The sequence below is a fragment of the Metabacillus sp. RB-C-LZQ-3-1 genome, assembly GCF_058315175.1.
The window spans coordinates 115,343-173,013 of sequence record NZ_JBZFLI010000008.1 but is presented as its reverse complement, the minus strand read 5'-3'; the positions used below and the strand labels follow the sequence as shown (position 1 = coordinate 173,013).

The following is a 57,671-nucleotide window of genomic DNA, read 5'->3' as shown; positions in this document are numbered from 1 at the left end:
TTGTCCATTTCCAATTTTTCATGTCTTGAGAACCACGGAAAAGCGTGTAGTGATGTATTCCCATAGTGAACATAATCTTGAGCTAATTTTATTGACTCTAATTTACTATCTGTGAGTTCTGGATCTATTGAAACATCTAATGTATTGATTTGATTAATGATATTTGAGAGTAAGTAAAATAGGTGTTGATCGGAATACTTTACGCGACTTTTAAAAATAAAGGTCATTTGTTCATCTTGATTTGAAGCGACTTTACTAACCATAGTTTTAATGGTGTATTCATTTTCAAGAAGCGGGTTAATCTCTGGATCATATTGATCTTCAGCTTGTTCAGCTTCGTTATCTGTGTCTTCATCGTAAAGAGGAGGAGTTAATTCAACAGTTTCATAAGTACTGTTTTGATAATAGTCATCAAAGAACATATACAAGTCAGCTCCAAAGTCTTTCGAGATTGCATATAAGACTTTGGAAGGAATATCCTTTGTTTTGTCTCTTTCAATAGTTGTTAATGTTGATTGGGAGAATAATTTAATTCGATTTGCTACGCTTTTACCACTGAATACATTCCCACACTTATTTTGAAGGTGTTCACGGATATATCGAACTCTTTTTCCTATAGATAACTTTGCTAAATCAGATAAATTAGTACTATTTAAAGTTATTTTTTTCATCGATACACTTCCCTGCATTAGTTATTTATTAACCTAACTATAACATAAAATTAAAAATATAAATAGGGATATTGTAATTTTAAATTATTTCGTGTTATGATTTGAATCATGAAAGCGAGGTGGTTAAACATGGATGAAAAAACAAACGTAAGTGCATATGGATTTTTAGAACTTGCTCGTGATAAAAGAGAGAGTATTGCAGATTGGGTAAGTGAAAAAGAAGCTAAAGGGAATCAATTTATTCAAAGGATCACTGATATTCTCGATGAGTATTATGCAAAGCACGAAAAAAATAAATGATTTCTCTGTAATACGTGCACAACTAGCTACTTAAGGAGCGTGATAACATGTTTGATACTGTGAAGTTAGGTGTGCCAATAATGCTAAGTAATCAAGAAATTGAAGATATTGAATGGACACAGTCAAATTCTTCACAAAGATCATCAAATGGCACAGGTCGTACGATTTTCAAGAACTTACACGATGGAGACTATAAAGGTTGTCCTTATATTAGATATACATACAAAGAGGATGATCCTACTAAGTGTTGGCTAAAAGTAGAAGTTTCCATACCAACATTTTTAAACGGCTCTAATGTTTATGAACTTCAGGAAGGTGACATAGAAACATTCTTTAAAGCTATTCGAAGTACATTGCGGTTAAACTAAAAATACCTTTGTCTCGAGTTCCTTCAATTGGTCGATGTACTGTTGAAAAGGTGCATGTGTGTAAAAATTTTAATGTTGGTAACCAAAAACAACATTATCTAAGAGCTATGTCTAGTTGTAACATAGCAAAATACCAAAAACGTCACTATTGTGCGGTTGGCTGTGACAAGATTGAATCTGTGGAATGGATTGCATCGAAGAGGAAAGAAAAAATTTATGATAAGGAAGCTGAAATTCAGCAACGGAAACAAACTTCAATCAATGAACGCCATTTAAAGAAGGCTAAGGGATTACTGAGGTATGAAATTGAGCTTTCTGATAATGAAATACGCCAAATTAACATAAATAGAAGAGCATATGATGTATTGAATATTGATGTTGCAGCACAGATTATTCAGAAGGGGTTAGAACGGAATGGTTTGAGTAGCGGTGTAATGTATACTTCCCTACAACAAGTCGTTGATGCTATAAACCAAGAGTCGATAGAATTGAGGACAAAATCTTCCTTAATAGCATTTGCAACAGAATTACTATTTAATGGTGAAGATGAGTGTAGAAACAAATATGCCCCTTCAACATTCAGAAAAAGAAAAATGCAAATGAGGAAAATACTTGGTGTAGATGAACTGTTAATCGGTGATAAACTGTTACCACCATTAAATGTATTACAACAAAAAAAGACTGCCCATGTTCTCGCAAAACAGTAGACAGCCAAAATAAATATCAGTTGAATTGATTATAGCATCAACAATGTTAATCTTCAAAATGTTGCTGAATGCTAAATACAGAGAGGAGAAACCCAATTGAGTGTTGTTGTTGATATAGTTGATACATTCCCGACACATAATACTTTAGCAGTGGGACGTGTAACATTACATTCTCTACTGATTGTATCGAGTGTTGCATTAAAAATAGATGATACATCAGAGCGATACTATATTGATTTCCCATCAAATAAAAATGGACAAGCACTGGTTGTACTATGTGATAAAACATTGAGAGAAAAGGTACATGATGCAATGGTGCATAAATACGAACAATACATTATGTCAATGAATTCAGATAGTAGTTCGAATTCAATGCCATACATCTATAAGTTAGAAAGAGAGCGAATTGAACGAAAGAAAAGAAAATATATTCCTTCAGTAATTTGATGTGCCTTTTTAAGTACATTGCACTACATTATGGTGTGATGTACTATTTTTATATGTGCTAACAATTTAAATTCTGTTTCCAATGTTACAATTAGAAAATTATGACTGTTATATATAAGAGTAAATTGTACGTGGATAGTTTTATTATTTTACTGTTTTAACTAAAATGCATTAATAACAATGGTTAACTTGAATAATAATATTCAAACCGTGGTGTTGAGCAAAAAAATATAGAAAAAATCAAAAATATGCCCATTAACGTAATTAGGTTGTATTTAAGAGGTGATTATCATGCAAATACAAATTGTAAGTGTCGGGAAAGTAAAAGAAAAATACATCAAACTAGGTATTGCTGAGTTTGAAAAACGACTGCGTCCATACTGTAAGCTGACAATGGATGAAGTGAATGATGAACAGGCACCTGAGCAATTGAGTGATAAAGAGTTATTTCAAGTAAAACAAAAAGAAGGTGATAGAATTTTAAGTAAAATTAAACCTTCTCAATATGTAATTGCTCTTGATTTACAGGGAGATAATTGGTCATCGGAGCAGTTATCAAATGAGATGGAGAAGCTTAGCGTCCACGGGAAAAGTCAATTATCCTTTGTAATAGGTGGTTCGAATGGTTTAAGTGACGATGTGTTACAGCGGGCCGATCAAAAGCTATCTTTCTCTAAAATGACATTCCCCCATCAACTGATGAAGCTAATATTGTTAGAACAAATATATCGAGCATTCAAAATACAGAAAAATGAGCCATATCATAAGTGAGTCGAGATGATATCTATCGCCGGAGGCTGAATTTTTTAAATTCCAATGTTACAATTTTGATGTTTAACGGATTAATACAAAGTAGCTAGCATTTTGAGAGCTATTGTTGATGTTACATAAATTAGGATAGATTGATAAAATCCCTTTATATCAAGGTTTATTTATGATTCCCGGATGGAACTGCACCAAAATGTAACGATTTTAGCGAACTTAAGCCCATTTCCTGCTTAAAGGTAAGAAAGCCAGTGATGGTACTGCTTTCAGCACTTTCACTGGCTCTCTAGTAAAAAATTTTATAGATAACCTTTTTCTTTTAAGCTAGTATATTGTTCTTGTCCAACAATTACATGATCAAGGATTTCAATGCCTACGACCTTACCAACTTCATTAAGGCGCTTTGTAACTTCAATATCTTCTCTACTTGGTTGCGGATTCCCCGATGGATGATTATGTGCAACGATGGCACTTGCACAACTACGACGGATTAAATATTTAAATGTCTCACGTGGATGAACAATAGATGCATTCAACGATCCTATAAAAACTGTTTCTCGAAACAGAACTTCATTTTTAGTGTTTAGCCCGAGTACGACAAAATGTTCTTGCGTTAGGTACTGCATATCCTTTAAGAATGTATATGCATCTTCAGGAGATCGGATAGTAAATCGATCTTCTACAGGAGTAGGTTGCATTCTTGCTAGTTTCAGAGCAGCTACTATTTGTTTAGCCTTAATTTTACCAATGCCTTTAATCGTCAATAATTCCTCTTCAGTTACTTCTAACAGCTCTTGTATGGATGGGTAGCGGTTGAAGATTTCGTTGACGACATAGCCATCTTCCTTTTCACGCATTGTTGTTGCTAATAATACCTTAAAAGTCATTTTATCGAATGTATTGTTCATTATATATTCCTCCATTTTTGTTTAATAGAATTAAAAAAGGAGAGACGGTGATCGTCCCTCCAATTGAGTAAATACATTTAATGCGATATATTGTTGTTAAGTGTTTTTGATTGTAGATGAGTTCATTGGCGGATGAGCTCATCTTTTTTTGCATAAAAAAATTCATCGAATATAAAGATATCCCATGAGCAATTCATTCTTTATCATTTTGCATATTCAAATTCTCCCCCTCATTAAACACATCTTTAAAGTGCAAAAGGTCTTGGATGAAATCAGATGCCTGCTTCTTGCTTAGTTTCGTGCTGTGGTCAACGTGGTACTTCATCTGCATCAATTCTTTTGCAACTTCATGGCGCATGTTAACTTCAGCAACAATTTGATAGATTTTGTGCAGCTGACGTTTGGTTACAGGTTCATCACCTCCTTTAAGGCTCGAGTTTGTTGGAAAATCTTCTATATCTTGCGTGAAAATTCCACTAGAACGTGTTGCTGATAATACAGCGTCAATCAACGCACGTTTTTTTGCCATCTTCAATACAGTGTTAACAATTGTATAAGGATCTTGTTGTTGAAATGCTGCTTCCTTACTGTTGCATGAACCAAGTCCTTCAGCTTCAATGACTCCGTTGTCCTTACGTGTTAGTGTCATCTTTACTTCATATGCAAAGATACCAGTCTCCCATTGCTCAATACGATTAACGACTTCTACTGTCTTCGAAAAACCAAATACATCACAAAGCTTTTCTGCCCCTGGTTTTAACAAGGTTGGTTTAGAGAAACCATCTACCATACCGTAGTCAACGCCTTTTACCATCACCTCGTCGACGAATGTTTGAAGCTCCTCAATACGACGTTTTGATTCAGAAGAAGATACAACAACATTAGGTAATGAAGATACAATAGATTTATCACCATTAGCGAATGGCACGATGTTATTGATTGTTGAATGTTTACCTGTCTTCATATGATTTTCACCTCCTTTCAAAGGATTAAGATCTTTTTTGAATGAACTTTGCCAATTTTGCTAAACCTTCTGATGTTTTATGATTAAATAATTGACTTGCGTGATGAGAAAGTTTATTTCCTCTGCTAATAGTTTTGCTAGAGATTGATGTAGCCTTCGATATCATACTGTGTGCTGATTGATTTAATTTATCGAGATTGTGGATCACATTTAAAAATATGTCTTCACCTTTTGCTTCCATCGTAGCTGCAGCATCCTTTAGTGCTCTACCAAAACGATTATTCAATGAAACGTGAGTATTAAGTTCATCCTCATGCAGAGCTTCGATTTTTTCTATTGCTGTTTGGATTTTGCTTCTACTACCAAGTAAATGGGAGAGCTTTACATAGTCATTACGCTCAATTGCATCTGCTACATCTATTGAAATTGCAGCACGTTGATTTAATAGAATCTCGTGAATTTCCTTAATTTCGAGAAAGGATTCACTTTTCTCCGTAAATAATCCTAATTTGAGTTGCTGCCCTGGCGATACATTTCCCTTCATAACTGATTTCCTCCTAATTAAAGTTTTTGTAAAAGATCTATTATTTGTTGAAGTAGTGATAACCCTTTAAGGTCAACTTTAGTAGTAAAGCCTTCTGATTTGCTTCTCTTGATGGGAATTAAATCAGCATCTTCAAGCTTTAGTAGATTTACTTTTTGAATGTCATACTTTGCTAGAAACTTAGCGGGAACCCATTGGTTTAGTTCCTTTGTCTTTACTAGAATTTTTACTAATGGCTGATTCATCTCACTCTCCTCCTTTCATATGCGCTCCTCTCACCACGCATGTCGTCTCTGTAAAACAAAAAACCGTTATCTATCCAAATTGATAAACAACAGTTTATATAAAAGGGGTGGGGCATAAAACGGGTGGGGTACCCCTTTACATATATAAAACGTGGAGCTGCCAGAAATTTTTGTATATTTTTCCCATCCCTATTGAGTTACTAAAGTACTAGAGATAAAATAAAGATAAAGTATAAAAAAAGTAAGAGTATTGAGGTGGCTTCCGTGGAAGTTAAACTATTTCAGAAAACACAGAGAGATTTAGCGGGATCGATTAATTTTGTAATAGATAAATATTGGGATGACGAGATAGACGAAACGAAAATGATTGAATTGATTCAAAAGCTGTATATTACTAATGCGAGCAAATTTGTTAAAAACGGTAAGTATACAACCATTATTCGTCAACAATGTGGAAAGAGAAGGCTTGAAGTCGTTGATCAAGTTCTTAATCAAACTAACGTCATTTAAGAAGGTAAGGTGAAGGAATATATATGGAATATTCCGCAGGATTTACGAAGGAAAAATGGTCTGAAAATGAGATTGAAGTTGTTTTAAAGCTCATGTCACAAGGAAAAGTGAAAAAAGAAATATTAGATGAAGTAATGGAGCAAAATTCATTTCAGTTAAGGAGCCCAGTAAGTATTAAAAATCGCTTTAATATGGTCTACAATCGAGCAGCTGTCCTTGACGATGAAATGAAGAAACACTTTTTAAACGCAAGCGACTATGATCGGAAGGCATTGACACTATACTCATTTTTAAAAGTATATCGAATACCATTAGAGTTTTACTTAGAAGTTATTGTATTTAAGTATGAACAGCAGGAGTCTCTATATAGTAATGACTTTCACTATTTCTTTGAAGGGAAAGCTGATGTAAGTGAAAAAGTCAGTCGTTGGAGACCCGAAACGATCAAGCGACTTGTTAGTTCATTGGTATTGTTTTTCAGGGATTCAAAGATGATTGATAAGATTGAACCAACAAAGTACCAAGTTAAACCGATATATATGAGTCAGTCATTAAAAACATATGCTGAGCAGAATGCTCCTCTATTATATTCTTTTACAATTCTAGAAAAGGTGAATGAAGAATGAAATCGACGTATGAACGATTAGAACAAATGGAAAAGCGAATTCTACAAGATAGCTTTACAAAACCAAGAGGGATTGGAAGTGACATTCCTCATTTTGTCTTAGACTATCCTCCTGAAGATGAATTACAAGTTCGTGTGTACATAAAGAACATGTTGAAACGAACCAAAATGGATATCAAAGAAGTAAATTTATTTGAATTTCTCCTTTCATTTTTTGATGAAGATGAGTTGGAAGAACTATTTGAAATGGAAGAAGAGGAAGGATTACAAGGTTTGATTGATGTATTCGAACCGATATTAAATGAAAGCAATACAATGATTCAACAATTTAAAGACATAACAGAAAATGGGGATCTTATTTTTATTACTGGGGTTGGTTCTGCGCATCCATTTTTGCGGTCGAGTCAATTACTTAAAGCCGTCTCTAGTAAAGGTTATAAAAAACCAATCGTATTATTCTATCCAGGTGAATTTACAGGATTGCGATTAAAATTATTTGGCATTCTTGACTATGAAGATGACTATCAATTATCACGTATTTCTTAGGGGGTAGGGACATGAAAATTAAAGATTTATTTTTAAAAGATATATTCCGTCCAATTAATAACGTTGTTCAAGCTGAACAAATGGATGAAAAAACAATTGAAAATGAATTGGATGAGTATGTATTAACAGAAGAAAGCGAACATTACTTAGAACGTTTTTACCGTAATTATCTTGCCGTTTATAATCAGCCATCAACTAAAGTTGGGGTTTGGATATCAGGTTTCTTTGGATCCGGTAAGTCTCACTTTTTAAAAATCTTGTCTTATTTGTTACATAACCAAACGATTTCAGGTAGAACACCTGCAGATTACTTCAAAGATAAAACAAAGAATCCAGAGTTGCTTAACATGATGGAAGAAGTATCTGCAAAAAGAACAGATGCCTTGTTATTTAATATTGATTCAAGATCAACATCCTCTTCTAAAGATGCAGAGAAAGAACGTATAATTGAAGTTTTCTTACGAGTGTTTAATAATCATTTAGGTTATTCAGATACATTGTGGGTTGCTGAAATGGAACGTCAATTAGATGATGACGGAAATTATGAATCATTTAAGCAAGCCATTTACGACCAACACGGCAAGCCATGGGAAGAATTTCGATTAAAAATATTATTACGTAAGAGAAAGGTTATACAAGCACTTGAATCCGTCGGCTATGATCAAGATACAGCAGAAACGTTCTTTGACATGAGTAGAGAATGGTTCTCTATTGACGCACAGCGAGTAGCTGAATTAGTAGCAGATTATTGTAAAAAACAAGGCCCGGATTATCGAATTGTATTTCTTGCAGATGAAGTAGGTCAGTATATCGGTAATAATACGAGTTTAATGCTTAACTTGCAAACGATAACGGAAAAACTTGGAGACTTATGTCAAGGTCAAGCATGGGTAATTGTAACATCACAAGAAAAACTAGAAGCAACTGTTTCAGATCTTGATAGTACGAAAGACTTTTCAAAAATCCAAGGACGATTTGAAACAAAAATCAATTTATCTAGTGCGAATACAGATGAAGTTATCAAAAAACGTCTTTTAGAAAAAGAAGACGTTGGTGCAGATACATTAAAAACGATTCATGATCAAGAAGGAAAATTAATCCATAACCGTTTAGCATTTGATAAGCAGAATACACAATTACGTTCAGGGTATCGTTCAATTGAAGAATTTGTATCATTTTATCCTTTTGTTCCTTATCAAGTAGAGTTATTACAAAAGATCTTCACGAAAATTCGTAATTTAGGAGAAGGTGGACAGCACACTTCACGTGGTGAACGTTCATTACTTAAAGCATTTCAGGAAGCAGCACAATTAAATGCTGAGGAACCTATCGATAATATGGTAACCATGGCGGAATTTTATCCTTCGATACGTGATTATTTAGAATCGTCAATCACCAGTACAATAACAAGAGCTCAGGATCGAGCGAGAAATAATGAAGGTTTAGAAGAATATGACGTGAAGGTTTTGCAAGTGCTTTATCTAATCAAAGGGATTGATGATATAAAATCCACACCTAGTAATATCGCAACCCTTATGGTTGAAACCGTGTATGATGAACGCCAACCTTTAGAGTATCGCATAAAAGAATCCTTGAACCGACTTCAAATGGCAATGTTCATTGAACAACATGCAGATGGGTCATACTCATTCTTATCAGATGAAGAGCAAGAAATTAATCGTGAAATACGGGTAGAAGAATATAATACTGCTGCTGTTAAAGAACGGTTAGGTAACCTCTTTTTTAATGTGATGTATCGCCATACCAAGTATGAATATAAGTATAAAGAACAAACTAAACACTTTGATTACAATAAACGATTTGATAATTACGTGAAAGGTCAGATGAATCATGAATTAACGATGCAAGTGTTCTCTGAAGGCATGACTGATTCAGAAGCAGCGTTACAAGCTAACTCTGGCCATTTAATTATTCTTTTAGACAAAGACCTTGTCGCTGAAGCAGAAAGTGCTTTAGCCTATATTCAACAAGTGGATAGCTATGTACGTCGTAAACAGTCAAGCACGACTAGCCAGCAGCAGAAGAGAATCTTTGACGCGAAAATTGCTGAAGTTGATGAATATGCAGATAAGGCAGAAGAATTATTAAATAAAGCGTGTGAGAAGGCAGAATTTTATATCCAAGGTCAACGTCGTGATTTTAATGGGGCTTTTGAAAGTAAAGTTAACCAAGCTATGGATATGCTGATTCGCAACACATTTACAAAATTTCACTATATTGAGGAGCCAATTTCATTTAAAAATAGTAAAAATGAGTGGATGCAAGTTGCAGAGAATCTAGGTCAACAAAGCTTATTTAGTGACTTAAACAAAAATGCTATAGATGAAGTCAAGCACTTTGTAGAGGAACTTGAACGATCCCATGACCAGCGAACATTGAAACAGGTCATTCAAAAATATAAGGCTGTTCCATATGGATGGGAGGAACAGGATACCATTGGTATTCTAATGGGATTAATGAACGCGGGAAAAGTTCGTTTTACTTATGCGGGAGAACCCTTCAACCCTAATTCCCATCAATTCTATGATCGACTAGAAAAGGTTTCAGAACGTGATCGTATTGTTGTTTTACCAATAGTTGAAATGGATTATCAAGTTAAACAAGAGCTTATTGCATTAGTTCGTGATTTCTTTTCGAATACACAAACATATGACACGTATGATGCTTATGAAGAAGTTATACGCGAAAAGATTGACGAAGAATTTGTTCAACCAATTGAAAAGATTCGAGGGAGAAGACGTCAACAAGATCCAACAAGTGAGTATCCATACCCAGGTGAAAGTGATATACGAACAATTGTAAATGGTACTCAAAAATTACTAGCTATCCGTGATCCCGAACAATTCTGTCGTATGTTTATTCAATATGAAGATGATATAGAAAATTGGTATGACATTTTAGAAATACTTCAAGGATTCTATGAAGGAAATCCTATTGTTAAATTTGACGAAGCGGTTCAAGCTCTAAAAGACCATAAGCAAGACTTAGAAATCATCCATAATGAAGAATTAGAAGAAACAGCTCAACGAATGAAACACATTTTACTACAGGAAGAACCTACAAAGGAAATTAGTCAATTACCTAAGTTGACAGATGTTCTGAAGAATCTGATTCAGGAAGAAACTAATAAACAAAAACAGGCGGTAATGGTTCAATCAGAAAAATCATTGAAGCAACTTGAAAACTTAATAGATCAATATCGTCAATCTGAAAGCATTTTAGAATATATTCAATCACGAAAAAATCAAGCCAATTTACTATATGAAAAAATTAAGAAGAGTGAACGTATATCTAGCACACGAATCAATCAACAACAGCTTAGTGAGCTTGTTGAAGCAACAAAAGCAAAAGCACGCCAGATGTTCAATGATTTAATAGATGACCCAGATACAGTTAAGAGAAAACCGAAGAAAATAACAGAGCAAGAATTGTATACCTCTTTCTTTAGTCAGTTAGATACAATTGAGTCCGAAGAAGACTTAGAGCGTGCTATTGAATCCTTGAAGAACAGTCTATTAAAAGAATTACAAACACACTATTTCGTGAAATCATAAATCTTGGGGCGGATAATTATCTGCCCCTCTACATATAGGAGTGAAACAATGAATAAGGCAGAATTAAAGAAATTTGCTGTAGGAGCAAGACGAAATTTAATGGCGAAAGTTTCATTAAAAGCCGAGCAATATGGAATTACCAAAGCTAATCAGGATTTAAATGTTGAAGAAAAATATGGACAATTAATTATAAAGGGTAATCCTTATCCAATTGAAAGAAAACACGCTTTTATTACGTTAAAACAACGATTACAAACTGTTGGTTATGATCAGCTTATTGAAGAAGTGGCATATACATGGTTTAACCGAATCATTGCGATTCGTTATATGGAAGTGAACAATTACTTACCAGATCGCGTAAATGTATTATCGAGTAGTACAGGTAAAAACGAGCCAGATATTTTACTTCAATATGAAACGATGAACCTTGATGTGGATTATCAACAAATAAATGAATGGATACAAAAAGGTGAAAATGAACAAGCTTATCGTACATTATTTGTTGCTCAATGCAATAGTCTGAATAAACTATTACCTTTCTTATTTGAAAAAATTGATGATTTTACAGAACTATTATTACCTGACTATTTATTAGATCAGGAATCTATTATACGTAGTATTGTAAATGATTTATCTGATGAAAACTTTTTCCAAATTAATGAAGATGGCTCTCGCTCAGATAATGTTGAAGTATTGGGTTGGCTTTATCAATACTACATGTCTGAAAAGAAGGAGCAGGTTGGTGGAATAAGAAACAATGCTGTTAAGAAAGAAGATCTTCCTGTTGTCACACAGTTATTTACACCAAAATGGATTGTCCAATATATGGTACAAAACTCTTTAGGAAAACTATATGACGAAAAATATGAAGACAACCAATTGTCTCAAAAGTGGGAGTATTATTTAAAACATGAAGAAAATCACCATTTGTACCCTGAGTTCGAATCATTAGAGGATTTAAAAATCATCGATCCGGCATGTGGATCTGGTCATATCCTTATATACGCTTTTGAAATGTTATATGACATGTATGAAGAAGCGGGATATCCATCAAGAGAAATTCCACAGTTAATCTTAGAAAAAAACTTGTATGGATTAGATATTGATAAACGAGCTCAACAAATTGCGAACTTTGCATTGCTGATGAAGGCTGCCGAAAAACAACCGCGTTTTATCTCAAGATTAAGTCGTAAAGGTCAAAGTCCTAAGTTGAATGTTTATGAAATTGTGGATGCTGATCAATCGATATCAGAAGAAGCTATTGATTACTTTGCAAAAAATGAAACAGAAAAATCACTACTTAATGAACTATTAAGTCAATTTGAAAATGGAAAACAATTTGGGTCATTAATAAATCCAATTGAAACACCTTATGAGGAATGGATTAATCGGATTTACGATTTAGAAAAACAACAAAAGGATTTACTTGAGGAATCTTATATTTATGAATTAAAAGATAAATTAATGCCTATTTTTGAGCAGGCTTTGTTACTATATCAAAAATATGACGTAGTAGTAACAAATCCTCCATACCATAATAAGTACAATTCAATATTAAAAAAGTTTATGAATACAGAATATAATAATTATAAATCGGATTTATATTCTGCCTTTATTTACAAAACAACTCAGATAATTAAAGAAAATGGCTATTCTGCCTTAATGACACCTTATACGTGGATGTTTATTTCATCACATTACGATTTACGCAAGACTCTATTAACAGATGGAAATATTTCTAGTTTAGTTCAATTAGAATACTCAGCATTTGAAGAGGCAACAGTCCCAATTTGCACATTTGTTCTTCATAAACAAAAACATTTTCTATCAGGCGAGTATATTCGTTTAACGGATTTAAAGGGAGATCAAGGTCAATATGTAAAAGAAGCTGTTTTAGTACCAAATAAAGAATATAGGTATACAGCATATAGTGAGAAATTCCAACTAATACCAGGTAGTCCTATTGCATATTGGGTAACACAAACTCATTATCGAATATTTAAAGATGCACTGTTACTTGATGATGTAGCAGATATACGAAAGGGGTTAGCCACAGGTAATACAGATAAGTTTATAAAATATTGGTTTGAAGTACCTTATATTAACATAGAATTTAAAAAAACTTCAGACTTTAACAAGACATGGTATCCTTGTCATAAAGGTGGAGGCTATAGAAAATGGTATGGAAACTTTGAAAAAGTGATAAATTGGGAGCATGACGGTGAGGAGATTAAGAATTACCGAGATGATAAAGGAAAGCTAAAGTCAAGACCGCAAAACTTAGGGTATATGTTTAAAAAGGGTATTGTTTTTTCAAAAATCACATCAGCTGGTTCCAGTTGTCGTATTATGACAGGTAATGAGATGTTTGATGACGCTGTTCAAGGAATTTTTATGGAAAATGAGGAATTTCCAGTAGAATACTTATTAGCACTTTTAAATTCACCAGTAATAGCTGAATATTTAAAAATCATTAATCCAACATTAAATAAACAAATTAATGATTTGGAAAGAATACCAGTTTTAAAAACTGATAAACTTAATGATATTGTAGAAATTACAAAAGAAGTAATTAGTTTATCGAAAGATGATTGGGATGCAAACGAAACTTCTTGGAATTTTAAGAGACATCCTTTAGTTCAAAAAAAATCTCCATTAGTCAGTTATGCTATAGAAGAATTGAATGAAATATATAAAGAAAGAGAACAACTTATTAATAATTTGGAAAGTAAAATTAATCATGAATTACTTAACTTATATGAAATGAATCTAGAACAAGATTATAAAGCTACTGATATCGAGTTTCCAGATTTAGATTTGGAGAAGGAAGATAATGAAAATGAAATAATTAAATCACTTTTATCTTATTTCATTGGCTGTGTTATGGGACGGTATTCCCTAGATATAGAGGGTCTCACGTATGCAGGTGGGAAGTTTGATGATTCTAAGTATAAGATTTTTAAACCAAATCAAGATGGATTAATTCAATTAACCGATGATCATTATTTTGATAGTGATATTATTGTTCGTCTACGCGAATTTTTATCAGTAGTGTTTAGTCCAGAGACTGTAAATGAAAATATGCAATGGCTAGCAGAATCTCTAAATATGAAGAAAAATGAGTCTCCTGATGAAAGGTTAAGACGATACTTCTTAGATGAATTCTTCAACGATCATTGTAAAACTTATCAAAAGCGACCAGTTTATTGGTTAGTGGACTCTGGAAAACAAAAAGGGTTACGGACACTTATTTATATGCATCGTTATCAACCAGATACGATGGCAACGATTCGTTTTGAACATTTACAAGAGATTCAATCTAAATATCAAAATGAAATAGATATGATTGATACACGTTTAGCAAATCCAAGCTTATCGGCAAGTGATAAGAGGAGCCTTGAAAAATCTAAATCAGCATATAAGAAAAAAGTTGAGGAGCTTCAAGAGTTTGACAAGAAATTAGCGACGTACGCAAATGAACAAATTGACATTGATCTAGATGACGGTGTAATAGAGAACTATGCCCAATTTGGAGAAGTGCTTGCAAAGATTAAATAGCTGAAAGAGGGGAGTTTCTCCTCTTTCTTTTACATATTGAGGTGAAATCCGTGGATGTGATTGAAAAGTTACAAGAGAAAATACAACAAGAAAAGGATACGAAAAAACGAGCAATTGTTTTTTGGTACGATCCTCAGGCGCAAGTAAGTGTGGATGAACTAAAAGAACAGTTGGATGAGATTGAGGTAAGAAAATTAACCAATCATAATTTATTTCAGTTAAAAGTTGAGATTGAAATTCAACGAACAACAGAGTCGTTTTTAATATATTCCGATAAAGTGAAACCAGCCGACAAAGAAAACATGTTATTGGATTTGTTGTTGTACAGTATAGAGTTCAAAGCAGACGAAACTGCTATGTTAACTGAAACATTGCAGGTATCGGATAATGTGCTACGTCCTAAAATTGAACAGTATCCATTGTTCTTCGATAGTAAAGAACGTAAAAGAAGATTAAGTAAAATCCTGCCTAAACAAGCTGATGACTATCATTTTGAACTTAGTATGATGGCTACTTTAGTAAAAGCACCGGTACCTGATTTACGTGTAATTGTCCGTCTGCTTCTTTTGGAAGGACTACGTGTGGAAGAAAGTGAACTATTGAAGCAAATAAAACGTAACTTTTCTATAGAACGTACACTTGAGATCATTGGTCGCTACTTTGGCGTATCATTAGAAACAGATAATGAACCATTAATGGAGCTATTAAATGTTCTCATCTATCAACATTTCCGGCAGAATGCAGGCTTTACTGCCGACGATTGGGAGGTTAAATGGGCATCATCATCACCTAACGTCTGTGCATTATTCATTGAAGAGTGGTTACAACATAGTGATAGGGATGTACTAGAAGAATATATCAAAGAATGGGAAAGAGTATATCACGTAAGAGATGTGTTATCTAAACAGGATATAGAAAACTACCAAAGAATAGATACTTTCCCAGTCATTGATGTGCTTATCATTGAGAAATGCATCGATGAATTAATTCATCAAACAATTCATATAGAAGAACGTTTATCCTTAATTGAACAACGTTTACACAAATATTGGGGTTCGAAAGATAAAATAAAAGCCCTTTATAACACGTTATTTGAAGCAATCCGAATCGAAAAGCTAAAACCTGTTATTAATCGTATCCATCTACAAGAAGATTTTTATGAAAGTTATGGGAAATCATTATATGAAATCGACCAGGCCTACCGAAAATTTATGTATCATTTTACGCGCCTTGCAGCGAAAGAAATGCTTGAAGAAATCGCTAGCCGATTGACAAATTGGTATGAAAATGAATACCTACGTCGACTTTCAGAGGAAATGAATTTTAGACTGGAAGAAGGGTATGTATCCAAACTAATGCCTCAACGAGCATTTTTTTCTAAGATGATTCTCCCTATTTTAGAGAAGGAACAAACAAGGATTTTCGTCATTATTTCAGATGCTTTACGATTTGAAGCAGGTTATGAACTGCATGAAATATTAAAGAAACGAGAAAACGGGAAATCAAGCATTGATCCTATGGCAGCAAGCTATCCAACGTACACGCAATTAGGGATGGCATCATTGTTACCACATCGTGAACTTTTAGCAGATGATAAGAGAGGTATCTTGGCCGACGGACTATCAACAAAAGGGTTAGATAATCGACGTCACATTCTACAATCAGTTGAACCGCAAACTGAGGTTTTAAAATTAAAGGAACTTCTGGATATGAAAGCAAGTGAAGCCGATCAATTGTTGAAAGGCAAGAGACTAGTATATTTATATCATGACCACATCGATGCTCTTGGAGATTCAGCAAAGTCAGAAAGTGAAACTTATGGAGCAGTTCATCAGACGATACAAGATTTACAATATGCGGTTGATCGATTATCACGTCTTCAAGCGAAACGTATTTTTATAACAGCGGATCATGGTTTCTTATTTCAATTTAAACAAATTGAAAACTATGGAAAAATTTCTGCTGTTGAAGGACAAGTTATGGATCATAACCGTCGTTTTGCTATTGGGCACAATCTAACCGTTCCTGAAGGTTCGATTAAATTAAATGAACGTCAAACTCCGTTACAAAATGTTGAGGTTGTCATGGCGAAAAGTCTAAACCGATTCAAAACAGGTGGGGGTCTTCGATTTATCCATGGAGGAGCATTACCACAAGAAGCGGTTGTCCCATTAATAGATTATCGAAGAATTGAAAAAGGGCAACCTGTAGATATTGCGGTAGCAATGATTAATAAGGTGATTACAAATTACCGTATTACGGTTTCTTTTTATCAGGAGCAGAGCATAACAGATATCTATACTTCACGAAAAGTTCTTATGGCATTTTATCAAGGTGATGAACGGATTTCTAATGAAGTTGAACTCGTATTTGACCTAAAAGGTGAAAATCGTGATCGTAATAGACAAGTATCGTTTAATTTAGTTGAAAAGCATTACAAGATTGGTGAAACATGTAAATTAAGAATCGAGACTGTAACCAAAAAAGGTAAAGAACCTTATTTAGAAGAAGAATTCACTATGCGCTTGTATGAAGCATTGTATTAATTTGAAATGAAATTGGGGGTGTCATCTTGCTGAAAAAAGGTGAAATTGTAGGTGCATCATTTTGGCCAGAAGCCGTTCAAATCAAACATATTGAGATCATTGATGAAGATATGTATTTAGTCGAAGCTGTCGGGCGAGAGTCAAATCAATTCTTCGAAAACTATCTTGAGAAACATCAATTACAAGAAGTTGAACGTTTTTCCGATGAAGATGCTTCAGATCAATTGAGAGATAGATTTCAACATTATCTGCAATATCATGTTTTGCGAACAGAGAAAGAATACTCACAGTCACGGGCTCGTGGAAATAAGAACTTGATCCCACTCCCGCATCAAATCGAAGCTGTTTATAGCAAAATGCTACAAGCTCCCCAAGTACGTTATTTATTAGCAGATGATCCTGGTGCAGGTAAAACGATTATGTCTGGTATGCTTATCCGTGAACTGAAAGCACGAAACATGATTCGCAAAACATTAATTTTAGTACCGCCTCTCGTATTGAAGCAGTGGCAAACGGAATTAAAGGAAAAGTTCGATGAAGACTTTTTAATCATTACACGTTCTTATTTGGATGCTTCAGGTGAACTGAATCCTTTTGATATGCATCAGCAAGTCATTGCATCGGTGTACTGGGCATCTAGAGAAGATATTAAAAATATGATTATTAACTCACAATTTGACTTGGTCATAGTTGATGAAGCGCATAAAATGGCTGCCTATACTGTTGGGCAAAAGAAACGTAAAGTGAAGCGTACTAAGATGTTTCAACTTGGTGAAAACTTATTGAGGCACACTGAGCATACTCTTTTATTGACAGCAACCCCTCATAAAGGAGATAAGGAAAATTTTCGTCATTTAATGAGTTTAATTGATCATGATATCTTTTCTCAGTTGAATAGTGGAGACTCTATTTTCGAAAAGAGTAACCCATATGTGATCCGGCGTTTAAAAGAAAAAATGCTTAACTTTGATGGTACACCTTTATTCCCAAAACGGACAACAAAAACCTTAGGATTCGACCTAAGTCCAGCAGAAATCGATTTATATGAAGCTGTCACGGAATATGTAAGACATTACTTTAATCGGGCTAAGCAAAACAATAAACCAAATGTAGCTTTTGCAATGATGATCTTGCAACGACGATTAAGTTCATCTGTTGAAGCAATTTATTTGTCGCTTTTACGTCGAAAAGAACGTCTACAGAAAGTGTTAGAAACAGGGAAAAAAGTCCAAAAGATGATGTTGGATTATGAAGATTACGAAGACAGTTCACTTGAGGAACAGGAATTGCTCGAAGCATACGCTGAAGGAGAATACGAAGAACTTGATTTTGATGAATTGCAAGTCGAGATAGAAATGTTGGATCAACTGATTCGTAAGGCTAATGTCATTAGACAGAACCAAAATGAGCGCAAGTTTCTAGAACTTGAAAAGACATTATTTGGTGGTAATGGATTGTTGGCACAAGACGAGAAGATTTTAATTTTTACTGAATCAAAGGACACACTCAATTACCTAGAGAAGAAATTAAAAGCCTACGTTCCAGGGATAGCCAAAATTGTTGGTGACTTTTCTATGGATAGACGACAAGCAGAAGTAGAGAAGTTTCGGAATGATGTGCAAATCATGATTGCAACAGATGCTGGAGGAGAATCTATTAACCTGCAATTCTGTAATCAAATGGTCAATTATGATATTCCGTGGAATCCAAATCGTTTGGAACAACGTATGGGACGTATTCACCGTATCGGACAAAAAAATGAGGTCTTTGTCTTTAACCTTGTTGCCACCAATACACGTGAAGGTGACGTATTAATTCGACTACTTACAAAGATGGAGCAAATGCGTGAAGACCTTGGACAAGATCTTGTTTATGATTTTATAGGTGAAGTTTTAGAGGATCGCCAAGCCGATTTATCTTCGGTGATGGAGCAAGCGATCTCAGGCCGAGAAGATTTGGATGAGATTATTGCAAAAATGGAAAAAACATTATCCGAAGAACACAAGCGTTTATTAGAACTTGCTAAAAATGAACGTTTAGACGATAACTTTGACTTACCTGGTGCAAAACGTTCTTTTGATGAAGTATCAATAAACAGTATTCCTAATCGGTTTTACGGACACTTTGTGATTGATGGATTAAAAAACACAAGAACTAGATTAAATATTTCTGCGGATCAGACAACTGCCCGTATTGATCGTTTTCCAAAGCGGATTCGTGATTTTGCACGTGACCATAAATTGATGTTTAATTTTGATGATTCCATACGCTTTGCTTTATCCTCATCGAAAGTCTCAAATTCAATAACCATGATTGAAAATGATAATCCTTTGTTTAACTTAGTGATGAAACTGACAGCGAAAGAAATGCAGCAAGCTGTACTTCCTTTTTATGAAGTGAAGGCATCGATCCCAGAATCTATGATAATGGAATTAAATCAAGTAACAATTGTGGACGGTAATGGCCGAGAACTTGAGCAAAAGCTAATGCTGACGGGTAAACGTAGTAATGGTGAGTTTATAGAAATATCACCATATTTACTTTTTAATCAAGCATTGAATGTAATAAATACGTATGACTCTGAAGAGCAGGAAATCAAACGATATGTAATTAAACATGCTAGGAAACTATTAAGGTCTATTCAACGTAAACGTGAAGATTATGCAAATAAAAAGAGAGTCTTCTTGAGGAAATCCTTCGAAGATCAAATGGAAACCTTACAAGATCGCTTGAAGAAATATCAGGAAGAAAATGTTGAAGGTAAAAACAGTGCTTTAATTAATCAAACTTATGCACAAATAGATGAAATGGAAGATCGGAGCAAAGAACGTTTAACTGAAATTGATCGAGAGCGATCGATTCAATTAAAGCCAGTAAAAAGGATAGCTCAATTTAGAATTGAACCAAACGGCACTGCTAACGGCCGTGTAATACCAGAAGATTATTTGGCAATGATTGAAGATTATGAGTTAAGGCAAGGAAGAATCAATGTAAGGGTACAACAAGCATTTGGGTTAGTAGATTTCATCAGCGAGGAAGCGGGTGGTGAAAGTCGACTTATTGTGGTTACGGACGATATACATCGATTTAAGGAGCAGTTGATAGAGGAAGACTATAATGCAATTAAGAGTCGCGTATTTGTGTATGAAGTAAGAGAAAAACAGATAGTAGAACATCAATTATACCAAGGCTTGATGTTAGTTTAATGAGGAGGATTACAATGAAGAGATGGTGGATGATACGTGCTGGTGATGATAATGAGTTGATACCAGTATGGAAAGAAGAGAGTATAGCATCTATTGGATGGCCACAATTAGGTGATCCCAAAAAATATCGTTCAAAAGAAGAGATGGTTGCAAAAGCCGATGACGTTTATTCTGAAAGTAAACCTAATACAAGACGGAGTTGGATAAATCAAGTATGGCGTTTCAGTAGAGAAATAAAAAAAGGTGATAGAGTCATAACTTACTCTAAAGAGACAAGGGAATATATTGTGGTTACTGTAACAGAATCACATTTTTATGATGAATCTGTTGGTAATCCAGCTTACCCAAACAATATTAAAGTTGAATGGGAAGAAATTACCGTTGAACGAGATATATTATCACAATCAGCTAAAAATAGTTTAGGCTCAGTATTAACTGTATTTCGTGTAGATGAGTGGGGAAATGAAATTGAAAATTTAATAGAACATCCTTTTTCAGAACCTGAACCCAAAGACGAAGCCGAAGAGGATGAAATCATTGAAGATCTTGTCAGTAAGGCTTTAGTTATGGTACAAGACAAAGTAGACAAGCTTGATCCATGGCAAATGCAAGAACTAGTAGGTGGACTCTTACAAGCAATGGAGTATAACGTTCAGGTTAGTCCCAAAGGGCCTGATGGAGGCGTTGATGTTTTAGCATATAAAGATGCCTTTGGATTTGAAAAACCCATAATAAAGGTACAAGTAAAACATCGGAAGTCCTCAGCAGGTGCACCGGAAATTCAACAGTTACTGGGTGCTAATCCAATGGATGCTAATAGCTTATTTGTATCAACTGGTGGATTTACTTCGCATGCAGAAGCCGTAGCTAAACATAACTCTGTTAGATTAGTAGATTTAGAGGAATTAGTAGACCTAATTGTGAAATGGTATGAACATATGCCGGCAGATATAAGGGCATTACTGCCTTTGAAGAAGATGTATGTACCTGAGTGAAATCTAAACTGGAGTAATGAGAGGTGAGAGAATGAACTGGATTGAAAGGGTTAAGAAGAATGTTCTCCCAGTGAGCAATGAAAAGTATATCATTAGAAAAGCTCTAGATGAGTGGGTATATGAAGGTAATATGTATGATGTGGAAGTTGCAGATGAAATATGTGAAATATGTGATCAGCCGAATATAAGATATCAATTTGAAATTGTTAATAGATTAAATAATAATGTTCTCTTAATTGGATCAGAATGTATTATGAGATTTAAAATTTCAGTGATAGACAAGTCAGGAAAGAAATTGTCATTTGATGAAGCAAAGAAAAAAGTAACTAAAGATAAGAGCAGACTAGTTACTGAAGCTAAGGAAAAAAGCGTATTAAATACTTTAGTGGTTTTAGCTGGAAAAGATCATGACTTTAACATCGAAAATTTTATTGAATATTTTCAGGAAAGAAAAGCATTTACACCAAATCAATTAGCACTCCTAATATGGAGACTTGAAAGGGCAAACATTGACTTCAAAAAGTCCCACTTTAAATTAACAATAAAAAGAAATCGCGAAAAAGAACAATTATTGAGATTAGAAGATTGGAAGTTAAAGCGCATCTGGGATTGTTTATCTAATAGTCAGAAACAATTTGTTCTAGAAAGAAGGTAATAAGTAATACTATAAAAAGCAAAATTCTGCACTTTGTCCCTTTAATTCTATTCCAAAGTGTTTAAATATTGTTAGAACAAAAAAAGTTTCTCTTGACAATTTATATAAGAAAGACATACTTGACTTATATATAATAAAAATGGGTAGAAAGAGGAGGAACCTATAGCCATTTTTAACTTTTTTATCCTCAATACTGCTGAACAAATGGATTTATTTTTTTCAGAAGATGGACATCTAGATTTAACTCTATTAAGGAATACAATGATTGAAAATCGTGCACCGATTGATGTTGAAGGTGGAATTAATGGAGAGGGTTTTATTAGTCCTAGATTTCAAGTAAGAAATGATCAACAAGTTGTGGAAAGTTATTGTGCATCACAGGGAAGTTTAGGTTATTACAATGAAGCAAGAATGGTTAATCAAACATTTACAACGCAAAGGATTCAACATCACTATTATAGTAAATCATTCATAATCATTACACAAGACAGTGATTTTATTATTAAATTTGATTATGCGAGTGAGGAAGGAACCAAAAGTAAGGTTAAATCATTAATTGAGGAATTAGGCTTTGAGGCAACGATCTTTAGACTGGATAATGATTTATTAAGAAAAGTTCAAGAAAGATTCGATTGGACAGCTGCAAAATTGGATAAAATAGAGAGATATGGGGACAGTACCAGAAGGGTTTCATACGAGATAGATCCTGCTGATGATCAATTTCCTTCTCAAGTTGATGAGGATTATAGAGAGCATGGTAAAATGTCTCACATAACTTTTGAACTTCCATATAATGCACCGGGTGCACCAAATAAAATAACAGTAAAATTATATACACAAGGACATCGGGTTGTAATTGATGAAGATGAGTTAGGCGGTTCCCCAACTGAAGAGTTTATTCTTTATTTATTAGATATTCTAAAGGGGATTAAAGAGGAGGTATAAATGTGAATTTCTCCTTATATAAGGTTGATAAGCCTAAAAAATTAAAAAAGCTGTCGAATAACAAGATGAGTTTTTTTAATAATAACGTTGGTGAAATTAACCTATTTCATTTTAACGAAATTGATACTGATATGTTTCACGTTGTTTATAATATTGAGGATGAGTACCAAGTTGGGACTAAACGAGTTGGAAACAAAATGAATTTACCGTTTAGACAATTTGTGAACTGTTTTTTCTTTCTAGAAAATGAGTATTTCTTATTAGAAGAGACAATTGACCAGTACCAAGAAGATATTATAAAACACGTTGAAAGTAAAGCAAATGTTTCTATAATGCAAACCCAACTTGAAAATAAAGACTTTTTCAAAGTCTATAATTCATTGAATGGCTACATAAAAAAAGTTGAATATGTAGATGAAAATGAAGATGATTATTTTCTAGAATCAATTAGAGGCGAAGAATTTGAAGAAATAATAAACAAATTTATTTTAGATCGTCTAACACTACTTGTTGAAGATCGATTTGTTTCAATTTATAGAAAAGGTAAAGTTTCTGTAGATAACAGTAATGAAGATTATCTAATAAAGTTTACAAGGAAAATTGTCAATGCGATTTACAACAACTATTAACATAATTATAACTGCTGCTTTAGTAATTCTCGGTTCGATTTTGGGAGGACATCTAAATAATAAACTACATGTCTTTTGGCTATGTATGTTGATATTGTACGCTGTAATTATACAAATATTATATACCAAGGTTCAAAACCAAGAGGCTGAACTAAAAGCTGAACGTGATAAAATCAGCGCATTTATGATAAAAAAGGATAATAGCCGCCAGTCAGTTATCCAATGTTCTTTATTCCCCAAAAATAACGGAGCTAGGATATTAAAACAAAGAAGAGTCAGTGTAGATATTTACACTAACTCAGCTGTACCAATTCAGAATTATCCTGAACTAAAATTTACTATAGATAAAGAATGTACCCTATATATAAATAATCAATCTTTATCTTCTACAAAATATGCGGGGAAATATGACTTTTATCTCACGAATGCCTTGGTAAGCAGTTGGGAAAATAAATATTTCAAATACTCTTTTGAAATTGAGTTCCATAATATAGGTGACCATATTTTCAAGATAGAAGCAAACAATGGTCAATTTATAAATGAAGTTTCAAATTCAATAAGTGTAGTAAGTAAGTAGGTAGCTATAATTTACCTACTTTTTTATTTTACCCTATCCAACGTTACGGTGAGCCGTACCATAAGTAAGCACAAAGTCATTCTTAATGGAAGCGTCAAAGAACAATTCAATGTCCTTGACGCTTCTTTCATCTGGTGAATCTCCTTCATTAACGGTAATTTGATTAATGATAGTATGAAGTAAATCCTTTTGTTTCTCAGCGTCTACTTTAGGGAGTACCTTTGAAAATGTGCTTAAAATACTATGCACTTGTTCAAAAGAAACCTCTTTAATAGTCGGCCTATTTAATTCATATACTATTTGTTGCTTCTGTTCAAGAAGTGACTGTTTTTCATTATCTAATGCTGTTATTTTATCTAGCATTGACTTTGGAGGATTATCAGCTTTTTCGATAATTCCAAAAAAATTATTAAGGCTCTTCTCATTAGCTTGTAATTGCTCTAATACATAGGTCAATCTATTTTGGAGTGGCTCTTTTAGGCTACCAATTTTTTTATTAACCTTCTCGATAATTGATATAAGAATTGCAGAATCAGAAGTTATTTCTTCAATTTTATTAAAGACATATTGTTCAACATCATCTGCCCTTAACAAATTAGAGTTACATATAGCACTTCCTTTGTAATGAAAATTTCCACATTGATAGTAACGGATGTATTCATTACTTGATTTGCTTCTTCTTGCTCTATGACCTATCATCCCTTGTCCACATTTAGGACAGCGTAAAAGGGTTGTTAAAGGAAAATGACCAGTAAAGGTTTTGGCTGGTTTATGTGATTTGCTCTCAAGAACGTTCTTGCATCTGCAATAGACTGAAATCTCCTCATGGATGATCATTATGTACTAGGATGGCTATTGCACGAGCTTTCATTAAATGAGAAAAACTAATGAAAACGCATGGATTTACTTTGTAAAAAAATCCATGCGTTTTTTCCTCTAATTAAGCAATTTCACAGCTTTGACCTTCAGTACCTTTTTACTCGAAAAGCCACTCATAATCCTCTAAAAAAACAATTCCTATAACATTTTTACAAATAATTTACTCTCCATTAACATTCCTAACTTGGTGCCAAGTTATGCTTAAACCAAAGGGAAGGAGTGTCTTGAATGAAAATAGAGTTACATTGTCATACCAATATTTCTGATTGTCCATTGTCTATTGATGAAGTTGTGGAGCTTGCTGTTGGACAAGGAGTTACTCATTTAGCGATTACGAACCATGATACAACGAAAGGCCTTAAGGAAGCGATTGAAACAGGCAGGAGATATGGGGTTGAAGTGATTCCAGGAATCGAGATGTCAGGATTTGATTTTGAAAGAGGCCGGCGCGTGCATATTCTCGGTTATTTCATTGAACCTGGTCATGAGGAGATTGAAACCATTTGTCAACCGCTTGTTAGCAAAAGACATAGTGCTTCAGAGGAAATGGTTCAGAGATTAATCGCTGCAGGTTATGAGATTACTTGGGAACGTTGTAAAGAAATTGCTCAAGGAGGAACAGGAGTTTACAAGCAACATATCATGCATGCATTGATTGAGGCAGGTTATACGAATTCAATTTATGGTTCACTTTATAAAAAATTATTTAATCGTGGACAAAATGGAGATAAACCGGGAATTGCCTTTATTCCGATGGAGTATATGGATGCAAAAGCAGCTGTTCAGGCGATTCAACTTAGCGGGGGAGTACCAGTGCTTGCTCATCCGGGACAATATGGAAACTTTGAAATGGTTCCGGAATTAGTAGATGTGGGATTGCAGGGAATCGAGGTGTGGCATCCATTGCATAATGAGGAACATGAAGAGCAAGCCAAGCAGCTTGCAAGAAAATATGACCTTATCATGACAGGTGGATCCGATTTCCACGGAGAGTATGGTGAACAACCTGTGCTGATTGGGAGTAAAAGCCCGGGAATTGAGACTTTGGAAGCATTGAAAGCGAGAAGAGAACTGATCGCAAGATTGAAATAAAGGAGCTGAATAATATATATGCTATTGATTAATCAGCTAAAAAAAGAAACTAAGTTATCTATCACTCCAAGTGTTGCTGATTCAAGTCAAATCATGAATAGTTTTGCTGGGGAATGGACCTCTATTGGAGAAAATAATCATATTATTGAGTCTACCTTTGGAGATTATACCTATACTATGGATGATGTAACGGTTAACTATGCTGAAATAGGTAAGTTTTGTTCAATTGCCTCCCATGTATGTATTAACCCGGTTCAGCATCCAATGGAAAGAGTCAGTCAGCACCATATGACTTATCGAAAGGTGGCCTATGACTTTGCGGATAACAATGATGATGCTTTTTTTGATTGGCGTCGGACTCAAAACGTAAAAATTGGTCATGATGTATGGATCGGACATGGTGCAATTATTATGAAGGGCGTAGAAATTGGTACTGGAGCAGTCGTTGGATCTGGTGCTGTTGTGACAAAAAACGTCGAGCCTTATATGATTGTCGCAGGTGTGCCTGCTAGACCAATTAAAAGGAGATTTTCAAAAGAAGCAGCTGATAAATTACTTGACATTGCTTGGTGGGATTGGCCTAGGGAAAAGCTTGAAACTCATTTTGATGAATTAAACAATTTAGAAACTTTCCTTAAAAAGCATGGATAAGTGTTGGGTACAAGTCCTAGTCCTGTATTAGGACTTTTTCTTAAGGATTAAAATCAAAAGCAGGACTCCATCTGTTATCTACGAAGCTTTTACATAGACTTAATATATTATTTATATTCAGACGGTATACTAGACATAGTTTTGGTTTTGAAAGGGGCAAAGTCTTATGTCGGAAAAAACGTTGTTGGTAGATCGGCTCATTTCAGAAATACGCGAAGGCAAATATAAACCGAATGATAAGTTACCATCAGAAAATGAATTAGCCGATCTGTATCAAGTACCAAGAATAGTGATTCGGAAGGCATATGAGCGTTTGCAGGAACTCGGCTATATTTTTTCAAAACAAGGAAAAGGAAGCTATGTTCAAAATCAAAAACTGCAAATACCGCTTATTTTAACAGGAGATGTGAGTTTTTCTGAAAAAATGAAGGAGTTAAAGTATGAATTTAGAACGGTTAATCTATCCTGTGAAAAAATTTCATACAATTCTTCCATTTATCATACGTTAAGAGTGAATCGTGAAGATGCTGTGTATAGAATTAGTCGATTGCGAATCGTTGAAGACTGTCCAATTGCTGTCCATACATCGTATTTGCCTCAATCTCTTTTTGAGCATATTGAAAGGGATGGAAAGGAAATTACCTCCATTTTTCATTATTATCGACAACAAGGCTACACAGATTTTCAACCAACGAGCAGCCAATTAAGTGTCGTTTTTCCAAGTAAAGTAGAAAGAGATCTATTAAAATGTCCCAGCCTTGTTCCCCTATTACTCTTAGAGTCTGGATGTTCAGATAAGAAAACGGGGAAAGTGCTGGAATATTCGAAGATTATGTATCGAAGCGATTGTTTTACTTATCTGATCTAAAGGTGTTAGTAGAGCAATCACCATGGAATACCAAAAAAATTCTAAAAGAAAAGTAGTTCAAAAGAAATCGGCCATTAAAGAAGCTGATTTCTTTTTTTGTAGACGTAAACTTCAGATCATCCCTATGATAAGTCAACATCTGTTCGCTACGCTTACCATGTTTCTCTTTTCTCAGTCGATGCTCCCCAGTTTGTATTGCTTTGACTAAGGGCTTTTGCACTTTTGTTCATATTTCCTTTACAAAAACTATACAAACTTAATCGTTTTTTTACGTTCACATACTTGGCAACAAGATAGAGTAAAACATGTAGAACAAAGTCATACGGAGGCCTTTAGATGAAAAGAAGACGAAGAACTGAGATTTTAATCAATGGCTCTATAAAACGATCAGAAGAAATGGCTAATGTTATCAGTGAACACTACCAGGTGAAGGTTATTCAAGAACCTGAAAGTGGTTTGGTGATGTTGAAAGTACGCGAGACTTCACAAAAAAGCTTGTTTTATCCTGGTGAAGTTTTGGTCACAGAATGTAAGGTCCAAATTAACAAAACAATTGGAATTGGCATTGTGACAGGAGACCAGCCGAAGCTGGCATATAATCTTGCTGTAATTGATGCCGCGTTTGAAGCAAACCTGCCAGAAACGATTGGGTGGGTGGAGCTTCTTGAAAACGAGGAGAAAATGATCCAGGCACAGATCGCTGATGCTCAACAATCGATATTAAAAACAAAAGTAAATTTTGAAACGATGGATGTTTAATAAGGAGGAAAGATTTTGAAGCTAGATATTGTTCATGATCTTCAATCTATTTATCGAAAAATAGTTGACTCTACGTCAAGGCCAGGGCTGATTTCCGATTTGAGGAAAGAGGCGGCTTTAGTAGAGGATGAGGAAACAAAAGGCTGTACAGCATCTTTGTTATTATTGGCCCTAACATTATTTGATCAGGAAGTTACCTTTAAGGTTTTTTCCGCTCAAGCAGACACTGTTTCGAAAACAATCAATCAATTAACCTATGCAAAGCCGACTGAAACAGTTCAAGCTGATTATCTACTAATCCTTAAAGATGCAGCGAAGGGTTCACTTGAAGAGGCAATCATCCATGCGAAGTCTGGGACATTAAAAAACCCACATACATCCGCTACGATTATCGTTGAAGTTGATTCTGTGACAAATGGGGAAGCTCTTATGTTAACCGGTCCGGGAATTCAAACAACAAAGCCTGTTTATTTAGATATAAAAGAAAACTGGATTGAAAGTCGCCAGGAAAAAAACAAGGAATATCCGTTAGGGATTGATTTGATGTTTATCGATGAAACTCATCAGCTTGTCTCATTGCCTAGAACGACGCAAATTACTAGAAATGGGGTGATGGTTGAATGGGATATGTAGCCGTTAAAGGTGGAACGCGTGCCATTGAAGAGTCTATCAAGCGTTTAAAATATGAAAGAGTTCATAAGGGACAAACCATAGAAGTAGACCAAATAAAAGCCGGCATGCGCGGATTAATAGATCAGGTGATGTCAGAAAGCAGTCTATATAATGAGACGCTGGCTGCGTTAGCGATCAAGCAGGCAGAAGGAAATCCTGAAGAAGCTGTCTTTCTGTTAAGAGCTTATCGATCAACGGTTCCGCGGAAGCACTATTCTAACGTGATTGAATCCAATTACATGAAAGTAGAGCGTCGGATTTCAGCAAGCTTTAAAGATATCCCAGGTGGTCAAATTCTTGGGGCAACAACCGATTATACACACCGGTTACTTGATTTTACATTAATGGAAGAAACGGATGAAATTGTCCAGGAATGGCTTCAACAATATCAAAAGGAAAGCTGTTCAGATGAAGAGCATTGTCATCAGCAAACTTTACCAAAGGTACTGGATTATTTACGCAAAGAAGGTTTAATTGCCCCATGTGAAAACAACAATATTGAACCAGATGATGTGACGAGAGAAAGTTTGGAGTTTCCATCAAGCAGAAGTCAGAGACTTCAAATTTTAACTAGAGGGGAAACAGGGGCCGTAACTTCCCTTGCCTATGCGGTTATTAGGGGATACGGGGCTTTGCATCCAACTGTTGGCGAGCTTCGCGTTGGCTCTTTGCCAATTACGATTGATCATCCAACAGAGGCTGGAGACGATGATGATGCATATTATATCGGCGACATAAAAGTTACCGAAGTAGAAATGCTCATGCCAGTTTCCGTTGAAAAGGAATACGGAAAAAAGGAAATGGAATTTGAAATCGGCTATGGTCTTGTGTTTGGCCAAAATGAAACAAAGGCGATTGCCATGGGCATTTTAGATAACTGTCTTGAACATCCAAATTCTGATTTCCCAAGCCATGATGAAGAATTTGTTCTTTATCATATTGATTCTGTGGAATCGACGGGCTTTATCTCGCACTTGAAAATGCCTCATTATGTTACCTTCCAATCCAAACTTGATAGCGTAAGGAAAACGAAAAAAGAAGGGACGAAAACTAAGGAGGGACAAGAGGTGAAAAACGGATGAATACGTCTTATAACTTTGCGTTTTTTGACGAAGGTTCAAAAAGAGAGATTAGAAGGGCTACTCTAAAGGCGATTGCGATTCCTGGATACCAGGTTCCATTTGCCTCAAGAGAAATGCCAATTGGAAGAGGCTGGGGAACTGGCGGGTTGCAATTAACCCTGTCGTTGATTGGTAAAAATGATGTTCTAAAGGTCATTGACCAGGGCTCGGATGAATCCGTTAATGCCGTCAATATTAAAAAGCTCGTTTCTGATACAACCGGGGTTAAAACAACGGACCATACAGCGGAGGCAACCCTTATACAATCGAGGCACAGAATTCCAGAAGTTCCACTAAGGAAGGAACAGATTCTTGTCTTGCAGGTGCCGCTTCCTGAACCGCTCCGGTATTATGAACCAAGCGAGACTGAAACGAAAAAGCTTCATGCTGAGAAAGAATATAGTGGTGCTTGGCTGATGCTATTTGAACAGATTATGAAATACGGAAGTATGACAACAGGAGCGGATCACCCTGTCATGGTTCATAATCGCTATGTGATGGCACCAAGCCCGATACCGCGTTTTGATAATCCGAAAATAAATGAATGTGAAGCACTTATTCTGTTAGGCGCGGGTCGTGAAAAGAAAGTATATGCAGTCCCGCCGTATACAAAGGTCGTTTCGCTTGATTTTGAAGATTATCCGTTTGAGCCTGAGTCCTTTGAGGACAAGCATTGTAAATTATGTGGTTCAACTGGGGTATTTTTAGATGAGCTTGTAGATGAGGAAACCAATGAAACGTTCTATCAATGTAATGATACAAGTTATTGTATTGAAAAATTAAATGAAGTCGAACCATTTGGAGTGAAATAAATGGCTGAATTCGAAGTTCCGGTTTTATCAATTAAAAACTTAAATAAGCAGTATGGACCTGGCTGCACGCATTGTCACGATGGAGAATCTCCTTTTATAGTTAAAAATTACTGCCAGGTTTGTGGAACGGTCTATGCGTGCAGAGATGTATCCTTTGATGTTTTTCCAGGTGAGGTCCTTGGCATTGTCGGGGAGAGCGGCAGCGGAAAATCAACATTGATGAAATGTCTTTATTTTGACCAGGAAGTATCCTCTGGAGAGGCTTATCTTGCAGAGTACCATAATGGGGAGAAAAACCTTTTTCAGGAGTCTTCCCAGCAACAGCGCTATATTCGCAACAACATCATGGGAAAAGTATATCAAAATCCTTTATTAGGGTTGAAAATGAACTTTTCATCGATTGGAAATATTGCCGAAAAGCTTATAGCAGCTGGTCATCAACATGTTGGCATGATGGAAAATAGAGGTACACAGCTCCTTAATAAGGTAAACATCCCTGTCCATCGAAGGAAAGAAGCTCCCAAAAACTTTTCTGGGGGGATGCAGCAGCGTGTTCAAATTGCCAAAGCTTTGTCCAATCAACCTCCGCTTCTTCTGTTGGATGAGGTAACGACCGGTTTAGATCTCTCGGTACAGGCAAGCGTCCTCGATTTAATAAAAGGTTTGCAGCGGGAATTAAACATTAGTATCGTTCTCGTTTCACATGATTTAGGGGTTATCCGCATGCTGGCAGACCGAACATTAGTGATGTTAGAGGGGAAGGTCATTGAGCAAGGTTTAACAGATCAAATCCTCGAGGATCCGCAACATCGATATACACAGCAACTAGTACATTCGTTGCTGTAAGATTTGAAACATTTAATCAACCCTTACGAATTATTATTTTCATTATAGGAGGAAGTACTTTGTTTGTGATAACAAATGGAAGATTAATCACCGAAGAAGCGATTTTACATGGATATGATCTTTTAATCGAAGAGGACAGAATCATGAAGATTGCGCCAAAGGGTGAGATTAAATTCGAGGAACATATAGAGGTTGTTGATGCAGCTGGAGGATATGTTTCACCAGGTTTTATCGATATCCATTCTGATTATATCGAACATATGGCAGCACCAAGACCTACGTCACTGATGGATTTTGACCTGAGTTTAAGAGAAACAGAGAAGCAGTTGATTTCGCACGGTATTACCACAATGTTCCATTCCCTTTCGCTGTATAAAGGGAGTGATTACGAATATAAACCGATCCGTGAGCCTGAGAATGTTCGGAAATTTATTGATTTAATTGACCGGACCCATAGTATGAAGCATCTTGTTCGTCATCGATTCCATGCAAGATTTGAGATTGATAATGTTAATGAAATGGATAATCTCAAAAGCTATATTATCGAGAACAAAGTGCATTTAGTTTCTTTTATGGATCATACTCCTGGCCAAGGGCAATATCGTCATCTGGAAATCTACCGAAATACCGTGAAAAGCTATAACAATATCAGTGATGCATCTATTGATGTTCTCATTCATAAACACCAAACGAAAGAGAAGCTATCAATTGAAGATATAAAGGAAATCGCTCAGCTTGCTCATGATCATAATATTGCCGTTGCATCCCATGATGATGATTCTCTTGAAAAGCTTGACCTCGTTCATAGCTTTGGAACAACCATTAGTGAATTTCCGATTACGATAGAAGTGGCACAAAGGGCACAGGAACTCGGCATGTATACGATTGCCGGTGCACCAAATGTTCTCCTTGGCGGTTCACATAGCGGGAACTTAGGGGCAGCCGAAGCAATCCAAAACCAATCAATTGATATTTTATGTAGCGATTACTATCCGGCGGCCATGCTTCATTCGATTTTTGAATTGGTTGAAAAATATGGAATGGACTTAGTCGACATGATGAAGCTAGTCACGATTAACCCAGCAAAAGCTGTAAAAATGGATGAAGAAATTGGCTCTATTCGTGAAGGAAAAAAAGCAGATTTGCTTATTATTGAAAAAATTGACGAATTCCCAGTCATTACGGGAGTATTTGTGGACGGAAAGCTGATTCAAAGAACCAATTATCGAATTTAATGCAGACGTGATGTGTTCATTCTATCAACAGTATACGAATCTAGCATGAATCATTCCTATTTTAGAAAGCAGGTGAGTGAGTGGAAACCCTACTAGAGATTAAAGACTTATCTAAATCGTTTGACCTTCATAATTTGGGCAAACAGATTCGAGCCGTAAGCAGTGTGGATATTCAACTCAAAGAAGGAGAGTTTGTCGGGATTACGGGAAAAAGCGGCAGTGGCAAGTCGACGATTTTAAAATGCATTTATGGAACTTATCGCATCCAGCACGGGAGTATTTGGTACCACTCGAAAAAATTCGGGAGAATAAATTTAGCTGAGGCTACTGACCGAGAACTTCTTTATTTAAGGAAGCATGAGATTGGTTATGTATCTCAATTTTTAAATGTCATGCCAAGAACGACGGCCAGACAGCTTGTGAAACAGGCCATCCTTGAAATGGGGGACGATCATGAAGTGGCAGAAAAAGAAACAGAGAAAATTCTCGCACATTTTGAATTGGATCAAGAATTATGGGATAGCTATCCAACCACTTTTTCAGGGGGCGAAAAGTTAAGGCTTAATATTGCTCGAGCGATGGTGAAAAAACCTAGGCTATTACTTTTAGATGAACCGACAGCAAGTTTAGATTATGATTCTAAAATAAAGGTTAAACTTCTTATTGAACAGCTTATGAAGGAAGGAACAACGATGCTTGGCATCTTTCATGACCTTGAGTTTATGAATCATTTATGTGATCGCGAGTACAACATGCAGAATGGAATTTTCTCTCATTCTACTAACTTTACTAACTCTTAATAAACTTTTATATAAGATTAATAATTGCTTGACAATTAGTTGATAGAGTATAGAAGTGATTTAAAATAACAAAATGATAGAGGAGTTAAATGATGAAAAAGACGTTAGTTTCTTTACTTTCTGTAGTTATGTTATTGATTTTTGCTGGGTGTTCATCTTCTGCTGGCGGAGAAGCTGGTAATAAAGATACGCTTACTATCGCTTGGCTTCCAAATGAATCTGGAGCAGACCTTACAGAAGCACGTGATGAAATAGGGAAAATTATTGAAGAGAAAACAGGTAAAAAGGTTGAGCATCAAACAACAACAGACTATATTATTGCGATTGAAGCAGTGGCCAATGGAAACGCAGATATGGCTTTTTTAGGAGCACAAGGGTACATTGAAGCACATAACAAAAATGAAAAAGTTCTTCCGTTGGTCGTTCCTACTGGTGAGTCAGGTACTTTGGAAGATGCGGTATATTATAGCTGGTTAGCAGTAAATAAAGAGAATGTCGACCAATATAAAAATGGCGATGAGTTCGCGATTGATCATATTCAAGGCAAGAAATTCTCTTTTGTATCCAATAGTTCAACATCAGGTTTTAAAGTTCCATCAACAGGAATCGTTGATTACTTCAGTCAACAGGAAGAATTCAAAGACTTAACAGCAGAGGATTTGCTTGAAGGCGGCGAAGGTAAATTCTTTAGCGAAGTTTTATACGGAGGTTCTCACCAAGGATCTGCAGTCAATTTATTATCAGGTAAAGCAGATGTAGCGGCTTTCTGTGATACATGTGTAAATAATTATGTGGAATTGGCAGATGGGGAAGTAAACAGACCTGGTGCGGTTTACAAAGTAAAAGAAGATGCAGAAGAACCATTTAATACCGTTGTTGGAAAAGAATTTTCACTTATTTCCGTTACTCCAGTACTAAATGCACCATTTGTTATCAATACAGATAATGTGGATGAGGATTTACAAGCTCAACTACTTGAAGTGATGACGTCTGATGAGATTGCGAACAATGAAAAAGTCTTTGTTCCGGAGGATTCCGAGTTTTCAGGATTGTTTAAGAAAACTGCGGATGAGCGTTTAGTTGAAGTAGAGGATTCTTGGTTCAACCCAATTCGTGAGCTTTCGAAATAATTGACCAAATAGCAAGGAGAGTTAAACCTATGTCAGCCTTATTAGAAGTAAATCAAGTGTCTAAACAATTTGGTATTGATTCTAAGGCGTTATCGGATGTTAACTTCTCCGTCAATGAAGGGGAGTTTGTATCGATCATCGGTCCATCAGGAGCGGGAAAATCTACTCTCCTTCGTTGTATTAATCGAATGATTGATGCAACGAGCGGAGAAATTACTTTTGATAACATGAATGTGATGAAACTGAAGAAGAAGGACTTAAAAAAGCTCCGTACGAAAATCGGGATGATTTTTCAGCACTATAATCTAGTTAATCGCTTAAGTGTCATCGAAAATACCCTTCACGGCAATTTAGGGAAAAAATCTACATTGGCTGGAATTCTCGGGCTATATAGTCAGGAAGAAAAGGAGCAGGCTGTACACATTTTAAATGTTCTAGGTTTAGACGAACATATTTATAAGCGCGCTGATCAATTAAGCGGCGGTCAAAAACAGCGTGTTGGAATCGCTCGTGCTCTGATTCAAAATCCTCGGATGCTTCTATGTGACGAGCCCATTGCTTCTCTTGATCCCAATTCTGCTAAGGTTATTATGGATCATTTGAAAAACATTTCAACGACTATGGGCATTACCGTTCTTGTCAATCTGCATCAAGTGGATGTGGCATTGAAATACTCGGATAAAATCATCGGGATTAACCATGGTCAAGTTGTTTATAATGGCCCACCTGCAAACATTACAAAAGAGGATATTCAGCGAATATACGGGTCAGAAGCTGAAAATCTTATTTTTGATGTAGGAGGCATCCATGCAAGCTAATTTCTTCATGAAAAAGAAACTAAACACGCTTGGGTTTATTTCTATTTTAGTTGCTGTCACTCTACTAGCCATTATTATTACGGAGTACAATGTCGTCAAAGGCTTTACATCTTTTTCAAAGGCAGTTTCGTGGGGATTAACGAACTTTTATCCAACGCAAGAATCCTTAACCAAGCTTCCTGAAATTTTGGATAAACTAATTGAAACGCTGCTGGTTTCAATTGCGGCCACCACAATCGGTGCTGTAGTTGCGTTACTATTTGCGATTCTAGGCTCGAATACGACAAGAGTGAATGCCATTTTTGGGAGCATTAGCAGAGGAATAGCTACTATTTTTCGAAATATCGATGTGGCAGCCTGGGCAATGATTCTACTATTTTCATTTGGCCAAAGTTCATTAACTGGATATTTTGCTTTGTTTTTTGGTTCGTTTGGCTTTTTAACTAGAGCTTTTGTTGAAACGATTGATGAGATCAGTGAAGGCTCAGTCGAGGCGTTACAAGCAACTGGTGCAGGTTACTTTTCGATTATTTTTCAGTCGGTGATTCCATCAAGCCTTCCACAAATGATTAGCTGGATTTTATTTATGATTGAAACAAATATAAGAAGTGCCACCTTGATAGGTTTGCTTACCGGATCAGGAATCGGCTTCACTTTTAACCTGTATTACAAAAGTTTAAGTTACGATGTTGCTTCTTTGGTTGTCGTCGTTATTATTGCAGCTATATTATGCATTGAAGCTGTATCGAATTACGTAAGAAGGGTGATTCTGTAATGGAAGCAAAGGAACAATTAAATTCAGCAAAACAATTACTGAAGCCTCACTTGAAAAAACAAATAAAAATCAAAAAGTTGACTAAATCAACCTGGGTGATTAGAAGTACACTTGTCATACTAGCATTTCTAACGGTATACGCATTTTTTAGTTTTGATTACAAAGAGCTCGATATTGGTGAAGCTATTCTGGGGACTTTTGCGAATTTAAAAGCAATGTTTCTAGAGCCGCATCTTAAGCATTTTACGTTTACACATGCGCTTTATCAAGTTTTTGTTACCTTAGGGCTCGCTTTCTTAACGACTTTATTTGGGGCAATTATCGCTGTATTTTTGGGGTTATTAGCTGCTGAAAATCTAACTAATAAGCGGATTTCATCCGTTATTAAGGGACTTGTTGCTTTTATAAGAGCGGTTCCAACCGTTTTGTGGGTGTTAATTTTTGCGGTGGCGGCTGGCCTCGGGAGTGTAGCGGCAGTTATAGGGATGACGTTTCACTCAGTAAGCTATTTGGTGAAGGCTTATTCTGAGTCTTTTGAAGAACTGGATAAAGGAGTAATTGAAGCCCTTCAAGCGAGCGGAGCAAACTGGTGGCAGATTATCTTTCAAGCAGTTATTCCATCTTCGGTCACCTACATGATATCTTGGACGTTCCTGCGATTTGAAATTAACTTCGCGGTTGCTATTGCAATGGGTGCAGCAGCAGGTGCAGGTGGAATCGGTTTTGATATGTTCATGGCCAGCAATTTCTATTTAGACATCAGAGAAATTGGTGCAATTACCTATTTTATATTAGCCATTGCTATCTTACTTGAAGTAGTAGCCATCCGTATAAAAAGGAAGCTTAAGCTCAACGGATAAGGATAGAGATTTCTTACTTCTTTGCTAGTAAAGTGATTTGATATGACTTTTTCAAATGAATGATGGAAAATCTAACGGACGCCCCCTTATTAAAGCCGGTTCATCTAATGAGCTGGCCTTATTTGTTTTTCAGCTAATCGTTACGGTGAATCTGTATCATGAGTATATGAGGTTTTCTTTAATAATGAGTAAAATTTCTCTGAACCAACAAGGTACAAGTAAATGATGAGTTTTAGAGAACATAACTTTAAAAGTAAAGCACAACATAGCTTCACCTTTTTGGACTATCAGAAAGTATGATTTTATTGATGATAGTATAAGAAAAACTAAGGCTTTCGCTATTAGAACTTGGCGATAAGCAAGTTTTTCTTAACTTAAAGAAGACCATAAGAGCAAGAATGAGGATGAAATAGAGTTGATTACTTGTTAAAATGAGTCCAATATACACTGGAAAGTAAAATGCACTTGTTTCAGAAATTGATTGAGATGTTTTTAAATAACATTTTATTTCCGGGAAATGTCTGGGGTTTGCAGAAAGGACAGTGGAGTGCATGGTAACTAATATCAATCTTTCATTTGATGAGATGTGGGATAAAATCATGGCTTGTGATCGTAAATACGATGGTCTATTTTTTACGGCAGTAAAAACAACGAAAATATATTGCCGTCCTTCTTGCAGATCAAGAAAGCCTAAAAAAGTGAATGTAGAATTTTACCATGAAATTAATGAAGTGGAAGAGGCAGGTTTTCGTCCTTGTAAAAGATGTCAGCCAGAAGTTGAACAATCCCCGCATATTATGATTGTCAGAAGGATTACTACCTTCCTAGTCAATCATTATAAACAGAATGTATTATTGAAGGATATAGCGAATCACGTCGGTTTAAGTCCTTATTATCTGGAACGCTTATTTAAACAAGAAACCTCTGAGACACCTCGTACTTATTTAGAAAAAATACGTATCGATAAAGCAACTCATCTTCTTAAATGCACAAGTATGACAAACTTAGAGATTTGCTATGAGGTAGGATTTCAAAGTCCATCCAACTTTTATAAAGTGTTTCGAAGCTTAAAAAACTGTTCACCAAGTGAATATCGAAAGGACTTCCTAAATGAATTGGATTGATTGTGAATCTTATTTGGAGATGTATCCTCCTAAGGAATTTAATTTTGAAGAGTGTTTAATCTTTTTAGGAAGGTCTAATCAGGAAGTGCTTCATCAAATTAAAGACGGAGTTGTCTATAAATTAATAAAAATTAAAGACTCTTTGATTTTATGTAAAATAGGATATATCAATAATTGCCTAAAGATTGAATTCCCAAGCAGTAATCCATCAATTTTCACTCGTAAAAAAACGGGAGAGTATATTTGGGAATGGTTTGATTTGGCTCAGGATTTAAGAGAATTTTATCAAATGGCTAGTAAGGATAAAATTTTAAAGAAACTGGCATATAAATATTTTGGCTTACGGATTATGTGTATTCCAGATTTATTTGAAGCGATTGCATGGGCAATAATGGGACAGCAAGTTAATTTACCATTTGCTTACACATTAAAACAAAGGTTTGTTGAACAATTTGGCGAGTGTTTAACCTTCGAAGGAGAAAAATTTTGGTTATTCCCTTCATTTGAAAAAATAGCTTCTTTGAGTGTAGATGATTTAAGGCAACTTCAATTTACTACTAGGAAGGCTGAATATATCATTGGAATTGCTAAAGATATGAAAAGTGGGAAATTAACAAAAGAAATATTGCTTCAGAAACAAGATTATCATCAAGTGCAAAAATCATTAATGTTGATAAGAGGTATCGGGGCATGGACGGCAGATTATGTGATGATGAAATGCTTACATCAAATTTCCTCCTTTCCGATTGCGGATGTCGGTCTTCATAATGCCTTAAAGAATCTATTAGGTCTAGAGAGGAAACCAACTAGAGAAGAAATAGAAGAATACGCAGCAAATTGGGAGGGTTGGCAGGCATATGCTACCTTTTACCTATGGAGGTCCTTATATGACAAAAATATATAAATTAGACTATGAGTCACCGATTGGCATGATCGAAATAATCGGTACTCATGAAGCCATCATTTCTATACTGTTTTCTGAAGAGAATAAAAAAGAGAATTTATTACAAGAGGAAACCCCTCTGGTTCTATCAGAATGCTATAACCAACTTGACGAATATTTTAAGGGAAACCGCCAGGAATTTACATTCCCATATCAATTTGAAGGGACTGATTTTCAAAAAACTGTTTGGAATGCTTTAACAAAAATACCTTATGCTAAAACGGGATCTTATAAGGAGGTAGCTGTTTCCATCGGAAATGAAAAGGCGATAAGAGCAGTAGGGAGTGCAAATGGGAAAAACAAGTTAAGCATTGTGATCCCTTGCCATAGAATAATCGGTTCAAATGGGAAATTAACCGGTTATGCAGGAGGTCTATGGAGGAAGGAATGGCTGCTTCAACATGAAAAATCTCATAACATGAGGATGAACCATACCATAAATAGTTTATAAGAGAAATCAATTTGATTTCTCTTATTTTATTTAAAACGAGGAAGATTAAGAAAATGGGTCCAATAATCAAGAGGGGCAATCAAAAATTGGGCCAGTCATTTCATTGATCCTTTCTCACTGATTTTGTTTAATTGAAATAGGAAATCATGATTGATCTTTTTCTAATAGACAATAACTGGTTCGTAACATTTTAATAGTTTTGGATGAAACTTGTACGTTCATTTTTGTTATTGCGAAGAACTTGTGCAATAAGTTTACAAAAGGATATTGAGATTTTTATAGATTTATAGTATCGTTTAATTGTGGTCAACTTACTAGCTTCTAAATGTAAGTGCTCCACAGTTGTAAGTATAACTTTTGAGGATTGGAGGTTATATAAAGACGAACTAAGGAAGTTAATGTTATTGGTCCGTACAATTCTTCAGTTTCAGTTATTGATTCCACTAAATTTTTACACATCTAAGATATCCTTTTTTCGCTCATCTTCATGTTTGAATAGAAACACTCCTAGTATTCAGAAAATTACGTATATTGAACTACTAAAACATAATAGGTTAAGGTCTAGTCTTACTTTGAACATGTTAGGTGGAATGGGAGTTGCATAAAATGAATACGTTTTCATTTTGTTAATAAGAGAGGGGAAACAATGAAATGAAAGGTTCTTTTATAAGCTTCATATCTGTTTTTCTAATACTATTGTTGTTAATACCAAGCAGCGCACTAGGTAAAAAGCAAACAAGTAATTCTGAACAACTTGAATTCAGAAATGCTTCTGTTCATGACCCTTCAATCATTAAAGATCCTAAAACGGGGACTTACTATGTGTATGGTTCACACATTGATGGGGCTAAATCAACGGACTTAATCAATTGGGATAGATTTACGAATGGGTATACTACCCCGAATAATAAAGTATATGGAGATTTGTCAGCAAACCTGGCGGAGTCCTTTAAATGGGCTGGAGAAAATGATTCAGACAGCAGAGGCGGCTTTGCAGTTTGGGCTCCGGATGTGTTTTGGAATAAACATTATGTAAATGAAGATGGGACAAAGGGTGCCTTTATGATTTACTATAGTGTGTCTTCCACTTATATCCGTTCTGCCATCGGTATAGCGGTTTCTAAGAATATTGAAGGACCATTTGAATATGTAGATACTATTATGTATTCAGGATTTACCAACAATAATGCCTATGATCGAAACAGTAATGTCAATAAGCATTGGGAGAATACGAATATCGCAGATCTTATTAAAGATGGTGTGATCGATGAAGTAAATCCTGATTGGTTTACGGAAAGTGGTGCGTATAATAATAAACTTTACACCAATGCCATCGATGCTAATATCCTTCAGGGTAAAAATAATAAGTTATATATGACTTACGGCTCCTGGTCAGGCGGAACCTTTATTTTAGAATTAGATAAGAAAACAGGGCTGCCAAAGTATCCTGGAAAGGATGGAAAAACAGAAGATGGAAGAATGATCGACAGATATTTTGGTACAAAAATTGCTTCTGGCTACGGAAGGTCGGCTGAAGGAACTTACGCTATATATGATAAGGAAACAGACTATTATTATCTATACATCACGTATGGAGGTTTAGCTTCTGATGGCGGTTATCAGATGAGACAGTTTAGATCCAAGAATCCTGATGGCCCATATGTTGATGCAAAAGGAAATGCTGCTGTATTCCCAGAATCATTTGATAGGGGAGTTGGAAACTTTCCGGGTAATGACGATCATAAAGATATCGGCAATAAAATGATGGGGAACTTCCTATTTAAAAGAGACCTTGGTGAAGCCGGAACAGGAATCGGTACAGGTTACCTTTCTCCGGGTCATAACTCTTATCTAATTGACGAAGAATTAGGCAAGGAATTTATCGTAACGCATACTCGTTTCCCACAACAAGGTGAAATGCACGAGGTTCGTGTACACCAAACATTTAAGAACAATGACCAATGGCCGGTGCCAACACCATACCGTTATGCAGGAGAAACAATTGAGAAGGTTTCCGAAGCGGATGTAACAGGTGACTATAAATACATTAACCATGGCAAAGAAATTACTGGTGACTTAACTGAGTCAACATGGGTGAAATTGAATGAAGATCACACCATTTCTGGCGCAGTAACAGGTACATGGAAACTTTATGGGAATTACAAAGCAGAATTAACAATTGATAATGAAGGTACGTACGATGGTGTATTTATCCGCCAATATGACCCTACTTCTCAAAAGTGGGTTATGACGTTTAGCGCGATGTCAGATGAAGGAATTGTCATTTGGGGAAGTCATGTGGAAGCATCTTCTGATGAGGATTTAGTACAGGCAATTAAACAAGAGTTAATAACTAATTTCCCTTCAACTGTGATTAGTAATTTAACACTTCCAACCGTAGCAACAAGAGGAGCCCAAATTACATGGGAATCTTCTAATCCGGAGGCAGTGTCTACTGAAGGAGTGGTTACACGGCCAAATCCTGGCTCTGAAGATGCTGAGGTTCACTTAACGGGGACGATTACATTAGGGGATGCGACCGAAACACTAACAGTAACCGTTACAGTGAAGGCAAAGGAAGAAGGCGGCTTAGCGGCTTTCTACGATTTTAGTGAAGGATTTAAAGACAGCGCTGGAAAAAAAGCGGATGCAACCGTGACGGGCGATCGACTTAATAATACAGGCGGAAATATTACATTTGCTGAAGGTATTGTGGGACAAGCGGCTAAATTCGATGGGAATTCGGGACTGCGTTTAGCTGATGGCTTAATTACCGGTGATACTTACTCTATATCATTGTGGTTAAAGCCTGAACAAATCACTGAATTTACTACTTCATTCTTTGGGGCAGAAACATCGAATAACTGGATCAGTATCGTACCAAAAACTGGATGGGGCAATACAATGGTTTGGTCACACAACGGTGACCAATGGTATGATGCTGTAACGGATACCACCATACCTGTAGATCAGTGGTCACATGTTGCTTTAACGGTCCAGGAAGGACATGCTGTATTTTATATTAATGGTGTGGCTAAATATACTGGGGACAACTTCCCGAATGTATTTACATCTATTGATGCTGAATTCGGTTTGGGTGTTAACTACTGGGATACACCTTTCAAAGGGTTAATGGATGAAGTGCGTGTATATGATGGGGTAGCCATTCCGGCTACAGAGGTACAGTCTCTTTACCAGAATCCAAGTGGAGTAGCTGAATAAACAAGAATGTAATGTTGAAGTGCAAAAAATAATTAAAGCCCCTTTTGCCTGATGAAGGAGAAAGAGGGGCTTTTTATTTAGGCTGTTTTCTCAATGATTGTTGCTTTTGCATATTATTTTAACTCTATAGTGGAATGGAGCGGATGATACTCATCTCCCGCAGGAGTCGAGTATCTGCAGCGCAATGGAACGAACTATTTTCACTTTAAACACTGTGTTAACAACAACAAATATGCGAAAACAGCCTTTATTTAAATTTGAAGTTACTTAGAATGATAGATATTTATCACGCCACCCCAGCTTTTAAAACCTTCTGCTTTTCCTTTTTAACTCCTAAACGATAGGATAAAAATAAGACAAGACCGGTAATTACCAGGGTAACAATTAATTGAAAGATCATTTCTCCATAGAACACACTATGATAAAAAAATCCACCAAGGCAACCGCCAAGAATAGGCCCTAAGATAGGTATCCAGGAATATTGCCAATTGGAATCATCTTTACCTGGTATAGGCAAAAGAGAATGTATAATCCTTGGCCCCAAGTCACGAGCAGGGTTCATCGCAGCACCTGTTGTGCCTCCCAATGAGGTCCCTAATGTGATAATGAAGAAGCCGACTGCCAATGGATGGAGGCCATCTGTAAATTTAGTAGCTCCAATTGAAAGGATTCCGAGTATTAAAATAAATGTTGCTAAGGTCTCACTTAACATATTAGAAAAAGGATGCCTAATAGCTGGACTAGTTGCAAAGACTCCAAGAATAGCATTTTGGTCTTTTGTTTCTTTCCAATGAGGTAAGTATTGTAAGTATACCCCCGCTGCACCAATCATAGCACCTAATAACTGAGCAATGATATAAACAGCTACTTGATCCCATGGGAAATTTCCAGTAAGTGCAAAGACCAAAGTAATGACCGGATTAATATGTGCTCCACTATATTTTCCTACGGTAAAAATAGCTAAAGTTACAGACATTCCCCATGCGAATTGAATGGCGAACCAGCCAGCGTTATAAGAAAAAGACCTTTTTAGAGTAGCGCCAGCACATACACTTCCCCCTAGAAAAATTAATATGGCAGTACCAATTACTTCTCCCCAAAAGGCAATCATGATGTTCCTCCTTTCTATAATCCTTTATATTTAAATCAATGAAAGCTCTGATATATACAAAATAAAAGTTGCTTGTTTTCTTAAATAAAGAAACCAAGCTTTTGTTTGGAAAATGTAAAATGAAAACCTCTATATTTAGGCTGTTTTTAACAATAGGCCACATCTAATTTTATCCATTACAATATGTGGCTATTTGCTTGGATAAAGAATTGGGACTGTTGATAGTTGTAGGTTACTTTTGAGAAATCAAATGGCTGTCCGTTCGTTAAATGAAAGATACTTTCAACGTAAAATTTTGGTGATCCATTAGGCAAGTTTAAATGGCTTGCTTCTTCATCATTTAGTTTATCAACATGGAAGAACATATCTGAAAAACCAACCTTCAATCCTAGTCCTTCCCTGATGTAATGAAAGATAGATTCAGAAACGATTTCTTTATTTAAGTACGTAATGATTGATTTATTATAATAGGACTCTTCAAAGCACAGCGTTTGTCCATTAATATATCGAAGTCTTTTTACATAGTAGACATCGTCAGTAAGTGGAATGTTTAAATTATCAGCCGCTTCTTCTGTTGGCTTTCTTACATCTAAGTCAATGACCTTGGAGGTAACTTGGAAATTCTCAAGATCTTTTTTGAATCCTTGATTAGAAAGAAGACTGACATATCCCGTTCTCCTATGCCTTCTCACAAAAATACCGCTACCTCTAACTTGGAAGACGACTCCCTTTCTCTCCAAAATATCTAAAGATTTTGTTATGGTACTTTTACTCACTTTAAAATGAGCGATTAAAGTTTCTAGTACAGGAAGCTTATCCCCTTGTTGTAGTTGGTGACCTTCAATATATTTTTCAATCGCTTTTGCAATTTCCTGATACTTTAACATACCTATTCCTCACTAATTGATAACTTTTTAAATATGTATAATTATATCATAACGTAACTTAATTATTATATATAAATAAAAATATTATATAGTTATTGATAAATTGTATCGATACAATTATAATGAAAACGTATTAACTATTAGGGAGGATTTAAAATGTCAGGAAAAGTTAGAGATTATAGTAAACTAGCAAAAGACATTTTGGATGCAGTTGGCGGGGAAGAGAATGTTATAGGAGCAACTCGCTGTGCAACTAGACTTAGATTAGTTTTGAAGCGTTCAAATCCAAAGGCAAAACAAGCAGTAGCTGCGATGCCTGGAGTTATAACAGTTGTAGAGAACGGTGGTCAATTCCAAGTTGTTATTGGCCAGCACGTTGGGGAAGTTTTTGAGAAGTTTTCAGGTCTAGTAAACCTTGAAACGACAGAGGAACAAGGCAAAAGTGAAGGAACGGTTTTAAACCGGGTCATTGCGACAATGTCAGCAGTTTTTGCACCATTCATTTACATTTTAGCTGCAGCAGGTATATTACAAGGCGCATTAATTATCATTAATTTATTCTCTGCTGGTTTTGCAGAAACCGGAACTTATCAAGTTTTAAGCTTTATTTCATGGGCACCATTTACCTTTTTACCAATTTTCATAGCTATGACGGCAGCAAAACATTTTAAAACAAATCTTTATATTGCAGTTGCCTGCTGTGCCGCATTAGTTAGTCCGACTTGGGCAGAAATGGCTGCACAGATTTCATCAGGAACAAGCATTTCATTTTTAGGTATGCCATTAAGTGAAACGGTTTACACATCTTCTGTTTTACCGCCATTATTTTTAGTATGGTTCTTATCTTATCTTGAAAGATTTTTGAACAAGAGAATGAATGAAGTTGTTAGACCATTATTTGTTCCACTTTTATGTATGGTCATTATGGTACCACTAACAATTCTAGTGATTGGACCTTTATCAACAATGGGAGCTAATGGAGTAGCTAATGGCTATAACTTCTTAGCGGAAAATGTGCCTGCTTTGGCTGGTGCTATCATTGGGGGATTATGGCAAATATTAGTTATCTTTGGTGTGCACTGGGGAGTTACACCTATGGTGCTTGCAAATTTTGATTTATACGGTAGAGATTCTTTCCAAGCGTATCAAACGATTGCAGTTATTGCACAGATTGGAGCAGTGCTTGGTGTTATTCTTAAAGCTAAGAGTCAAGAAGTTCGTAAAGTCAGCGTTTCAGCTGGTGTAACTGGATTGTTTGGTATTACAGAGCCAGCTATTTACGGGGTTACATTAAGATTTAAAAAACCATTTATCTTTGGAGCTATTTCAGGTGCGGTTGGTGCGATCGTAGCTAGTTTCTTTAATCCTTATTATTTTGCTTATGCAGGATTACCTGGTCCACTGACAATTGTAAATGGTATTAATTCAGACTATCCAACGTCTATATGGGGAATCTTGATTGGAGTTGCGATTGCTATTATTCTACCAATCGTATTAATTCAGATTTTTGGTTTTGGTGAGGATAAAGCAAAAGAGGCGGGAAGTGAAGATTTAGTAAAAGAGCAAGGTGGAGAACAACAGCAAAACAATTTTGAAGACAATGAAGAATTTGTAGCTGCTCCGTTAACTGGTAAAGTAATTTCACTTTCAGAAGTTCAAGATGAAGTATTTAGCTCAGGAGCAATGGGACCAGGAGTAGCGATAGAGCCATCAGATAACAAATTATATGCGCCATTTGATGGAACGGTTGTAATGGTTGCACCGACAAAGCATGCAATCGGTTTACGTTCAAAATCTGGTGTTGAACTACTTGTTCATATTGGTTTAGATACTGTTAAATTAGATGGAAAGCCGTTCAATTTACATGTTGAAGATGGTCAGAAGATTACAAAAGGTGATTTACTGATTACCTTTGATAAAGAATTTATTCAAAAAGAAGGAATCAAGGTTACGACACCTCTTATTGTAACGAATGCACATTCTTATAAAGAAATTATCATTGAAAAATTGAAAGATAGTGTTTTAGATCAAAAGTTGTTCACTGTGATTAAATAAGGAGGAATTGATCATGAGTAAGTTACCTAAAGATTTTCTATGGGGCGGTGCTTTAGCTGCTCACCAATTTGAAGGTGGATGGAATGCAGGTGGCAAAGGGCCAAGCGTAGTTGACGTTATGACAGCAGGTGCACATGGAGTGCCGAGAGAAATCACTGAAGAAATTGAAGAAACGAAATTCTATCCGAACCATGAGGCAATTGATTTCTATCATAGATATAAGGAAGATATCGCATTATTTGCTGAGATGGGTTTAAAATGTTTAAGAACTTCAATCGGATGGAGCCGAATTTTCCCAAAAGGCGATGAAGCTGAACCAAATGAAGCCGGACTGCAATTCTATGATGATGTGTTTGATGAATTATTAAAGTATGGAATTGAACCTGTTATTACATTATCTCACTTTGAAATGCCATTACATTTAGCAAGAGAGTATGGCGGATTTAGAAATCGAAAAGTGGTAGACTTTTTTGCGAGGTTTGCTGAGGTTTGCTTCAAGCGTTATAAAGATAAAGTAAAATATTGGATGACATTTAATGAAATTAATAACCAAATGGATGTAAACAATCCAATATTCTTATGGACAAACTCAGGTGTAATAGTTGGTGAAAACGAAAATGCAAAGGAAGTTATGTACCAGACTGCACACCATGAACTTGTTGCTAGTGCACTAGCTGTAGCCAAGGGAAAAGAAATCAACCCGGAATTCCAAATTGGAGCAATGGTTTCACATGTACCGATTTATCCTTTTTCTTCTAATCCAGAAGATATCATGTTAGCAGAAGAAGAAATGAGACAACGTTATTTCTTCCCTGATGTTCAGGTGCGCGGTTATTACCCAAGCTATGCTTTAAAAGAATTTGAGAGAGAAGGATATCAAATTAAGTTCGAAGATGGAGACGAAGAAATCCTAAGAAATGGTACGGTTGATTATTTAGGCTTCAGTTACTATATGTCGACAACAGTTAAAAGTGATGTGAAAAATGACAACACTGGTGATATTGTAAATGGCGGATTACCGAATGGTGTTGAAAATCCATACATTAAATCAAGTGATTGGGGCTGGGCGATTGATCCGACCGGCTTAAGATATACACTAAATCGTTTTTATGACAGATATCAAATCCCGCTATTTATCGTTGAAAATGGGTTCGGAGCAATAGATGTTATGGAAGAGGATGGCTCTATTCATGATCCAGAAAGAATACAGTATTTAAAATCACATATTGAAGCATTAGAAAAGGCTGTAACTTATGATGGTGTTGATTTAATAGGTTATACACCATGGGGAATCATCGATATCGTTTCATTCACAACAGGTGAAATGAAAAAACGTTATGGGATGATCTATGTTGATCGTGATAATGAAGGAAACGGATCAATGAAGCGTTACAAGAAAGATTCATTTGATTGGTATAAAAAAGTGATTCAAACGAATGGTGAACAACTTTAATAATAAATACCTTATCTCTTTAGATTCGAGACAATAATAGAGGCTTCTGGAAAGTTAGTGATGTCTAGCTTTCTAAGAGCCTCTTTTGCATTCATGTTCAATGACAGAAACAACCTTAAAATAAAAAACCACCCCCAGCAAATCTGACGCATAAGGATGGTCAATTTAGTTAAGGGCAAAGCCAAAATATAGTAAACCTGTTTATTAGCTTATTCTTTTTCCTTCAACTATTTTTCCATTTTCTCTTTTTTCAATCTCTTCTTTTGCCGATTTGTAAAATGAAGCTCCCATTAACAGCATGACCACGGAGAAAGGTAATGCAGCGATAATTAACATATTCTGCAGTCCTTGTGTACCGCCGAAATAAACAATAATGGCAGCCATTGCTGACATAGCAATTCCCCAAACAATTTTTACAGAATTAGCAGGGTTAATTGAACCTTCTGTACTCAGCATTCCCAATACAAAAGTTGCAGAGTCTGCTGAAGTAATGAAAAATATCGCAATAACGACAATCGTGATTAAGGATAGAAATCCGCCTAATGGATACTGATGAAGTACCGCAAATGTTGTCGTTTCAAGGGATAGGCTTGAAATAGTTTCAATTCCATTTTGTTCTATATTTAGTGCTGAAACACCAAATACGGAAAAAAAGATAAAACAAACTAATGAGGGGACAAAAAGTACACCTATGATAAATTCTTTAATGGTTCGTCCCTTAGATATTCTGGCAATAAAAATTCCAACAAATGGAGCCCAAGAAATCCACCAAGCCCAGTAAAAGATTGTCCAATTGTCAATCCATGTACGACCATCTTCATTTAATGGGGATATACGAAAACTCATATCAAAAAAATTAGTTATATAACTTCCAAGTGTGGCTGTAAACATATTTAAGATGTACAAAGTAGGGCCAACGATAAATAGCGCAATTAATAAGGCAAATCCAAGTCCCATATTGGCATTACTTAAATACTTAATTCCTTTCCCTACTCCTGACCAAGCAGAATAAATGAAAAGAACAGTGGAAACAGCTAGAATCAATAATTGCATGCCAAAGTTATTCGGTGTATGAAAGAGATAGGACAGACCCCCATTAATTTGGGCAGATCCAAAACCAAGAGTTGAAGCTACACCAACCACTGTAGCAAATACAGCCAGTGTATCGATTAATTTCCCGGATAGTCCTCGCATGCTTTTTTCTCCAAATACCGGAGAAAGGGTAGCACTAATTAATCCTGGTTGACCTTTACGAAACTTAAAGTAAGCCAAGGATAGTGCCACAACTCCATAAACTGCCCATGCATGAATTCCCCAGTGGAAAAAAGAATACTGGAGCGACTCCCTAATCGCTTCATCAGATCCTGCTTCAGCTCCTGGAGGATTTTTAAATGCATGAGAAATTGGCTCAGCTGTGGTCCAAAAAACCAGTCCCATTCCCATACCTGCACTAAATAACATAGCAAACCAGGAAGATAAACTAAATTCGGGCTTGTCGTTTTCTTTACCTAATTTAATTTTTCCAAGTGGTGAAAAAATTAAGTAGATACAGAAAGCCAACAATATCATGATAATGATTAAATAATACCACCCGAATGTTTCAGAGATATAACTCGTTACCTTTGAAGAAAAAGCTTGTAAATGAGCGGGAGCAATCGCACCCCATACAACAAGTAAAACGCAAATTGAAAGTGAATACCAAAAAACTGAACTTACATTCCGCAAAAACTCACCTCGATATTTATTAAACTACTACTTATGCTAACTGATTTAGAAAGTATTCTCAACTATATCAGTCTTTTTAATATTGGAAGGAGACTCCTTTTTCAACAATTAATAGAGAATAAAAGCAATTATCTAGAGTAAGTAAGGCAGGTAATTTAGGAGAAATCGTGAGGCATGACTGTTCACCTGCAAAACAATGAAAATCCGCAAAAGATTTTTGCGGATTTTTCTAAGTGATTAAGTTTGTGTGGGCAATAAATAGGATGCTATCTAGTCCTTTACTGTTAACTAATATTTTTAAATTCCTCTTTTATGCGAGCCTCATTTTAAAATCTTTAAAGTCAAATTCGCGTACGATATGGTATTCTCCTGCTTGATCCAAAATAACAATTGCTGGTAATGACATACCGTTAAAAGTGGTGTTTTTCACCATCGTGTAGACTGCCATATTTCCAAAAACTAAACGATCTCCACTCTTTAATGGCTGGTCAAAAGAATAATCTCCAATTATATCACCAGTGAGGCAGGTTTGCCCGCCAAGACGATACAAAAACGGCTTTTCCCCTGGAGTTCCTGAGCCAAGAAGAGGAGGGCGATAAGGCATTTCCAATACATCGGGCATATGGCAGGTTGCAGAAGTGTCGAGAATAGCAATATCGATACCGTTTTGATGTGTATCAAGTACAGTCGTAACCAGATATCCTGCATTGTAAGCAACGGCTTCACCAGGCTCAAGATATACTACTAATCCGTATTTATCTTGCATTCTCTTAATGCAACTTTCTAGTAATTGAATGTTATAGCCTTTTTCTGTAATGTAGTGTCCGCCGCCAAAGTTAATCCAATCCATTTGAGATAGCCATGGTCCAAACCTCTCTTCTACAGCCTTAAGAGTTGTTTCCAAATCGTTGGAGTTTTGCTGACAAAGGGTATGGAAGTGTAAGCCTGAAACACCATCAAGCAAATCCTGACGAAAATTCGCTATTGTTACGCCGAATCTTGAACCTGGCGTGCAGGGGTCATAGATGGCATGGCTCACCTGTGTCGAGCATTCGGGATTAATGCGCAAGCCCACACTTTTGCCAGCTGCAAGAGCTTTATCTTTAAATTTCTCCAACTGTGAAAAGGAATTAAAGACGATATGGTCACAAATAGATATAATCTCATCGATTTCGTCTTCACGATAGGCAGGGGAAAAGATATGAGTCTCTTTTCCCATTTCCTCCCGACCTAGACGAGCTTCATATAAGCCGCTTGCAGTCGTACCGCTTAAATACTTCCCCATTAGAGGATACATCTTAAACATGGAAAATGCTTTTTGTGCCAAAAGGATCTTGCATCCTGTCCGTTCCATGACTCCGTTCAAGATTTTTAAATTTTTTTCCAGAAGATCTTCATCGATTACATAACAAGGTGATGGTATTTCCTCGAACTTCATATTAACTACTGCCTTTCTTCGGTTCTGAGAGTTTAATAGATTCAGAATCGACTAGCTCTGGATCAAAGTTTTCCTTCCATGGCAGTCCCCATTTGTTCAGTGCTTCCATGAATGGGTCTGGATCAAATTCTTCAATATTGTATACACCTGGTTTATTCCACTTTCCTGTTATCAGCATCATTGCACCAATCATTGCAGGGACGCCTGTTGTATAGGACACTGCCTGAGAACCTACTTCTTTATAGCATTCTTCATGGTCACAAACATTGTATACATAATATGTTTTATCTTTCCCGTCTTTTTTTCCTTTGAAGATACAGCCGATGTTGGTTTTACCTTTTGTGCGTGGTCCGAGGGAGGCAGGGTCTGGTAAGACAGCTTTTAAGAACTGAAGAGGAATAATTTGATTTCCTTCGAATTCGATCGGTTCAATTGAAGTCATTCCGACATTTTCAAGACATTTTAGATGTGTAAGGTAGCTTTGGCCAAATGTCATGAAGAAGCGGATACGTTTAAGTCCTGGAATGTTTTTTACTAGGGATTCTAGCTCTTCGTGGTATAACAGGTACATATCTCTTTCTCCTACTTCAGGGAAGTTATAAACGCGTTTAATTTCCATTGGTTTCGTTTCAACCCATTCGCCATTTTCCCAATATCTACCATTCGCAGAAACTTCACGAATATTGATTTCAGGATTAAAATTGGTAGCAAACGGATAGCCGTGATCACCTGCATTGCAGTCAAGAATATCGATCTGTTCAATTTCATCAAAATGATGTTTCAGTGCATAAGCTGAAAATACACCTGTAACACCGGGGTCAAAGCCGCTACCTAAAAGAGCGGTGATGCCAGCCTTTTCAAAACGTTCGTGGTATTCCCACTGCCATTTGTATTCAAATTTTGCTGTATCTTCCGGTTCATAGTTTGCCGTATCCATATAGTGTGTTTTGGTTGCTAGGCAAGCGTCCATGATTGTTAAATCTTGATATGGTAAAGCTAAGTTCATTACGATATCTGGTTTTACTTCTTCAATTAAAGCAATTAATTCATCGACATTATTTGCGTCAACTTGAGCAGTTGTAATTTTCGTTTTTCTACCATCTAGTTTGGCTTTTAAGTCATCACATTTTGATTTTGTCCGACTTGCGATACAAATCTCTTCAAATACTTCATTGTTTTGAACACATTTATGGACGGCAACGGATGCCACTCCACCACAACCAATAATAAGTGCTTTTCCCAACTTTTCATCTCCTAACAAATAGATTTTTTATGGAAGAAGTGCATAACGAACTAACTTGTAGTCTGCCAACTAATAAGGATGTCTATTAAAAAAGTGATTGATAGATCTATATTTTTATCAATTTATAATCGTCTATTCAATCCATTTCAGTCTTTTATGCAACAACCCATCGGAGCCTTTATTTTCTCCCTTGACAAAATCAGTCATATGGTAGGTTAGATATTCTCCATACTTGCTTTCAGTGTTAAGCAAAAGATCATCAACATAATAGATACCTAGAGGAACATCATCAAGGATTAAGCTGGCTAAGCCTGCATAAATGCCGCAAGCTACTTGAAAGTACGTTGCGTTTGTTTTGAATTTTGGATAAATCTCACTACTTTTCATCACGTTATACATGAACTTTTCCATATCCTCGTAAACTAAAAGCACACCAATTAAATCTTCACCTTCAACTTCACCTATATCAGGATCAATTACTTGCTGATTCCAATCCCATAGAACATCCACATCATCTAAATTATCCCGAATTATTTTGGTAGTATATTCATTGACACGATAAATAAAGCCAATTTCCATATCAAATATTTCACCTAATGTAATCACTTCTTCATGCGGCATCAGACAACCGTAAAATTCTTTTTCCCCTAATTTCACTTTAAACTCCATCGCATATACTTCTTCATAAAAATAATGCTGTAAATGATGGTCGACAAACATTGGATAGCTTAATATAGCTTCATCCAGGAAGCATTCAACAGACCATGAAGTATAGAGTGTGTTAGGTTTAATTAATTTCTTGTCTTTAAAAAAAGAATTGTCATGCTCTACAATGTAGCAGGCTAAAGGCTTTTTGCCCGGATTTTCCTTCATTAGTTTTAAAGCCATCCATTGAACTACTCCGGGATTCATACCAGAACAAACAATAGCTTTTGTATTTGCAATTAAATCTTCTTTATTATCTTCAAATCTAAAATATCGCTCTGCTAGTGGGAAACCATACAATTCCTCGTCCTCATCAACCTCCGTGTTCTCTAGAGCTGAATTAAGATAATATACGCCTAATTCGTTACAGCAATTAAGCATCTCAATTGTATCGGCCCATGATACATCTATGACTATTTTTGTATTTGTCTGTTTTAGATGTTCTTTAAAGATAGTTGTATCTTTGAGATCTAGTTGATGGAGCTTAATGTTACCTGCAAGGTTAGGGAATAATTGATCGTAGTATTTTTTATCCTTTTGATTGATATCAATTAGGTGAAGGCGGGATTTGCTAATGATGGGGTGTAGGGGGTCATTTTTATCTTGAATGGATTTGTTTAAAATGGCTAATATTGCTCTAGCAACACCTCCGCTACTGCCTAATAAAGAAACGGATAATGGTCCTGTCTTAGTTAGTATTTTCAACACGCTCCTTTTTTGAATCTATTAATGGGATATATATATAAATCCTTTTATAAAATATGATTTTATTAAAACTGCGTATGTGCTTCTATCTCTAAATGCTAGAAATATTTTACATTTACTTTTGTTCATAGGTATATACACAAATAGGGGGAAATCAATAAGGTGATTAAGTTTTTATATACATAGGGCATTGACTATCAACTAATGAAGGGGAGGAAATCGTCTATTCTAGCAGAAGAGGGTAGTGTTTTAGTCTATTTGAAAATAAATCAAATCATTAAGTAGCTCACTTTAAATGCGGAAGAAAAAATGGTTCTTATTTGGTAGGCTTAGTATTAATTTAATAGTTAATAGTCCATGTTCTCAAACATACATTATAAGTAATCTAAGACATTCACAAGGAAGGGGAGATCGTTTGAAAAGATCATTACTTGATTCACTGCAAAAAGGAGGATTAATTTTCTATGTAAGGCACGGAGAAGCATCTGTAGGCCGAGATCAACTCAATTTAAATTTTCAAAACTGCTCTACCCAAAGGAATCTTTCTGAAAGGGGCAGAAGGCAGGCTATGTATTATGGAGAGATTCTTCGTTACTTAAGAATACCCATTCGTTTTCCTATTTCTGCAAGTCCCTTTTGTAGAACAATAGAAACCGCACAGTTAGCATTTGGAAGGGCAAATGTTGAATTTGAATCCTTTTGGGTTGAGGTATATAGGTTAAGCGGGAATTTACCTGGTAGAGAAAGAAGGAGAATATTACATCATCTTCAGTCAGTGCTAGAAACAAAGCCAGTAACGGGGAGAAATAAGGTGATTATTGCTCATAGCTTTCCCCAAGGTGTGGCTTTAGGGCAAATTCCTGATATGGGGACAGTTATTGTAAGGCCTAAAGGGGAGGGGAACGGGTATAAAATAGTTAGTTTATTATCTTTGGAAGACTTAAGTAATTTGTGAAGCTGGAAGAAGGAACTTAAAAGATTAATAAAATAACGTCTATTTTTATATTGTTTTTAGAGGGTGACGACATAGGAAGGAATAAAAGAAGCACCTATTTAAGGTGCTTTTTTTCACATTCACCTATTCTACTTTAAGACGTTTTCGTGCCGAATCATGTTTAGCTGTTATTGGAATAAGGTCTAAGGCTTTACCTAAGCCGTAGTGAGGCATATTTCCATAAAAAGATTCATAATTTCCTTTTTTAACTTGATATGTTTCATGATAAATTCCAACCGTTTGATTATTTCCGATTTTCTTATAGAAATTTTTCCATGCATTCATATGCTTTTCAAATTTTGCATATGCGAGCAGATCATCCATTGAGCGCCAATATTGAATCATGGCAGTTGTTCTAAGTCCAAAATAGCTTTCCATTGATAAAAAACCCAGATCTTCTTTATTTGTATAAAGCTCCCTAATCATTCCTGGCATAGCTAGAAAGACTGGTAACCATTTGTGTACTGCAAGCCTTTTATTCACTCTCATTCCAATGACAAATACAACGATATCCTCTTCATTTTCCGTTGTGTAACGTCCAGTAAAAAGGTGTTTGGTCATTTTTAATCCTCCCTAATAGTTTCATACTTCTGTAGAGTACATTCACACCATTCGATTGCAGCCTTCGTTACCCTTTTTCCATAATCTAAAGTAAAAAGCCAATACATTGAATTTTCATCATGACTTTGATGCTGTTGAATCGCTAACTCGATCGATTCATACGTTTGGTACCGGCTTTCTAGCCTTTGTTTGTAATTTTGTAGAAGCGAGATTGTTTGAGCGTGTGATTGATAGTGGCCAAAAAACAATTTCAATAAAATTTCATTCCGTTCAACAGGCAATTGATCAATTGGATGATTTAACCAATTTTTTAATACTTCTACTCCTTTTGAAGTGAGTTTGTATTCATTTCGGTCAGGCTTCCCTGCAGAAGAGGATGAATGGACTTCAGCTAATTCCTCTTGGACAATGAATTTTAACGTTGGGTAAATTTGGCCATAACTAATTTTCCAAAAATGGTTTAGGCTCTTGTCAATAAATTGTTTAATGGAATAGCCGGAGTTACAATCGGTTGTTAAAATTCCTAAAATCGCATACGTTGTATCGTTATAATTTTTCAATAAACTCTCACCTATCTAAAAGATATATATCATTTAGATATATAATACAATATATGGAAAATATATGCAAGTGAATTTGGTGAAAATAAGGCTTGATATATGGATTAAATCCTAATGGAATTACTTCACACTTTTTTGCAAGCTTTAAATAGTTTATAATTATCAGATAACGGTAGAAATTTTAATCTATAAATATTTATAATAGTATAATAGTGGTATGGTTATAGTTGAGACAGAAAAGGTTGTTCTTAGGTGTTCGTTGCTTTTTGTGACTTCTAAGCAGGAGCTCCTACTCTTTTTTGCACGTTAAGAAAGTATAAATTGGCTGCGTGGATGATTATTCGGTGCAGTGGCCAATTTTAAGTATGAAGTATAAGGGCAGCTTAGCCTCTGTCTTCGCCTTTACATGCTCGTCAATCGGCGAGTTTTCTTTACAAATATAGGGGATAAAAGGAAGGTTATAATGGGCAGCATACAGAAAAAAACAGATGTTATCTTAATTGGTGCCGGAATGATGAGTGCGACTTTGGGAACACTTCTGAAAGAATTAATACCGGACTGGGAAATAACTGTATTTGAGAAGCTTTCAAAAGCAGGAGAGGAAAGCTCAAACGAATGGAATAATGCGGGAACAGGGCATGCAGCACTTTGCGAGCTTAATTACACGGTGGAAAAACCTGATGGATCTGTAGACATAACGAAAGCAATAAATATTAATGAACAGTTTCAGGTTTCGATGCAGTTTTGGTCATATCTTGTCAAAAGCAAGCTGATCCAAAATCCACAGGATTTTATCATGCCATTGCCTCATATGAGTTTAGTTCAAGGGGAACAAAATGTAGCATTTTTAAAAAAGCGATTTGAAGCGCTATCAAAAAATCCGCTATTTC

General features: G+C 35.8%; 53 protein-coding genes (2 of these 53 running past the window's edge). 39 read left to right on the top strand and 14 right to left on the bottom strand.

What is annotated here, in order from left to right:
- On the bottom strand, positions 1–671 hold the 5' portion of the coding sequence (locus AC4GZ8_RS14765; protein ID WP_491082663.1) for a hypothetical protein. The gene continues 91 nt to the left of window position 1, outside the view; 671 of the gene's 762 nt are visible here — the first part of the coding sequence; it begins with the start codon at positions 669–671; the stop codon falls past the left edge of the window.
- A gap of 129 nt (positions 672–800) precedes the next feature.
- Here AC4GZ8_RS14765 and AC4GZ8_RS14760 point away from each other — a divergent pair, with 129 nt between their 5' ends.
- The 5 genes from AC4GZ8_RS14760 (at position 801) to rlmH (ending at position 3,264) form a co-directional block, all read left to right on the top strand.
- On the top strand, positions 801–971 hold the full coding sequence (locus tag AC4GZ8_RS14760; protein ID WP_491082662.1) for a hypothetical protein: 171 nt from the start codon (positions 801–803) through the stop codon (positions 969–971).
- 47 nt (positions 972–1,018) lie between these two features.
- Positions 1,019–1,339, top strand: coding sequence for a hypothetical protein (locus AC4GZ8_RS14755; RefSeq protein ID WP_491082661.1), 321 nt, complete (start codon positions 1,019–1,021; stop codon positions 1,337–1,339).
- Positions 1,340–1,347: 8 nt separating this feature from the next.
- Complete coding sequence (locus AC4GZ8_RS14750) at positions 1,348–2,046, top strand: phage/plasmid replication domain-containing protein (RefSeq protein ID WP_491082660.1); 699 nt, start codon at positions 1,348–1,350, stop codon at positions 2,044–2,046.
- Positions 2,047–2,142: 96 nt separating this feature from the next.
- Positions 2,143–2,493 carry a hypothetical protein gene (locus AC4GZ8_RS14745; RefSeq protein WP_491082659.1) on the top strand — a complete coding sequence of 117 codons (351 nt, stop codon included), beginning with the start codon at positions 2,143–2,145 and terminating at the stop codon, positions 2,491–2,493.
- Positions 2,494–2,784: 291 nt separating this feature from the next.
- Positions 2,785–3,264 (top strand): 23S rRNA (pseudouridine(1915)-N(3))-methyltransferase RlmH, encoded by a 480-nt coding sequence (rlmH, locus tag AC4GZ8_RS14740; protein WP_491082658.1) that lies wholly within the window; start codon positions 2,785–2,787, stop codon positions 3,262–3,264.
- A 293-nt stretch (positions 3,265–3,557) separates the two neighbouring features.
- On the opposite strand, the gene radC is transcribed toward rlmH, so the two are convergent.
- The 4 genes from radC to AC4GZ8_RS14720 form a co-directional block, all read right to left on the bottom strand.
- Complete coding sequence (gene radC / locus AC4GZ8_RS14735; RefSeq protein ID WP_491082657.1) at positions 3,558–4,166, bottom strand: RadC family protein; 609 nt, start codon at positions 4,164–4,166, stop codon at positions 3,558–3,560.
- A 193-nt stretch (positions 4,167–4,359) separates the two neighbouring features.
- Positions 4,360–5,130: a hypothetical protein gene (locus tag AC4GZ8_RS14730; protein WP_491082656.1), complete on the bottom strand. Its 771-nt coding sequence runs from the start codon at positions 5,128–5,130 to the stop codon at positions 4,360–4,362.
- Between the two features lie 25 nt (positions 5,131–5,155).
- Positions 5,156–5,674, bottom strand: a complete 519-nt coding sequence (locus AC4GZ8_RS14725) for a hypothetical protein (protein ID WP_491082655.1) — start codon at positions 5,672–5,674, stop codon at positions 5,156–5,158.
- 17 nt (positions 5,675–5,691) lie between these two features.
- Positions 5,692–5,919: a hypothetical protein gene (locus tag AC4GZ8_RS14720; protein WP_491082654.1), complete on the bottom strand. Its 228-nt coding sequence runs from the start codon at positions 5,917–5,919 to the stop codon at positions 5,692–5,694.
- Positions 5,920–6,183: 264 nt separating this feature from the next.
- On the opposite strand from AC4GZ8_RS14720, the gene AC4GZ8_RS14715 reads away from it, so the two are divergent.
- The 12 genes from AC4GZ8_RS14715 to AC4GZ8_RS14660 all read left to right on the top strand — a co-directional run bounded on the left by AC4GZ8_RS14715 (position 6,184) and on the right by AC4GZ8_RS14660 (position 24,286).
- Complete coding sequence (locus tag AC4GZ8_RS14715) at positions 6,184–6,429, top strand: TIGR04540 family protein (RefSeq protein WP_491082653.1); 246 nt, start codon at positions 6,184–6,186, stop codon at positions 6,427–6,429.
- Between the two features lie 23 nt (positions 6,430–6,452).
- Positions 6,453–7,055: a DUF1819 family protein gene (locus AC4GZ8_RS14710; protein WP_078145971.1), complete on the top strand. Its 603-nt coding sequence runs from the start codon at positions 6,453–6,455 to the stop codon at positions 7,053–7,055.
- Positions 7,052–7,600 (top strand): BREX protein BrxB domain-containing protein, encoded by a 549-nt coding sequence (locus AC4GZ8_RS14705; protein WP_078145972.1) that lies wholly within the window; start codon positions 7,052–7,054, stop codon positions 7,598–7,600. Before AC4GZ8_RS14710 ends, AC4GZ8_RS14705 begins: the two co-directional genes overlap by 4 nt.
- Positions 7,601–7,611: 11 nt before the next feature.
- Positions 7,612–11,175, top strand: a complete 3,564-nt coding sequence (brxC, locus tag AC4GZ8_RS14700; RefSeq protein ID WP_491082651.1) for a BREX system P-loop protein BrxC — start codon at positions 7,612–7,614, stop codon at positions 11,173–11,175.
- A gap of 48 nt (positions 11,176–11,223) precedes the next feature.
- On the top strand, positions 11,224–14,733 hold the full coding sequence (gene pglX / locus AC4GZ8_RS14695) for a BREX-1 system adenine-specific DNA-methyltransferase PglX (protein ID WP_078145974.1): 3,510 nt from the start codon (positions 11,224–11,226) through the stop codon (positions 14,731–14,733).
- 50 nt (positions 14,734–14,783) lie between these two features.
- Positions 14,784–17,279 (top strand): BREX-1 system phosphatase PglZ type A, encoded by a 2,496-nt coding sequence (pglZ, locus tag AC4GZ8_RS14690; RefSeq protein WP_491082650.1) that lies wholly within the window; start codon positions 14,784–14,786, stop codon positions 17,277–17,279.
- Between the two features lie 26 nt (positions 17,280–17,305).
- Positions 17,306–20,485 (top strand): DEAD/DEAH box helicase, encoded by a 3,180-nt coding sequence (locus AC4GZ8_RS14685; RefSeq protein WP_491082649.1) that lies wholly within the window; start codon positions 17,306–17,308, stop codon positions 20,483–20,485.
- 14 nt (positions 20,486–20,499) lie between these two features.
- Complete coding sequence (locus tag AC4GZ8_RS14680; RefSeq protein ID WP_491082648.1) at positions 20,500–21,480, top strand: restriction endonuclease; 981 nt, start codon at positions 20,500–20,502, stop codon at positions 21,478–21,480.
- A 31-nt stretch (positions 21,481–21,511) separates the two neighbouring features.
- A complete protein-coding gene (locus AC4GZ8_RS14675; RefSeq protein WP_491082647.1) occupies positions 21,512–22,135 on the top strand; it encodes a hypothetical protein in 624 nt (207 codons plus the stop codon).
- Between the two features lie 261 nt (positions 22,136–22,396).
- A complete protein-coding gene (locus AC4GZ8_RS14670) occupies positions 22,397–23,080 on the top strand; it encodes a hypothetical protein (RefSeq protein ID WP_491082645.1) in 684 nt (227 codons plus the stop codon).
- 2 nt (positions 23,081–23,082) lie between these two features.
- On the top strand, positions 23,083–23,709 hold the full coding sequence (locus tag AC4GZ8_RS14665; RefSeq protein WP_491082644.1) for a hypothetical protein: 627 nt from the start codon (positions 23,083–23,085) through the stop codon (positions 23,707–23,709).
- Positions 23,687–24,286 carry a hypothetical protein gene (locus tag AC4GZ8_RS14660; RefSeq protein WP_491082643.1) on the top strand — a complete coding sequence of 200 codons (600 nt, stop codon included), beginning with the start codon at positions 23,687–23,689 and terminating at the stop codon, positions 24,284–24,286. The genes AC4GZ8_RS14665 and AC4GZ8_RS14660 overlap by 23 nt, the downstream gene beginning before the upstream one ends.
- A 33-nt stretch (positions 24,287–24,319) precedes the next feature.
- Here AC4GZ8_RS14660 and AC4GZ8_RS14655 read toward each other — a convergent pair whose 3' ends face one another.
- A complete protein-coding gene (locus AC4GZ8_RS14655; protein ID WP_491082642.1) occupies positions 24,320–25,123 on the bottom strand; it encodes a recombinase zinc ribbon domain-containing protein in 804 nt (267 codons plus the stop codon).
- A 270-nt stretch (positions 25,124–25,393) separates the two neighbouring features.
- Between AC4GZ8_RS14655 and AC4GZ8_RS14650 the strand changes: the two genes are divergently transcribed.
- From AC4GZ8_RS14650 to AC4GZ8_RS14565, 18 genes are all read left to right on the top strand, one after another.
- Positions 25,394–26,257 (top strand): PHP domain-containing protein, encoded by an 864-nt coding sequence (locus AC4GZ8_RS14650; RefSeq protein ID WP_491082641.1) that lies wholly within the window; start codon positions 25,394–25,396, stop codon positions 26,255–26,257.
- Positions 26,258–26,275: 18 nt separating this feature from the next.
- Positions 26,276–26,908 carry a DapH/DapD/GlmU-related protein gene (locus AC4GZ8_RS14645; RefSeq protein WP_491082640.1) on the top strand — a complete coding sequence of 211 codons (633 nt, stop codon included), beginning with the start codon at positions 26,276–26,278 and terminating at the stop codon, positions 26,906–26,908.
- A 166-nt stretch (positions 26,909–27,074) separates the two neighbouring features.
- Positions 27,075–27,776 (top strand): GntR family transcriptional regulator, encoded by a 702-nt coding sequence (locus AC4GZ8_RS14640; RefSeq protein ID WP_491082639.1) that lies wholly within the window; start codon positions 27,075–27,077, stop codon positions 27,774–27,776.
- Between the two features lie 336 nt (positions 27,777–28,112).
- Positions 28,113–28,535 (top strand): phosphonate C-P lyase system protein PhnG, encoded by a 423-nt coding sequence (phnG, locus tag AC4GZ8_RS14635; RefSeq protein WP_491082638.1) that lies wholly within the window; start codon positions 28,113–28,115, stop codon positions 28,533–28,535.
- Positions 28,536–28,550: 15 nt separating this feature from the next.
- A complete protein-coding gene (phnH, locus tag AC4GZ8_RS14630; protein ID WP_491082637.1) occupies positions 28,551–29,168 on the top strand; it encodes a phosphonate C-P lyase system protein PhnH in 618 nt (205 codons plus the stop codon).
- The gene (locus AC4GZ8_RS14625) at positions 29,156–30,289 is read left to right on the top strand and encodes a carbon-phosphorus lyase complex subunit PhnI (RefSeq protein ID WP_491082636.1); all 1,134 of its coding nucleotides are present in this window, start codon (positions 29,156–29,158) and stop codon (positions 30,287–30,289) included. The genes phnH and AC4GZ8_RS14625 overlap by 13 nt, the downstream gene beginning before the upstream one ends.
- A complete protein-coding gene (locus AC4GZ8_RS14620; RefSeq protein ID WP_491082635.1) occupies positions 30,286–31,140 on the top strand; it encodes an alpha-D-ribose 1-methylphosphonate 5-phosphate C-P-lyase PhnJ in 855 nt (284 codons plus the stop codon). Before AC4GZ8_RS14625 ends, AC4GZ8_RS14620 begins: the two co-directional genes overlap by 4 nt.
- Entirely contained in the window at positions 31,141–31,986 is an 846-nt protein-coding gene (locus tag AC4GZ8_RS14615) for an ATP-binding cassette domain-containing protein (protein WP_491082634.1), read from the top strand.
- Between the two features lie 59 nt (positions 31,987–32,045).
- Positions 32,046–33,221, top strand: coding sequence for a phosphonate metabolism protein PhnM (phnM, locus tag AC4GZ8_RS14610; RefSeq protein ID WP_491082633.1), 1,176 nt, complete (start codon positions 32,046–32,048; stop codon positions 33,219–33,221).
- Positions 33,222–33,301: 80 nt separating this feature from the next.
- Positions 33,302–34,021 (top strand): phosphonate C-P lyase system protein PhnL, encoded by a 720-nt coding sequence (locus AC4GZ8_RS14605; RefSeq protein ID WP_491082632.1) that lies wholly within the window; start codon positions 33,302–33,304, stop codon positions 34,019–34,021.
- Between the two features lie 92 nt (positions 34,022–34,113).
- Entirely contained in the window at positions 34,114–35,151 is a 1,038-nt protein-coding gene (gene phnD / locus AC4GZ8_RS14600) for a phosphate/phosphite/phosphonate ABC transporter substrate-binding protein (protein WP_491082631.1), read from the top strand.
- Positions 35,152–35,180: 29 nt separating this feature from the next.
- Positions 35,181–35,969 (top strand): phosphonate ABC transporter ATP-binding protein, encoded by a 789-nt coding sequence (phnC, locus tag AC4GZ8_RS14595; RefSeq protein ID WP_491082630.1) that lies wholly within the window; start codon positions 35,181–35,183, stop codon positions 35,967–35,969.
- Positions 35,959–36,744: a PhnE/PtxC family ABC transporter permease gene (locus tag AC4GZ8_RS14590; protein WP_491082629.1), complete on the top strand. Its 786-nt coding sequence runs from the start codon at positions 35,959–35,961 to the stop codon at positions 36,742–36,744. Before phnC ends, AC4GZ8_RS14590 begins: the two co-directional genes overlap by 11 nt.
- Positions 36,744–37,604, top strand: a complete 861-nt coding sequence (locus AC4GZ8_RS14585) for a PhnE/PtxC family ABC transporter permease (protein ID WP_491082627.1) — start codon at positions 36,744–36,746, stop codon at positions 37,602–37,604. Before AC4GZ8_RS14590 ends, AC4GZ8_RS14585 begins: the two co-directional genes overlap by 1 nt.
- A 551-nt stretch (positions 37,605–38,155) precedes the next feature.
- A complete protein-coding gene (locus AC4GZ8_RS14580) occupies positions 38,156–38,728 on the top strand; it encodes a bifunctional transcriptional activator/DNA repair enzyme AdaA (protein WP_491082626.1) in 573 nt (190 codons plus the stop codon).
- The gene (locus AC4GZ8_RS14575; protein WP_491082625.1) at positions 38,715–39,632 is read left to right on the top strand and encodes a DNA-3-methyladenine glycosylase family protein; all 918 of its coding nucleotides are present in this window, start codon (positions 38,715–38,717) and stop codon (positions 39,630–39,632) included. Before AC4GZ8_RS14580 ends, AC4GZ8_RS14575 begins: the two co-directional genes overlap by 14 nt.
- The gene (locus AC4GZ8_RS14570; RefSeq protein WP_491082624.1) at positions 39,616–40,122 is read left to right on the top strand and encodes a methylated-DNA--[protein]-cysteine S-methyltransferase; all 507 of its coding nucleotides are present in this window, start codon (positions 39,616–39,618) and stop codon (positions 40,120–40,122) included. Before AC4GZ8_RS14575 ends, AC4GZ8_RS14570 begins: the two co-directional genes overlap by 17 nt.
- Before the next feature lie 651 nt (positions 40,123–40,773).
- Complete coding sequence (locus AC4GZ8_RS14565; RefSeq protein ID WP_491082623.1) at positions 40,774–43,344, top strand: lipocalin-like domain-containing protein; 2,571 nt, start codon at positions 40,774–40,776, stop codon at positions 43,342–43,344.
- A 286-nt stretch (positions 43,345–43,630) separates the two neighbouring features.
- Here AC4GZ8_RS14565 and AC4GZ8_RS14560 read toward each other — a convergent pair whose 3' ends face one another.
- Positions 43,631–44,455 carry an MIP/aquaporin family protein gene (locus AC4GZ8_RS14560; RefSeq protein WP_491082622.1) on the bottom strand — a complete coding sequence of 275 codons (825 nt, stop codon included), beginning with the start codon at positions 44,453–44,455 and terminating at the stop codon, positions 43,631–43,633.
- A gap of 176 nt (positions 44,456–44,631) precedes the next feature.
- Complete coding sequence (locus AC4GZ8_RS14555; protein ID WP_491082621.1) at positions 44,632–45,342, bottom strand: GntR family transcriptional regulator; 711 nt, start codon at positions 45,340–45,342, stop codon at positions 44,632–44,634.
- Positions 45,343–45,498: 156 nt separating this feature from the next.
- On the opposite strand from AC4GZ8_RS14555, the gene AC4GZ8_RS14550 reads away from it, so the two are divergent.
- A complete protein-coding gene (locus AC4GZ8_RS14550; RefSeq protein ID WP_491082619.1) occupies positions 45,499–47,397 on the top strand; it encodes a beta-glucoside-specific PTS transporter subunit IIABC in 1,899 nt (632 codons plus the stop codon).
- A 13-nt stretch (positions 47,398–47,410) separates the two neighbouring features.
- Complete coding sequence (gene bglA / locus AC4GZ8_RS14545; RefSeq protein WP_491082618.1) at positions 47,411–48,850, top strand: 6-phospho-beta-glucosidase BglA; 1,440 nt, start codon at positions 47,411–47,413, stop codon at positions 48,848–48,850.
- A 204-nt stretch (positions 48,851–49,054) separates the two neighbouring features.
- On the opposite strand, the gene AC4GZ8_RS14540 is transcribed toward bglA, so the two are convergent.
- The 4 genes from AC4GZ8_RS14540 to AC4GZ8_RS14525 form a co-directional block, all read right to left on the bottom strand.
- Positions 49,055–50,575: a glycine betaine uptake BCCT transporter gene (locus tag AC4GZ8_RS14540; protein ID WP_491082616.1), complete on the bottom strand. Its 1,521-nt coding sequence runs from the start codon at positions 50,573–50,575 to the stop codon at positions 49,055–49,057.
- A gap of 310 nt (positions 50,576–50,885) precedes the next feature.
- On the bottom strand, positions 50,886–52,013 hold the full coding sequence (gene nspC, locus AC4GZ8_RS14535; protein ID WP_491082615.1) for a carboxynorspermidine decarboxylase: 1,128 nt from the start codon (positions 52,011–52,013) through the stop codon (positions 50,886–50,888).
- 1 nt (position 52,014) lies between these two features.
- The gene (locus AC4GZ8_RS14530; protein WP_491082614.1) at positions 52,015–53,256 is read right to left on the bottom strand and encodes a saccharopine dehydrogenase family protein; all 1,242 of its coding nucleotides are present in this window, start codon (positions 53,254–53,256) and stop codon (positions 52,015–52,017) included.
- Positions 53,257–53,388: 132 nt separating this feature from the next.
- Complete coding sequence (locus AC4GZ8_RS14525) at positions 53,389–54,660, bottom strand: S-adenosylmethionine decarboxylase related protein (protein WP_491082707.1); 1,272 nt, start codon at positions 54,658–54,660, stop codon at positions 53,389–53,391.
- Between the two features lie 421 nt (positions 54,661–55,081).
- On the opposite strand from AC4GZ8_RS14525, the gene AC4GZ8_RS14520 reads away from it, so the two are divergent.
- Complete coding sequence (locus tag AC4GZ8_RS14520; RefSeq protein WP_491082613.1) at positions 55,082–55,621, top strand: histidine phosphatase family protein; 540 nt, start codon at positions 55,082–55,084, stop codon at positions 55,619–55,621.
- Between the two features lie 123 nt (positions 55,622–55,744).
- Here the strand turns inward: AC4GZ8_RS14520 and AC4GZ8_RS14515 are convergent, their stop codons facing one another.
- Together AC4GZ8_RS14515 and AC4GZ8_RS14510 are read right to left on the bottom strand one after the other, a co-directional pair.
- On the bottom strand, positions 55,745–56,221 hold the full coding sequence (locus AC4GZ8_RS14515) for a DUF4188 domain-containing protein (protein ID WP_491082612.1): 477 nt from the start codon (positions 56,219–56,221) through the stop codon (positions 55,745–55,747).
- A gap of 2 nt (positions 56,222–56,223) precedes the next feature.
- Entirely contained in the window at positions 56,224–56,781 is a 558-nt protein-coding gene (locus AC4GZ8_RS14510; protein WP_491082611.1) for a PadR family transcriptional regulator, read from the bottom strand.
- Between the two features lie 463 nt (positions 56,782–57,244).
- On the opposite strand from AC4GZ8_RS14510, the gene AC4GZ8_RS14505 reads away from it, so the two are divergent.
- Positions 57,245–57,671 carry the start of a malate:quinone oxidoreductase gene (locus AC4GZ8_RS14505; RefSeq protein WP_491082610.1) on the top strand. It continues 1,076 nt past the right edge of the window, so the window shows 427 of its 1,503 coding nt (coding positions 1–427); it begins with the start codon at positions 57,245–57,247; the stop codon falls past the right edge of the window.

What these genes read in the sequence shown, in the direction of transcription:
- AC4GZ8_RS14760 (WP_491082662.1), top strand. Translation starts at nt 801, where the DNA reads ATGGATGAAAAAACAAACGTAAGTGCATATGGATTTTTAGAACTTGCT.
- AC4GZ8_RS14755 (WP_491082661.1), top strand. Translation starts at nt 1,019, where the DNA reads ATGTTTGATACTGTGAAGTTAGGTGTGCCAATAATGCTAAGTAATCAA.
- rlmH (WP_491082658.1), top strand. Translation starts at nt 2,785, where the DNA reads ATGCAAATACAAATTGTAAGTGTCGGGAAAGTAAAAGAAAAATACATC.
- radC (WP_491082657.1), bottom strand. Translation starts at nt 4,166, where the DNA reads ATGAACAATACATTCGATAAAATGACTTTTAAGGTATTATTAGCAACA.
- AC4GZ8_RS14730 (WP_491082656.1), bottom strand. Translation starts at nt 5,130, where the DNA reads ATGAAGACAGGTAAACATTCAACAATCAATAACATCGTGCCATTCGCT.
- AC4GZ8_RS14725 (WP_491082655.1), bottom strand. Translation starts at nt 5,674, where the DNA reads ATGAAGGGAAATGTATCGCCAGGGCAGCAACTCAAATTAGGATTATTT.
- AC4GZ8_RS14720 (WP_491082654.1), bottom strand. Translation starts at nt 5,919, where the DNA reads ATGAATCAGCCATTAGTAAAAATTCTAGTAAAGACAAAGGAACTAAAC.
- AC4GZ8_RS14710 (WP_078145971.1), top strand. Translation starts at nt 6,453, where the DNA reads ATGGAATATTCCGCAGGATTTACGAAGGAAAAATGGTCTGAAAATGAG.
- AC4GZ8_RS14705 (WP_078145972.1), top strand. Translation starts at nt 7,052, where the DNA reads ATGAAATCGACGTATGAACGATTAGAACAAATGGAAAAGCGAATTCTA.
- brxC (WP_491082651.1), top strand. Translation starts at nt 7,612, where the DNA reads ATGAAAATTAAAGATTTATTTTTAAAAGATATATTCCGTCCAATTAAT.
- pglX (WP_078145974.1), top strand. Translation starts at nt 11,224, where the DNA reads ATGAATAAGGCAGAATTAAAGAAATTTGCTGTAGGAGCAAGACGAAAT.
- AC4GZ8_RS14680 (WP_491082648.1), top strand. Translation starts at nt 20,500, where the DNA reads ATGAAGAGATGGTGGATGATACGTGCTGGTGATGATAATGAGTTGATA.
- AC4GZ8_RS14675 (WP_491082647.1), top strand. Translation starts at nt 21,512, where the DNA reads ATGAACTGGATTGAAAGGGTTAAGAAGAATGTTCTCCCAGTGAGCAAT.
- AC4GZ8_RS14670 (WP_491082645.1), top strand. Translation starts at nt 22,397, where the DNA reads ATGATTGAAAATCGTGCACCGATTGATGTTGAAGGTGGAATTAATGGA.
- AC4GZ8_RS14660 (WP_491082643.1), top strand. Translation starts at nt 23,687, where the DNA reads ATGCGATTTACAACAACTATTAACATAATTATAACTGCTGCTTTAGTA.
- AC4GZ8_RS14655 (WP_491082642.1), bottom strand. Translation starts at nt 25,123, where the DNA reads ATGATCATCCATGAGGAGATTTCAGTCTATTGCAGATGCAAGAACGTT.
- AC4GZ8_RS14650 (WP_491082641.1), top strand. Translation starts at nt 25,394, where the DNA reads ATGAAAATAGAGTTACATTGTCATACCAATATTTCTGATTGTCCATTG.
- AC4GZ8_RS14645 (WP_491082640.1), top strand. Translation starts at nt 26,276, where the DNA reads ATGCTATTGATTAATCAGCTAAAAAAAGAAACTAAGTTATCTATCACT.
- AC4GZ8_RS14640 (WP_491082639.1), top strand. Translation starts at nt 27,075, where the DNA reads ATGTCGGAAAAAACGTTGTTGGTAGATCGGCTCATTTCAGAAATACGC.
- phnG (WP_491082638.1), top strand. Translation starts at nt 28,113, where the DNA reads ATGAAAAGAAGACGAAGAACTGAGATTTTAATCAATGGCTCTATAAAA.
- AC4GZ8_RS14625 (WP_491082636.1), top strand. Translation starts at nt 29,156, where the DNA reads ATGGGATATGTAGCCGTTAAAGGTGGAACGCGTGCCATTGAAGAGTCT.
- AC4GZ8_RS14620 (WP_491082635.1), top strand. Translation starts at nt 30,286, where the DNA reads ATGAATACGTCTTATAACTTTGCGTTTTTTGACGAAGGTTCAAAAAGA.
- AC4GZ8_RS14615 (WP_491082634.1), top strand. Translation starts at nt 31,141, where the DNA reads ATGGCTGAATTCGAAGTTCCGGTTTTATCAATTAAAAACTTAAATAAG.
- phnD (WP_491082631.1), top strand. Translation starts at nt 34,114, where the DNA reads ATGAAAAAGACGTTAGTTTCTTTACTTTCTGTAGTTATGTTATTGATT.
- phnC (WP_491082630.1), top strand. Translation starts at nt 35,181, where the DNA reads ATGTCAGCCTTATTAGAAGTAAATCAAGTGTCTAAACAATTTGGTATT.
- AC4GZ8_RS14590 (WP_491082629.1), top strand. Translation starts at nt 35,959, where the DNA reads ATGCAAGCTAATTTCTTCATGAAAAAGAAACTAAACACGCTTGGGTTT.
- AC4GZ8_RS14585 (WP_491082627.1), top strand. Translation starts at nt 36,744, where the DNA reads ATGGAAGCAAAGGAACAATTAAATTCAGCAAAACAATTACTGAAGCCT.
- AC4GZ8_RS14580 (WP_491082626.1), top strand. Translation starts at nt 38,156, where the DNA reads ATGGTAACTAATATCAATCTTTCATTTGATGAGATGTGGGATAAAATC.
- AC4GZ8_RS14575 (WP_491082625.1), top strand. Translation starts at nt 38,715, where the DNA reads ATGAATTGGATTGATTGTGAATCTTATTTGGAGATGTATCCTCCTAAG.
- AC4GZ8_RS14570 (WP_491082624.1), top strand. Translation starts at nt 39,616, where the DNA reads ATGACAAAAATATATAAATTAGACTATGAGTCACCGATTGGCATGATC.
- AC4GZ8_RS14565 (WP_491082623.1), top strand. Translation starts at nt 40,774, where the DNA reads ATGAAAGGTTCTTTTATAAGCTTCATATCTGTTTTTCTAATACTATTG.
- AC4GZ8_RS14560 (WP_491082622.1), bottom strand. Translation starts at nt 44,455, where the DNA reads ATGATTGCCTTTTGGGGAGAAGTAATTGGTACTGCCATATTAATTTTT.
- AC4GZ8_RS14555 (WP_491082621.1), bottom strand. Translation starts at nt 45,342, where the DNA reads ATGTTAAAGTATCAGGAAATTGCAAAAGCGATTGAAAAATATATTGAA.
- AC4GZ8_RS14550 (WP_491082619.1), top strand. Translation starts at nt 45,499, where the DNA reads ATGTCAGGAAAAGTTAGAGATTATAGTAAACTAGCAAAAGACATTTTG.
- bglA (WP_491082618.1), top strand. Translation starts at nt 47,411, where the DNA reads ATGAGTAAGTTACCTAAAGATTTTCTATGGGGCGGTGCTTTAGCTGCT.
- nspC (WP_491082615.1), bottom strand. Translation starts at nt 52,013, where the DNA reads ATGAAGTTCGAGGAAATACCATCACCTTGTTATGTAATCGATGAAGAT.
- AC4GZ8_RS14515 (WP_491082612.1), bottom strand. Translation starts at nt 56,221, where the DNA reads ATGACCAAACACCTTTTTACTGGACGTTACACAACGGAAAATGAAGAG.